The following is a 57,671-nucleotide window of genomic DNA, read 5'->3' on the forward strand; positions in this document are numbered from 1 at the left end:
AGACCGGCATGCCGGCCGGGGAACCCGCGGTCGTGGCGACACCGAGGCCGCCGACGTAGACCATCTCGGCCGAGTGCAGACCGGTTGCGGTGGTCCCGTCGCCGCCCAGTGTTCCGTACGCGTAGAAGGAGAGCGGCACCTCGTAGGCCCGGTCCTGGGCGCGCAGGCTGCCCGCCGCCGCGCTGCGCGGGTTGGCGAAGGCCGGCTCGCCGTGCCCGGTCCGCAACTCGTTGGCGCGCTCGAAGTCGGCGTCGGTCATGAAGACCTCGCCCCGGATCTCGAGCGTGACCGGCTCGGCGAGCTGCTGCGGCAACCCCACGACCAGACGCGCCTGGGTGGTGACGTCCTCGCCGGCACGCCCGTCGCCCCGGGTGGCGAGCTGGACCAGCCGGCCCTGTACGTACCGCGCGGAGATCGCCAGGCCGTCGATCTTCGGCTCGACGGTGAAGCCGGCCGCCGGGCGGCCGAGCAGCTTCTCCAGCCGGGCCGCCCAACCGCGCAACTCGTCCGGGCCGAAGACGTTGTCGAGGCTCAGCATCGGCACCGTGTGTTCGACGTCCCCGCCGATGTCGACCCCCGCCGCGACCGACCCGGTCGGCGAGTCGTCGGCCCGCCACTGCGGCCGGGCCGACTCGGTGGCGCTCACCCGGGCCATCAACGCGTCGTAGCTGGCGTCGTCCATGGTCAGGTCGGTGCCGGTGTAGTAGGAGACCGCGGCGGACCGGATCGCGGTGATCGCCGCCCGGTAGTCCTCGACGGTCTCGAACGCGTCCGCGTGGCCCGCGTCGACCACCGGGTCGACGGTGTCGATCAGCTCGGCCACCTGCTCGGCACCGGAACCAGCCATCTCCCGAACCCCATCCCCGTCCCGGCCGGAGCGCCCCGCGCGCCCGGCTCACACACACCGCCCACCGGCAACGCCCGTGGGCTTCCGGTGGAATCGTCGGCAAGCCTAGGACCGGGGTACGACAGGGTCGCCGCACCAGGTCGACCCGGGTACGACAGGGTCACGGCACCAGGTGGACCCGGACCCGTCGGGCGGCGACGACCGCCTCCTCGAGTACGGCCAGCCGGGGTTCGACCGACTCGACCAGGTGGGGATGGCGTACCCGGGCCAGCGGTGCCAGCCGCCGGTCGGTCAGCACCACGTCGATCATCGACCGGTCCCCGCCGCAGACCAGGGCGGTTACCGCCGCGTCCGGGTCGGCGGCGACACCGGGCGCGTAGGGCAGCAGCACCCGGGCGGTGATCTCGGTCGCCCGGTCGGTGGCCGCCTGCGCCTGGTTCGCTCGGCGACGCGCGAAGCGCTGCTGGGACGAGCCGCCGGCCGCCGTACGGCCCTGCACGTAGAAGCGTTGGACCTTCGAGACGGTCACCGTCGTACCGTCCGCGACACCCACCGCGACGGCACCCTTACGGGCCAGCAGTACGGCGACCCGGGGCGGCCGGACGACGCCGGTCAGCAGCGCGTCGACGTCGCCCACGTCGTCCAGTCCCGGCGGCGGGTACAGGGTGGCGGTGTCCCCGTTGCTGGCCCCGGTCAGGACGAGGCCCTGCTCGGTGGCGCCGTCGTGCCGGCCGTAGAAGCCGTCGAGCCAGGCCGGCAGCCGTTCGGGCGAGACCTCCACCCAGCGACCGCCACCCGCCGCCGGCCGGGCCCTGGCCACGTGTGTGCCGCTCGTCGGCACCGGCCGGTTCGCGCGTGACATGCTCACGCCCTACATTCTTCCGCGATCCAGGGGCAGGTCGCGCGGGTACGGTCCGCCTCCGTGCCCGGTCGGGAGGTCAGGCGGGTCCGCCCGGGGGCTGGCCGGACCGGAAGGCGCGCTCGATCCGGTTGCCGAGCACGTCGCCGTCGGCGATCTGGGTGTTGAACCGGATGGTCCGGCCCTCGCGTCGCTTCACCACGTACCGGCAGTCGATGCCGAGCGTCTGGCGCCAGCCCTCCCGTGCCTCGCCGACCCTGCGGACCGAGGTGATCCCGGACCACTCGACGACGTCCTCCACTCCACGGCGGAGGTGGACGAAGCCGCGCTCGTACTCGTCGAACCGCTCGCCCCGGGTGGCGATCGCGTGTCCCAGCCGCCAGCACGCGAAGGCGGCGAGGATCAGCCCACCGAAGAGCGGAAACGAGGTGAGCGCGTTGGTCATTGGATTGCCCGGATTGCCGCCCTGCGAGCTGATCTGCTCCTGCCGGGCCTGGAAGATCGGAATGCCGATCAGGGCGCTCAGCAAGCCCACCACGAGCATGCCGATCGCGGTGGTCAGCCGCCGACGGTCGTTGGCGCGGTACGACCGCACGAATCCACTCAACCGGTCGTGGCTCCGGTGTTCGCTCGTGTCGCTCACGGCACACATGGTACTGACGACATCAACCCCCATCGACGCTCCAATGTGCACCGGGATACCCGAGCGCCCAACGGTCCCGACCGGAGCACGGCCACGGGTGAACCGCGACGGACGGCGTACGTAGTAGGGGTCCCGGCCGGGCGCTGGTCAGCGCGGTGGTGAGCGGGTCGGTACGGTGAGGAGAGGTCCCACGGTGAGCGCTGGCGCCACGACGATACGGACACGGTACGGGTGGTCACGCGTGGCGAGGGTCGCCGTCGGTGTCACGGCCGCCGGGCTGCTCGTGCCGCTCGCGACCGTGCTGCCGCCGTCGGCCGCTGCCACCGCGACGGCCACTGCCGCTGCCGCCGCGACGGCCACTGCCCCTGCCGCCGTGACGGCCACTGACACGACCGCTACCGCCACGCCGGGTCCGACCGCCGGGACGGACGGTGCCGGTTCCACCACCGGTCGCTACTACGTGGTCGGTCCGGGCGTCGGTGGACAGAAGGAGTTCCTGTACCAGATCGCGGCCCGGACCCTCGGTGACGGCAACCGGTTCCGGGAGATATTCGAGTTGAACCGGGACCGGCCACAGCCGGACGGCGGTCGGATGACCGACCCGACCGACCTGCGTGCCGGGTGGATCCTGGTGCTGCCGCCGGACGCCGAGGGCGCGGGGGTCCGGCACGGCACGCCACCCGACCCCGCCGGCTGGGCCAGCGCTCCGCCCTCGGCGGCCCCGGTCGGCGCAGGGAAGGCCGAGCCGTCCGGGAACGGGTTCGGCGGGTACCTGCTCCGGCTCGGCGCGTTCGGACTCATGGTGCTGCTGCTGGCGGTGGCGCTGACCGTACTGCGGCGCCGGGCTCAGCCCGCGTCGCCCGTCGGGCCGCCCGCGCCCGCCGAGATCACGGCACCGGCGGCACCGACCGACGCACCCGGACCCTCGGCGATCGGCGCCGTGCCGGCGGCGCGGGGGAGTGAGCCGGTGGAGCTGCGGGCGGAGCTGGGACAGGGCGCGGACCGGGTCGAGGTGCGCCTGACCGGTGCCGGGCGGGAGCGGGACGTGCCGGCGTACGGCTGGTTGCCCGAGGGTGAGCGGCTGCCCGGCGCCACGTTGCCGGTCCTCCTCGGTGAGCGGGACGGGCGACGGCTCTGGGTGGACCTGGCCCGTACCCCGGACCTGCTCACCATCACCGGCGACCCGGCCGGCTGCCGCCGTCGGGCAGTGGGTCTCGTGGAACAACTGCGCGCCGCCGACATCGAGGTGACCGTGGTCGGCCAGGTCCTCGGTGACGCCCTTCCGCCCGGCTGCCGGCGGATCGACAGGTTCCCGTCCCCGGACAGCGCGGGCGGTGCGGGGACGGGTCCCGGGATCGTGGTCACCGGCGGGCTGCGCGGTGCGGACCTGCGGGCGGCCCGGCGGATCGCCGCCGACAGCGCCGGTCGGACGGTGCCGGTGCTGGTCGGCAGGGTGCTCCGGGCCCGCTGGTCACTCGCCGTCGGCCCGTCCGCCGGGGAACCGGCCCCGCCACCGCCCGCCGCCGGGCCGGTGGAGTCCGAACGAGTTTGAACCGGAGTGGCCACGCCGTCGTAGTGCGGTCCGGCGCCGGTCGGCGCGGCGATGCGGAGATCCGCGGACGAGGCGAAGGAGAGTGCCGGTGACGGTGCGACGGCGACCCTCGATCTGGCGGTGGTGGTACCTGGTCGTCACGGTGCTGGCGGCGCAGGTGGCACTGCCGGCCGGTGCGCTCGCCGCCCCGCCCGGTGCCGGCGAGAGTTACCTCAAGTACTACGTCGTCACCTCGTCCTACCAGGGCGAACCGGAGAACCTCGCCCGGATCAGCCGCCGGTTCCTCGGCACGGCGGACCGGGCCGACGACATCTTCGACCTCAACGTCGGTCGTCGGCAGGCCGATGGTGGAGCGCTGGCCGACCCGGCCGCGCTCCGCCCCGGTTGGCTGATCGTGCTTCCCTGGGACGCCGTAGGCGAGGGGGTCCGCAACGGTCTGCTCTCCGCCGCCCAACTCGGCGCCGGCCCCGGTTCCGGGCCGCCGGGCGGCTCGACCACCGGTACCGCCGTCGCGCCGCCGGCCCCCGCCGGCAACACCGGGGCCGGTGTCAGGTGCGGGGCCGCCACCGCCGTCACCACCACCGCCGTCACCACCGCCGGCTCCGACTGGGCGATCCGGCGGATGGACCCGCAGCGGGCCTGGCAACGTGGCGAGGGCGACGGTGTCATGGTTGCCGTGGTCGACTCCGGTGTGGACGGCGCCCTGCGCCAACTCGCCGGTCGGGTCGCCGTCGGGGTCGACATCACCGCCGGCAGTGCCCGGGGCGACTCGGACTGCCTCGGCTCCGGCACGGCGATGGCCGGCATCATCGCCGGCCGGTCGGTCCGGCCGGGCGATGCCGGCGGGATGGCCCCGGCCGCCACCGTGCTACCGGTACGGGTGGTCGGCGCCACCGGACCGGCGCGCTCCACCGACGTGGAGACCGGAATCCAGGTCGCGGTCTCGGCCGGAGCCCGGGTGATCGCCCTCGGCGACCACGTCACGCTGGACGACCCGGTGGTGGCGAAGGCGGTCTCCGCCGCGCTGAGCCACGACGTGGTCGTGGTCGCCGGGGCGACGGTCACGGCACCCACCGGCACCGGCGCCACCTCTCCACCGACCGAGCCGGCGCCCGCCGCCGACGCGGCACTGTTGCGGGTCGGTGGCGTCGGCGCGGACGGCCGCCCCGCCGCCGGCTACCGGCCCGGGGCGGTGCACCTGGTCGCCCCCGGGGTCGACGTGGCGAGCCTCGCCGCCGGTACGGGCGCCGTACGGGCCGGCAGCGGCACCCCGTACGCGGTCGCGTTTGTCGCCGGCACGGTGGCGCTGGTCCGGGCGGCCTTCCCGAACCTGGGCGCCGCGCAGGTCGCGTACCGGATCAGGGCGACCGCCGAGCGGACCGGCACCGGCGGTCCCGATCCGTCGACCGGGTGGGGGATGGTCGACCCCGGGGCGGCGGTCACCGCCGTGCTGCCCGAGGAGGGACGGCCCGCCGCCCCGGCCCCGGAGCCCGGTGGTCCGGGCCCGGTCCGGGTGGCCGTTGTTGTCGTGCTGGTGCTGCTGCTCGCCGTGGCCGCCGCGCTGCTCGCCCGCCGGGCCCGCCGTACCCGGGTGATCAGCGCGGTGCCGGTGACCGTTCCGTTGGTCGGCGCCGCCGCGTCGGTGCCGCTGCCGTCACCACCACCGGCGGGAACGTCGGCCCCGCTGCCGTCACCACCACCGGCGGGAACGTCAGCCCCGTCCGACGCCGGTGACGGGTCCGTCGGTACGCGGCCGTAGCCGGACGTCTGGGGAGAGTGCCATGACGACGCACCAGCGGGGACGGGCTTTCGCCCGGACGGTCGGGTCGACGACCTGCACCGTCCTGCTCGTGCTCGGCCTACCGGCCGGGGCCGGGTACGCCGCCGAGGAGCCGCCGACGCTGCCGGTGGTCACCAACACCTGCGTCGGTCCCTCCCCGGTGCCGTTCGCCGGGGTCCCGTGGCCGGTGGCCCGGCTGGCGCCGCAGTCGGTGTGGCCGCTGAGCCGGGGCGCCGGGGTGACGGTGGCGGTGATCGACACCGGGGTCAGCGCCGTCGCCGCCGGACTCGCCGGGGCGGTGCTGCCCGGTCGGGACGTGGTGGCGGGTGGGCGGGCCGACCGGGACTGCCGGGGGCGGGGGACCGCTTTGGCCGGCATCGTGGCGGCCCGCCCGGTCACCGGCACCGGGGTGGTCGGGCTGGCGCCCGGGGTGACGGTGCTGCCCGTCCGGATCGTCGACGGCCAGGGGCGGTTGCGCCCGGAGTACCTGGCCGACGGTATCCGTACCGCCACCTCGGCCGGGGCGAAGGTGATCCTGGTCGGCACCGGGGTCGCCGGCGCCGACGCCAACCTGCGCGCCGCGGTGGAGGAGGCGGTGGCGCACGACATCGTGCTCGTCGCGGCGACCAGTGACCAGCGGGGCGCGAACCAGCCCGGTCAGCCCGTGGTCTGGTACCCGGCCGGCTTCGAGCAGGTTGTCGCGGTCGGCGGAATCGACGCCGACGGCAAGCCGACCGAGCCGACGGTGGAGGAGTCCGGGGTCGACCTGGTCGCCCCGGGGGCCGAGGCGGTCGGTGTCGGGCCGAGCGGACCGGGCCACTACCGGGTCGGCGGTCCGGCCGTCGCCGCCGCGTACGTGGCCGGTGCGGCGGCACTGGTCCGGGCGTACCGGCCGGGGTTGACCGCCGACCAGGTGCGCCAGCGGTTGGAGTTGACCGCCGAACACCCGCCCGGGGCGGCGCGTACCCCGGCCCTGGGCGCCGGGACGGTCGACCCGTACGCCGCCGTCTCCGTGCTCGACCCGGGTCAGGCGGCGCTCCGGGTCGAGCCCCGGCCGGCACCGGCGGTGCTGCCGGTCGCGGCGGCGCCCGACCCGAGGGTCGCCCGCGCCGGCCTGGTGGGTGCCGCCGTCGGGGCCGGCACCCTGCTCGCCCTGGCCGCCGCGGTGACGGTCAGGGCCGGCCGGCGGCGTCGCTGGCGGGCACGCTGACCTGCTGGTCGACCGCCGGTTCCACCCAGGCGGTCTGGATCAGCCGGCTGCCCCGGCGGGTGCAGAGCATGGCCCGTCCCGGCGGCAGGATCCGTGGTTTGGTGTTGCCGAGCAGCGGCCCCTCCGACGGTGGGCAGGAGAGCGCCACGTCCGGGCTGTTCGTCTCCTGCAACCGCCTGATCAGCGGGTCCATCGACATCCGCATCACCCCGGCGGCGCCCCGGCTGAGCACCAGGTGGAACCCGATGTCGGTGCCCTGCGGCAGGAACGGGATCAGCGGTTGCAGCGGGCTGTCGTGGCCGCTGAGCAGGTCGTAGTCGTCGACCAGCACGTACAGGCGCGGCCCGGCCCACCAGTCGCGGCGCCGCAGCCGCTCGGGGGTGATGTCCGGGCCCGGCACCCGGCTGCGCAGCCCCTCGACCGCGTCGGCGACCGCCTCCTTTGTGGAGTCCGGCGAGACCGAGTAGCCCAGGCGGTACTCCGACGGCACCGACTCGAACAACTGGCGCCGGAAGTCGACCACCATGATCCGCGCCTCCTTCGGCGTGAACCGGCGGGTCACCGCCGCCGCCAGGTGCCGCAGCAGCGCGGTCTTGCCGCTCTCGGTGTCGCCGAGCACGGTCAGGTGCGGCACCTCCTCGAAGTTGTGCCAGACCGGGCGCATCCGCTCCTCGTCCAGGCCCAGCGCCACCCGCAGGTCGCCCTCGGGCGCGGGCAGGTCGGCCGCCGGCAGCACCGCAGGCAGCGTACGCACCGCCGGGGCGGCCGGGCCGTCCCAGAAGTCGTTCACCATCGCGGCCAGCCCGCGCGCCCCGTCGGCGACCGTGCTCGGGTCGGACACCCCGTCGATCCGGGGCAGCCCACCCAGGAAGTGCGTCTTCTGCGCGGTCAGACCACGGCCCGGGATACGCGGCACGGTCGCCGCCAGCCGCAGGTCGATCGCCGAGTCGACCGGGTCGCCGAGGCGCAGCTCCAGCCGGGTGCCGATCTGGTCCCGCATCCCGTGGTGCACCTCCGACCAACGCGCCGTGGTCAGCAGCAGGTGTACGCCGAAGTTCAGGCCCCGGGCGACGACCTGCCGGATCGCCGCCTCGCCGGCCTCGAACTCCTGCCGCAGCGTGAACCAGCCGTCGACCACGAGGAAGACGTCGCCGTACGGGTCGTCGTCGATCGTGCCGTCCGCCCGCCGCTGCCGGTACGTCGCCATGCTGTCCACCCCGAGCGCGGAGAACCGCCGCTCCCGGTCGGCGATCAGCGCGGTGATCTCGGCCAGGGTCCGGCTCACCCGGTCGGTGTCGAGTCGGCTCGCCACACTGCCGACGTGCGGCAGGTCGGCGATCGAGGCGAGCGCGCCGCCGCCGAAGTCGAGACAGTAGAACTGCACCTCGCGGGGACTGTGGGTGAGCGCGAGACCACCGATGACCGTACGCAGCAGGGTGCTCTTGCCGCTCTGCGGTCCGCCGGCCACCCCCAGGTGACCGCCGACCCCGGCCAGGTCGACCGTCATCAGCTCGCGGACCTGCTCGAACGGCTTGTCGACAAAGCCGACCGGCACCACCAGCCGACCGTTGCCGGACCAGTCCGGGGGCCGCAGCCCCTGCTCCGGGTCCGGTGCCAGGGCCGGAAGCAGTTGGTCCAGCGTGGGTGCCGCGCCGAGCGGGGGCAGCCACACCTGGTGGGCCGGCGGTCCCTGGTCGGTGAGCTGGTCCACCACCACCGAGAGCACGCTCGCGGCGTTGCTGTCCGGCTCCACCCCGTCCGGTTCCGGCGCCAGCGGCGCGGCGCTCTCCTCCGGGACCCGGTACGGCACGTGTTCGAGCAGGTACGGCACCACCTGCTGCTGGACCACCTCCTGACGTACCCGGGCGGTCTTCGGGCGGTACGGGCCGGAGACGTACGCCGCCTTGAACCGGATCAGCGTCGACACGTGCGTACGCAGGTAGCCGTTGCCGGGCTGGCTCGGCAGCTCGTGCGCGTCCGGCACCCCGATCACCGAGCGGGACTCCATCGCGGAGAACGTACGCAGCCCGATCCGGTAGGACAGGTGTGACTCGAGCTGCGCGATCCGACCGTCGTCGAGGCGCTGGCTGGCCAGGAGCAGGTGCACCGCGAGCGACCGCCCCAGCCGGCCGATCATCACGAACAGCTCGATGAACTCCCGGTGCGCGGCGAGCAGTTCGCTGAACTCGTCGACGACCACGAAGAGGGTGGGCAGCGGGTCCAGCGGGGCACCCTGGGCGCGGGCCCGTTCGTAGTCCAGGGCGGAGCTGAACCCGCCGGCCTGACGCAGCAGCTCCTGACGCCGGACCAGTTCGCCGTGCAGCGCGTCGCGCATCCGGCTGACCAGGGCGGCCTCGTCGGCCAGGTTGGTGATCACGGCGGAGGTGTGCGGCAGCCGGTCCAGCCCGAGGAAGGTCGCGCCGCCCTTGAAGTCGACCAGGATCAGGTTCAGCGTCTCCGAGGAGTGCGTCGCGGCGAGCGCCAGCACCAGCGTACGGAGCAACTCGCTCTTGCCGGACCCGGTGGCGCCGATCAGCATGCCGTGCGGACCCATGCCGCCCAGCGCCGACTCCTTGATGTCCAGCTCGACCGGGACACCGTCGGAGTCGATCCCGATCGGCACCCGGAGCCGGTCGGCGGGGGCCCGTGGCGCCCAGGCGCTGGCCACGTCGAGCCGGCTCAGGTCGCTGATGTCGAGCAGGGCGGCCAGGTCGAAGTCCGAGGTGAGCGCCTCCGCCGCCGGTTCGGTGGAGATGCTGAGCCGGTACGGCGCCAGGATCCGCGCCACCGCCCGGGACTTCGCCACGCTCAACCCGTCCGCCCGGGCCAGCGGGGTACGCGTCTCCCGCCCCACCGCGTCGTGTCGGACCATCTCCACCTGACCGTCGGCCACGTCCAGCCAGAGCAGTTCGCGCGGGGTGGCCGCCGGTGCCGTACCGAGTTCGATCAGGAGGGCGTTGCGGTAACCCCCGGAGGCCATCCGAGCACCGGTCGGGATCCGACCGCCGTCGCAGACCACCAGCACGTACGGCTCGTCCCGGCTCGGGGTGGCACCCTGCTCGTACCGGGGGCGGGCGGAGAAGGACTCGCCGAGCAGCCGCTCGATCTCCTCGATGTTCTCCGCCACCAGCCGGGCCGAACCGGCCGCGTCCTGGTCGACCGGGTGCTGGACGTGCGGCAGCCACTTGGCCCACTCCCAGGCGCCGGCACCGTCGCCGCCGAGACAGAGCGCGACCATCACCTCCTCGGGCGCGTGGAAGGTGGCGAGCTGGGTGACCAGCGCCCGCAGCATGGCCCGGCGCTGCTCGTCGGGGCCGGTGACCCGGATCTGGGCGAACCCGCGCAGGAAGAGGGCGACCGGCTGGTCCTCGATCGTGCTGTACGCCTTGATGAAGCGGCGCAGCGACTTCGCCGACAGCGGCTCCAGGTCCTCGATCGGCTTGGTCTGCATCGGCGCGATCCGGGTCGCCAGGCGCTGCCGACCGGTGCCGACCCGCAACTCGAGGAAGTCGGGATGGGTGCCCCGCCGCTCCCAGCGGCGCGAGGTCATCGCCACCGACCAGAGGGTGCCCGGCTCGGGATGGCGCCAGGCGCTGGCGTCGCGCTGCTGGCCCACGTACCGCCGGACCCGGCGTCGGTTCTGCGCCAGGTAGCGCAGGTAGTCGCGGCGGTCGCCGCCGAGGCGGCGCTTGCGGTCGCCGCCGCTGAGCGCCATCTGGCCGACCATCATGCCGCCCATCGCGACCACCAACAGCCCGACCATCATCCAGGTCATCGGGCCGCCCCGGGACGGGCCGACGAACATCAGCATCATCACGCCGGACATGAGCATCATCGGCAGGAAGGTCATCATGCCGCGCAGCCCGCCGGACTGGATCTCCGGCAGCTCGGGCGGCTCCTGGAGGCTGATCTCGCCGGACGGCATCTCCGGACCGTTACGTCGGGCCGGGCGCCGGAACACGACCGTGGTCACCGTTGCCTACCTGTCCAGGGTTCGGGCCCTGCGTTTCACGGGGCCGGTGCGTCCTACAACGCGCCGATCCCCGGGTCGGATCAATCGGCGCCGGAAAAAACCTGCGGCACCGAGAACTGTGGCGAAAAACCCTCTGTCGATTGTGAACCGACTCGCGGGCGGTCCGTAGTGAGGGCGTGACCATCGTCGCCAACGGAGAGATGTGCCGCCTGGTCGTGTGCGGGCCGGACCGTCAGGTCGAGGTGGCCGTACCGGCCCAGGTGCTGGTGGCCGATCTCCTGCCGGCACTGCTGCACCACCTGGGCGAGAACCTGGCCGACACCGGGCTGCTGCACAGCGGTTGGGTGCTCCAGCGACTCGGCTCGCCGCCGTTCGACGAGGACGGGACGGTGGCCTCGCTCGGGCTGCGCGACGGCGAGGTGGTGCACCTGCGGCCACGTTCCGAACAGATCCCCCCGGTCGACTTCGACGACCTGATCGACGGAATCGCCACCGGGGCCCAGGCCCGGGCGGGTCGCTGGCGCCCGGAGATGATCCGGTGGGCCTCGCTCGGCCTCCTCGTCACCCTGTTCGGTGTCGGTCTGGCGGTGCTGGCGTTGGCCGGACCGCCGGTGCCCCGGGCCATCACCGCCGGTGCGCTCGCCCTGGCCTGCCTGGTCACCGCGTTCGCGCTGACCCGGGCCGGCGGCGACCGGGCGTTCGGCCTGGTCTGCGCGTTCGCCGCGATCGGGTACGCCGGGCTCGCCGGAATCCTCCTGCTCGACCTCGACGCGGCGACGACCGGTACCCCGTTCACCGGACCACACGTCTTCGCCGCGTCGGTGGCGGCCCTGGCCGTCGCCGCGATCGGCCTGGCCCTGGTCGGCTGGGCCGGTCCACTCTTCTCCGGGCTGATCACCGCTGGTCTCCTCGCCGCCGCCGGGGCGGCCCTGGCCGCGTTCGTGCCGCTGGCCGCCGACCGGGCCAGCGCGGTGGTCGCGGTGGCGGCGACGGTGGCCGGTACGGCGGTGCCGATGCTCGCGTTCCGACTCGCCGGCCTGCGGTTGGCGCCACTGCCCACCGAACCCGAACACCTCCAGGAGGAGATCGACCCGGAGCCGAGCGAACCGCTGCTGGCCCGTACCGCCGTCGCCGACCGCTACATGAGCGCGTTGTACGCCGGCCTGGCCGCCGTGACCGGCGCCGCCCTGGTGCTGGTCGGCACGGCCGGGGGATGGGCGTCGATCACGTTGGTGCTGCTCGTGACACTGGTCCGGCTGCTCGCCGCCCGACCGATGAACAGCGGTTGGCACCGGCTCTGGATGGCCGCGCCGGCCCTGGCCGGTGTGGTCGCGGTGACGTTGCACGTGGCGGCGACGGCGCAGCCGCTGGGCCGGCTGCTGGTGCCGGCGGCGCTGGTGCCGGTCGGCGCGGCGGTGCTGACGGTGATCGCCCGGACGATGCCGGGCCGGCGGATGATGCCGTACTGGGGCCGGATCGGTGACCTGGCGCAGACCGTCACCACGGTGGCGATGTTCCCCGTCCTGCTCGCGGTGCTCGGCGTGTACGGCTACGCGCGGGCGCTGGGGGGCTGATCGAGGTGCAGTCGCGTCGGGATCAGGTGCAGGCCCAGTCGTACGTGCTGGGGCGGCTCACCTCGGCTCTGGTGGCGGCGGAGCCGGAGGCGCCGGAGAACCCGCACCGCCGGCTGTTGGTCGGGACCGTCGCCGGGGTGCTGGTCGCGGCCCTGGTGGTCGCAGGTTTCACGGTGTACGGCTTCCTGCGTCCCGGTGGCGCCACCGGTTGGCGCAAGCCGGGCACGGTGGTGGTCGAGAAGGAGACCGGCAGCCGGTACGTCCTGGTCGACGGTCGGCTGCGTCCGGTGCTCAACTACAGCTCGGCGCTGCTCCTCTTCGGCCAGAAGCCGGCGGTCAGTACGGTCTCCGCCGCCTCCCTGCGTACGGTGCCGCGCGGCGCCTCGGTCGGCATCGTCGGCGCACCGGACGCGCTGCCCGGCCCGACGGCCCTGGCCGGTGCGACCTGGACCGTCTGCGCGGTGGCCGGGCGGGACGACGCCGGCACCCTGGCCACCGCGACCACGTTGACGGTCGACCGGGCGCCGGTCGGCCCCCCGGTCGGCGCCGATCAGGGAATCGTCGCCCGCGCGCCGGGCGGCGAGACGTTCCTGGTCTGGCGTGGCCGGCGGTTCGCGTTGACCCAGACCTGGCTCAGCCGGGCCTTCGGCTACGACGCCGCCCCGGTGCAGGTCGAACCGGGCTGGTTGGACCAGTTGCCGGCCGGTTCGGACATCGGACCGTTGGCGGTCTCCGGCCGGGGCGATCCCGGACCGACGATCGACGGCCGCCCGACCCGGATCGGGCAGCTCTTCGTGGCCCGTGTCGCCGGCACCGCCGAACGGCACTACCTGCTGCGGCGGGACGGCCTGAGTCAGCTCACCCCGACCGGCGTCGCCGTGGTGTCGAGCGACCCCGAGACCGCGCGGGCGTACGGCGGCCAGCCGGTCATACCGGTGGAGCTGACCGCGGCGGCGCTGACCGGGCTGCCCGGCTCGAAGGAGCCGGTGCTCCCGGGCGACCTGCCCGAGTCCCCACCGGCGGTGGCGGGCGCCGGACCGGGGCAGGTGTGGTGCCTGCACCAGGGTACGGCCAACGGGATCGAGTTGACCGCCGAGTCACCGCTGCCCGCCCGGGGGGTGGCACCCGGTGACGGTGTCGGGGTGACCCGGACCGCCCGGACCGCGACGGCCGTGGCGATCGCGGCCGGGATCGGTGGCCTGGTCCGGCTCGGCCGTCCGGGGCAGGCACCCGGTACGAGCTACTTCGTGGTCACCGACGCGGGGATCAAGTACCCGCTCGTCAATCCCTCGGTGGCGAAGGCGCTGGGCTACTCCACCTCGGCGGCGGTCACCGTACCGCCGGCCCTGCTGGAGCTGCTGCCGACCGGGCCACTGCTCGATCCGGCACGGGCCCGGGGGTGATCGACGCGACGAACCGGTCCGGTACGACTGAGTCCCGCAACAGGCAACCGAACGGCACGAGAGGACGTGTGTGATGGCCCAACCGAACGAGGTAGACGAGGCGACCATCCGGCAGTTGCTGGCCGCCTTCGAGGTCGCGATGGCCGACTGCAACGCCGCCGACCGCAGCGTCGACGCGGTCTCCGGCTCCACCCCGTGGCACGGCGAGGCGGCCGTCCGGTACATGCAGGAGCTGCAGAACTGGCGTGGCGGCCTGGCCCAGGTGCGCAACGGCCTGGAGCAGTTGCGCGCGGCGATGACCCAGCACCTGCAGGTCTCCGGCAACGCGGAGCAGGAGTCGGCTTCGCACGCGAAGTGGTACCAGCCCTGATGTTCCGCCGGATCCACCCGCCGGCACCCGGCCGGCACCGCATCGACGACGAGCAGTTCGACGGACAGGAGTGACGCATGGCGACCTACGGCCTCAACCCGGACGGCCTGCTGGCCAGCGGTGAGGAGCTGCGCGGGGTGACCCGGTCGATCGAGCAGGCGCTGGCCGACCTCGATCAGGTGGTCAACCGGTTCATCGCCGCGAACACCGGTAACACGGCGGGTTCCTACCAGACCGCCCAGAACACCTGGCACCTCGGGATGGGTCAGATGAACGCCGCGCTGAACTCGGGCGCGAGCGCGATCGACCGGATCCGCGACACGTACCAGATCGCGGACACCCAGGGTGCGGCCCTGTTCGAGGGCTCGATCTGATCTTCCCGGTGGGTCGGGTGGCGCGCCGCGCCACCCGACCCACCGACCACGCACCAGTCGGTTCCCAGAGGAATGGTGAAACGTGCCGATCAATGTGGACGAGGCGTTCATCCGCCGGGTCGCGGCGGAGAACACGGTGCTCGGCGGCGAGGCCCCGGGCGCGGCGAACGGGCCGATCGACAACATGATCATCAAGCCCGGACACCAGAACTTCGTGGTGGGGCAGAACCTCTCCACCCAGCTCAAGGCGCAGGGCGGGGTGGTGAAGCAGCGGCTGAACCAGCTCGGGGTGCTCTTCACCACCCGTCGCCAGCAGTTGCGCGCGTTCGTCGACACGACGGACGACATCGAGTCGCTCAACGAGATGACGGTCGGCGAGTTCCGCGGCCGGATCCCGAACTTCTGACCGTAACGCCACCTCCGACCGTACCGCGGCCGGCACCGGGGCGATCGACCCCGCCGTAACCCGGTCGGGCTGGCCGACCCGGTGCCGGTGGCACCGGACAACCGTGATCCGCCACCCGTCGTACGACCGTCGCCGCCGAGGCCCCACCGGGCCACCGACCGCAGAGGATGACCCATGACCCAGCCAGGTATGAACTGGGTGCCGGCGCTGAAGGACATTCTCGGCGCGGACGACGACGTGGACCACACCCGGATCACCAATCCCGCCTGGGTGCAGCTCGACACCTCGTACTGGATCTCCGCCGACCGGCGGTACAACACGGAAGGCTCCCACCAGAGCCCGTGGAACCACTGGATGCCGGGGGACCCCGCGCACGCCGGATGGAACCGGATCACCCTCTACCGCAAACGCAACACCGACACCATCGAGAACTTCCAGCTCATCCGGGGCTGGATCACGTTCTACGAGGGCGGTGAGACCGGACCGGCCCGGCAGGCCCAGATGCTGGTCGCGATGAGCAACGAGATCACCTCGCAGATCCTGAGCAACCCGTTCCTCGACCCGCAGACCCTCTACGACGCCGCGCACCTGTTCTACGAGGTGGCGAACTGGCTGATGAACACCGGCCAGCCCCGGGTGCAGACCCTGGTGAGTGAGATCGACCAGGACGCGAGCGGCTTCGAGGGCTCGGCGGCGGACGCCTTCGTGTTCGCCATGGAGGACATCAACCGGACGATGCTCTACCTGAAGGAGAACATCACCGAGCCGGACGACTGGATCGAGTTCCTCAACGGCAGCGGCGACGCGGTGGTCACCTTCAAGACCGCGATGGTGAACGCCTGGGACGCCTTCAAGGCATACCGCTTCTACGACCCGAACTGGCTGGTCGGACAGATCGTCCAGTCGATGGAACAGCAGGTCGACGCGTACGACCGGACGGTCAAGTTTCCCGGCTTCTTCACCGGCGGCACCACCACCGGCGGTTACGACGAGGTCTGGAACTTCACCTTCCCGGACCAGGGACTGCCCGGACCGTACGACCTGATGCAGCCCGCGGCGTGGCAGCAGCTCGACACCGACACGAAGACGGCCTGGACCAACGAGCTGAACAAGCTGAACACCGCCTCGTTGGCCGCGACCAAGGCGCTGATGGACAACTTCGTCAACACGACGGACAAGTTGCAGCGGGTGATCCCGGACCTCTACCGGGGCACCTTCTACGTACCGCCGCCGGACCCGACTCAGATCCCGCCGCCCGGTGGTGGGGACAACTTCGGCATCAACGGCGGCGGCAACAACGGCCCCGGCGGTGGCGGTGAGGGGGGCTTCGACACGTCGGGGCTCGGCAACGGTGGCGGCGGTGGCGGTGGTGGTGGCAGCGAGGGCGGGTTCGACACCTCGGGCCTCGGGGGCGGTGACAGCGGCGACGGCAGCGGCGGCGGGTCCAACTTCCGGGGCGGCGGCAACAGCGGCGGGAACTTCGACCCCTCCCAGTTCGCCGCCGGTGGCAACAACGGTGGGGGCTCCGGGGGCGGTACGTCGATCGGCGGGATCTCCGGTGGCGCGAACTCCGGTCCCGGCTTCACCGGCGGTCCGGGCGGCGGCACGTCGATCGGTGGGATCTCCGGCGGCGGTGCCTCCGGGGGCTCGGGCGGCGGCGCCGGTGGCGGGATCACGATTCCCGGTCTGGGCAGCGGCGGCTCCTTCACCGGTGGCGGCGGCGCCGGCAGTGGATCGGGCGCCGGCAGTGGCCAGAAGCCGCCCGGAACGGGCCTCGGCTCCGGGCTCGGTTCCGGCGCCGGCTCCGGATCGGGGTCCGGCTCCAACTCCGGGTCGAACTCCGGGTCGGGCTCCGACGACGGTCTCGGCACGGGCATCGGCGGCCTCGGCGAGGGCGTCGGCAGCGGCGGCTGGTCCGGCATCCCGGGCCTGGACGACCCGACCCTGGGCGGATCGTTCCCGCCCAGCAGCCAGTTCCCGACCGAAATCGACCCCGGCAGCTTCGGCTCCGGTGGCGCGAACCCCACGGCCGGCTCGGTGGTCGGCCCGCTCGGCACCCCACCCCCCGGCTACGCCGGTGCCGGCGCGCTCACCGGCATCCAGATGGGCGGCGCCGGCAACGGCTTCAACAGCGGCGGCTTCGGCCTGGAGAACCTGCCCGGGGCGGTGGTGCAGGCCGGACTCGGTGGCGCGAACGGGGTGGTCGGCACCGGTGCGAACGGCATGGGCGGCGTGCCGTTCATCCCGCCGATGGGCGGCATGGGCGGGATGGGCAGCCCGGGTAACGGAGACAACGGCAAGGAGCGCGAACGGACCACCTGGTTGGCCGAGGAGGAAGAGGTCTGGGGCACCGACCCGGACTGCGCGCCGGCTGTGGTGGGCCGGGACGACAGCCCGGAGTACGACCAGTCCGAGACGCGGCGACCCGCGCCCGCCCGGGGTCCACAGTCGCCGTACGGCCCGTCGCGGGGCACCACCCGGGGCCGTGGCTGACCACCCCAGCACCTTCCCGAGCGAGAGGAGCACCGGAGCACCATGTCCAGCCCGTTGCACAACCAGATAGAGCAGGCGTACGCCGAGCTCGAACGCAGCCAGGCCGCGCTCGCCGGGGTGCAGGAGGAACTCGACGGCGCGGAGACGACGGTGACGTCGAAGAACCGGGCCATCACCGTCACCGTCAACAGCCGGGGTGACCTGGTCGACATCAAGTTCCTGACCAGGTCGTACCGGACCATGCCCGCCGCCGAACTGGCCACCCTGCTGATCGACACGATCGCCGAGGCCCGGGCGAAGGCGCAGGCGGCGGTCGCGGCCACGTTCCAGTCGGTGCTGCCGGCCGGGATGTCCGCGCTCGACATGATCAACGGCACGGTGGACTTCGACTCGATGATGCGCGAGGCGATCCGGATGGCGAACGAGCCGTTCCCGGGCGAGGAAGCGACCGACCGGCGGGAGAGCGGGGACGGCCGATGACCGAACCGGTCATCTCGGCCGACACCGAGCGGCTGCGCGCCGAGGCATTCGCCACCTACCTCGAACACATGCGGGGGGTGGTCGACGAGTTCGACGCCGAGCGCGCCGCGAACGCGCCGGTGGTGCCGAGCGTACGGGGCGAGGTGGACGAGGCGATCGTCAAGGACGTGGACCGGGACCTGCCCGAGACCCTGTTCGTCCTCACCGGGCTGCGGGACCTGTCCCTCGGCGACGGCGACCGGGTGACGGAGCTGCGCAACCTGCTGGAGACGTACGAGGCGGAGAACGTCGACACCGCCGGCACCTGGAACGGCGGGTCGAACCTGCCGCACTGAGGCGGTGTGCTGGGCGCGGACCGAACACGGACGGAGGTGAGCCGGCCCCATGGCGATCGAGGCGTCGGACGAACTCGCCGGCTTCCTCAAGTGGGTCTCCGGGGAGGACTTCCCGGGGGCGAACGAGGATCGCCTGTTCGGCCTCTCCCGTGCCTACTACGGCGCGGCGGACGGGGTCGAGGCCGCGATTCCGTTACTGGTCAGCGCGGTGGAGAGGATCCGGGAGGGCGTCTCCGGCCAGGCCGACGCGGCGTTTGTCGAGTCGATGCGGGCGTACGTCGACGAGGAGCCGGGCTTCCTCGCCGCCGCCGGCATCCACATGCGCAAACTCGGTGCCAAGAGCCAGACCAGCGGTACCCAGGTGCAGTACGTCAAGATGACGCTGATCGGCGCGATCATCCTGCTGCTGATCGAGTTCGCGGTGGCACTCGCCTTCTCGTTCTTCAACCCCGGGGCGGCACTCAACTGGCTGGCCGCCCGGGTCGCGATCTTCCGCTTCCTGGTGCGTACGTTGCTCGGCCGGCTGCTGATGCACGTGGTGATGAACCAGATCATCGGCATCGGCCTCCAGGTGCTGCTGGACCTCATCGTGCAGCGGTTGCAGATGGCGATGGGCACCCGCGACCACATCGACACCTCGCTGACCCGGCAGGCGGCGATCGCCGGTGCGGTCGGCGGTGCGGTGGCCACGGTCCTCGGCCCGGCCGCGAACCGGATCTTCCGCCGCTTCGCCGGGGAGGCCGGCGACGCGGTGGCGAACGCGATCCCGGATCCGAAGCCGCCGAAATCCTTCCTCGACGCGCTGATCACCCCGGCACCGAAGCCGACCGCGCGGCAGGCGGTCGCCGAGGGCGCCGAGGAGTTGGTCGTCGAGGCCGGGACCGAGGTGATCGCCGAGGGCACGGTCAACGCGATCAACGGCGAGGGCTTCAAGGTGACCGGCGCGGCGGCCACCTCCGGCATCCTCTCCGCCGGGGCGAGCATCGCCGGTACGAACGTCGGCAACGCGATCCGCCCCGGCCCCGACACCAACGGCGGCGACGGGGACGCCCAGCCGGGCAAGGTCACGCCGACGAACGTACCGAGCACCGGTTCGGGGGACCCCTCCGACCCGCCGCCGCCCTACAGCTCCGGCGACGGCCCGACCGACGGTTCCGGCGGCGGGTCGAGCAGCGACGGTCCGGACGGCGGGGCCGGCAACGGTACGGTCACGCCGGTGCCGACGCCGACACAGGTCGGTGGCGGACCGGGCAACGGTTCGTCGTCCGGGGCGAGCGCCACCCAGAACGGCGCGTCGACCGCGACCACCGGCTCCGGCAATCCTCCCGGGTCGCAGAAGCCGGGCGGCGGCAACGGAGTTCCCGAGGATCTGACCTCCGGGTCGGTGCCGCCGAATCCGCCGACACCCGTCCCGGTGACCCCGGACGCCCTGACCTTCGGCGGCCCGTTCGACGGTGGCCCGTTCGACAGCGGCTCGTTCGACAGCGGCTCGTTCGACGGTGGCTCGTTCGACGGTGGCCCGTTCGACGGCGCCCCGGTGTCCGGCGGTCCGGCGTCGGACGGCTCCGTGTCGAACGGCTCCGTGTCGAATGGTCTTCCCGGTGGTCCGGCCACCCCGTCGCCCACGGTCCCGGCCTCCGCCACCTCCGGCGCTACGGTCTCGGGCACCGGTAGCGCCGCGACCTCCTCGGCCACGACCGGCGTCGGGACCGGTGCACAGGGTCCGGCCCCGGTGGCGGCCAGCGCGGTCTCCGCCTCGTCCAGCGCGTCCGCGATGAACAGCGCTCCGGCCCCGAACCCGAGCGGCTCGACGCCGTCCACCCCGACCAGCACCCCGTCCACCTCGACCGGTGCGTCGGCGAGCACCGGCGCCGCGCAGCCCGGATCCGCCGCGCAGCCCGGATCCGCCGCGCAGCCCGGATCCGCCGCGCAGCCCGGATCCGCCGCGCAGCCCGGATCCGCCGCGACCCGTCCCGCCCCGGTCAGCCCGACCAGCCTCGCGAGCACCGCGAACGGCCCGGTGCCGGCCGGTGCCGTCCCGCCGGCGACACCACCGGTCTCCCCGCCGCAGACCCCGCAGACCCCGGCGGCGCCCAGCCTCGACAACACCACGAGGACCGGGGCGAGCTCCACGACCGAGACGACCCCGACGACCGAGGTGACCTCCACGACCGGCGATGCCGAGCCCGGTGGCACGAGCGCGCCGACGGCACCGGCGGACCCGGTTGTCATCACCGGTCCGGCCAGCCCTTCGGTACCGGCGCCACCGGCTGCCCGCCGTGACGGTGTACCGCGCACCGGCACCGCCCGGCGTACCGGGGATTCGCGGCAGCGCGGGGCGGCGGACCGGCTTCGGCGTCGCCGCCGACCGGGTCGGCCCGGCCCGCTCGGCAAGGTACGCCCGACACCGCTCGGCCGGGGAGGACCCCTTCCCGTCACCATGGCCGCCGAACCGTCGCCGGCCGGGCCGCGACCGGTGGGCGACCTCACCCAGGGCGCGGACGGCACCTGGTACGCCGACGGCGTACCGCTGGTCGTACGTCCGGTGCCAGGTGAACGGGCCGGGGTGGCCCTGCTCTCGGACGCGGACTGGGAACTCGTCCGTGACCGGCCACTGCCACCGGGTGCGGGTGCGGCGGTCATGGTGCACGGGGTGGCCGACGCCGTACGGGCGGTCGTTCGGCTAGCCGACGGCACGACCGGTCCGGTGCTGCTCGGTCCCGATCAGGTGGCCCGGATCGTGGCGGCGAGCGCGCCACCGCACGTGTCGCTGGCACTGATCGCCTGCCAACCCGGTGGTCTGGCGGGTGGGTTCGCCCAGCGCCTGGCCTCGGCGCGGGGAACCGAGGTGCTCGCCGCCTCCGGTGACGTGATCGCCGCTACCGGCGAGAACTCCGACGACCTGGTCTCGGTCGGCGGGGACCCGTGGCTGCTCTTCGTCCCCGACGGTCTCGGCGGCGAGGGCTGGGACGTGCTCAACGACGACACCGGTGGCGGCCCCCGGCCGTTCGACGGGATCACCGCCATCACCGGCGACGGGCGCGGAACGGGACTGCGACTCGGCGGCGACCCGGAGACCGCCACGTCGTCGAAGACCACGCCGGCCATCTCGAACCAGCCCACTCCGAGCCGAAAGGCCGGCGCGGACCAGGGCAAGGCTCCCGCCGACAAGGGCAAGGCCCCGGCGGACAAGGGCAAGGCCCCGGCGGACAAGGGCGAGGGTTCCGCGGACAAGGGCAAGGCCCCTGCGGACGGGAAGAGGGCTGTCACGGAGAAGGGCAGGGGCCCGGCCGAGCCGCTGCCCTGGACCAGGCCGAAACGTCCCGTCCCGCCCCGGCCCCGGCCGACCACGCTCGACCCCGTGCCCGAGGGGCAGCCGGCTCCGTCGGCGCCGCTGCCGGACATCTCCGCCGTGCTGGGTGTCTACCATCGTCGACCGGAGTTGTTGACCGAGGTCGACGGTGCGGCGGACATTGATTCGCTGGTGACGGAGCTGAGGCAGGCGGTCGAGGGTCGGGTACGGGCCCGGGTGTCGAACCTGCTGGCCCGGCTCACCCGAGGAGGCCGGCAGGCCGTCTCGGTCGACTTCAGCGAGATCGAGTACGCCCTCCGGACGGACCTCCAGTCGTTCTTCACCACCGGCGGGCGGACGTTCGACGTACGCGATGGTTGGCGACGGTGGCACCGGGTGACCGTGACCCCGACCCGGCTGACCGACACCCAGCGGTGGCTGGACCAGAAGGCGGACAAGGCCAAGTACGACACCAGGAACGACACGAACATCGCGCTCAAGGACACGGCGACGGCCGGTGACAGTCTCGCCCTCGGTCTCGGCGCCGCGATCGGTGGTCGGATCGGGCCGGGTGGCTCGATCTCCGGTGACCTGGCGTTCGCCCGCGCCGCCGAGACCGCCGAGTCGAGCGGCACGCTCTCCGACTCGCGCAACGTACGCAGCGGCGCCGGTTCGCACCTGGTGCTGGCGTCGGTCCAGTTCGCCGTCGCGGTGGACCGGCCGGGGCGGCGGGTCACCACCCCGCCCCCGCTGTACGAGACCGGGGCCCAACGGGCGCAGCGGATGAGGCGGAGGTTCCCGCCGCCGCCCGGCGGACCGACCACCACGATCGCGTTCCGTGCCCTGGAGGACATCTCCGGTGCCACCACGGCAGCGCCGAACCGGCGCCGCGACCAACCTCCGTTCGACGTGTCGACCCTGGTCGAGAGCATGTATCCGACCCGGATCGAGGACGCCCAGATCACCCAGACCAACCGGCTCGGCACGCCGACCACCGGCCGCTCCCGGACCTGGAACGAGACCACCGAGGACATTCTGCGGCTGCTCGAGCCGACCGGCACGGTCGACCCGGGCAGCCTCGGCCGGGAGCAGGTCCGGACCCTGTTCAGCGAGGCGAGCGTGCTGGGACAGGTGCCGCTGGCCCTGGAGACCCCGGTGCACTCGCCGCTGGTGGTCAGCTCCTCCCGCCGCCAGGCCGTCGCGATGGAGCTGAGCGGCGAGGTCACCGCCATGGAGGTGATCGAGGACGTCAAGAAGTCGTCGTTCCGCTGGCAACCCGGGGTCAGCGCGGTCGGGCGGCAGCAACACGTCAGCTCGGTCGGCGGTGGCGGCAGCGGCGCCTTCCGCTGGGGGTTCGGGCCGGCGTACATCCAGGCCAGGTTGAGCGTCGGCTTCCGCCGCAACACCACCACGAGCGCCAAGCAGAGCAGTACGACCCGAACCGGTACGGAGTTCAAGGACGTACCGAACGTGCTCGCCCGGATGACCGTCCGGCTCACCGTCGACGTCTCCACCCGGGTCAACGCCTTCCAACAGCCGTTCCGGGAGGCACCGCGCCCGATCGTGGTCGAGATGACCATCCTCGCCCGGCTGCCCCGGGACAAGGCGGACCGCCTCCTCGCCGGACCCACCCCGGCCACCCCCGCCGCGCCGACCACCCCGACCACTCCCACCACCCCCACCTCCACGGACGAGGGCGGGTCGAACGACGTCGGCGCGTCGAACGGCGGCGCGTCGAGCAGCAAGGTGAAGGGCGAGGTCAAGGAGAAGGCGCCCGACCCGCTCCCGCCGCCGTGGGCGAAGCGCGGCGGTAACTCGGTCCCGTACGGCATGGGCCGGTTCCGCGACGTTCATCGTGAGGCGTCGACCCTGATCCGGGGGCTCGGTGGCGGCTTCCTGCCCCGCTTCCGTACCTCGGGTGTGGTCAAGCGGATGGGTTTTGTCAGCTCGGCCAGCGAGCGGCAGAAGAACCAGTCCGAACTGGACCGGGTGCTGTCGGTGCCGGCGCTGCGGCAGAACTACACCGCACTGCTCAACGGTGGGGTCGCGGCGGTGCTGACCCGGACGAAGTTCTGGCACTCCCGTCACGTGGTGGTGCACGTCGAGGCCCGGCACCGGCAGGACCTGCGCTACTCGGGGGTGGAGAAGGGCGTCGCCGTACGGAACTTCCAGTCCAGCAGCGAGCAGGACGGCCTGGCCGCGGGCGCCCAGTGGCGGGCGGCGCTGGCGGTGGAGGGCGCCTTCATCCAACGCTTCCCGGGGCCGGTGGCGAGCACGGCGGTGATGCCCGGCGGGGCGATCGAGGCGCAGCGCCGGTGGGCCCAGCAGGGCGGGGTGGAGGTGACCGGGCAGGAGACGGCGCTGCACGGCGGGACCCCCGACTCGTACCGGTTCGACGGCGACCTGGAACTCGTGGTGACGGTGTACTCGTACAAGGTCCGGGTGGGGCAGAACCCCCGGGCCCGCCTCGGGCTGGGCCGCCGGGCGGGACGGCTCACCCCGGGCACCGACCCGTCGAACACCTGGGCCCGCAGCCAGGTGCGGGTCGGCGAGCAGGACATCGACCGGTACCGCCTCACCACCAACAACCCGATCAGCGTGCTGTTCGCCAAGAGCGCCATCCCGCGTACGGTCGACGCCGACGGGTACGACGTGGTCCGTACGAACGCGATCGCCGAGGACCGGGCACCACTGCGCCGCCTCACCAAGGCGGACCTCTCCACCATGCGTACGTTCGTGGACCGCCACCCGGACCTGGACCCGAGGTTCGGTCCGGCCCCGGACCCGGCCACCAACCCGAACCCGGCACCGGTGCCCGTGCCGACGACACCGTCGCCGACCATCTCCGAGTGGCGCTACGTCGAGGCGCTGCCGGGCAGTGTGGAACTGCTCCGGCTGGCCCAGGAGACCGCCCTGGAGACCCAGCGGTACGAGCAGGGGTCGTCGCGCCGGCAGCTGGGCGGCCTGCGCGGCGACGTGACCATGGTCGAGGGCATGCCGGTCTGGGCCGAGGTGACGGACCGGTTCTCCACCACCCAGCAGGTCGCCAACCTGGGGGTGATGACCGAGCGGCAGTGGGACCTGGAGCCGATCACCACCGAGACGGACGGCGGTCGGCTGAACCTCTCGGTCACCGGCCGGCTGACCAACCCCCGGCTGGTGCCGAACCAGGCCGAGGTCACCACCGAGAACGCACCCGGCGGCGGGGTGCAGGTGTGGGGGACCCGGACGCACGAGAACCAGCTCCAGGCGCGGGCCCAGTTCGGATTCTCCGCCCGCGAGGCGAGCAAGCCCAGCGACAGGTACGGCGGCGGTGGCACGGCCTCCGGCGGCTACCAACGCATCCTGTACTCCCGGATGAACCGGCAACGGCGCAAGGTCAGCGGCTTCATCGAGCGGAACGTGAACAACCGCAAGGCCCGGACCCGCTCCTACCTGGTGGTGGCGGACCTGCGGGCCAGCGTGGTGGCGGAGGTGACAAACCCGGCCGACGGGCCCAAGTCACTGGTGCCCGAACCGCTGCAACCGGCGAGCTGGGAACACCACAAGACGGTCACCCGCAGCGCGGTGATCAGCAATGCGGCCTACGTCTGGGTGAGCGAGGAACAGGCGGTCGCGCTCGGCCTGATCACCTCACCACCGGCCCCACCGGTCGCCACCGCGATCGCCGACGAGGTGAAGGAGAGCGAGTTCGCCCTGCCGGCCAACCGCTCGCCGGGCCTCGGGTTGCAGACGTTCCACCAGCTACCGTCGCTGGTGAACGCGACCATCGCCGCACTGCGGACGGCGGTCGCGGGCGCCAACCCACACCCGGTGTTCGGCCGGATCCTGGCGACGCTACAGGGCATGGGGCTCGCCGACCCGATGCTCAACCGTCGTCGGCTGCTCAACGTGCTGTCCCGGGTCGGCTTCCCCCGCCACTGGGCCGCGCTCTTCGACGGCGGCGTCTCGCTCATCTATCCCGAGACGAAGCTGGTCACCCAGCGGCTGTTCGACGTACGACTGGTCGCGGTGCTCGACGATCCGCCGGAGCTGGTCCGTTTCGTGGCCGACCACAACGACATCGACGTGCGTACGGTCGGCGTCGAGGGCGGGGGCAGGACGGTCCGGAGTGGCCGTGGCGACGCGCTCTTCGCCAACGTCGCCGGCTCGGCGATCCTGAACCCGGACGGCAAGCCGGTGGCGCTCGGCGCCGGACACCAGTACGGCTACGGCTCGCTGGTGCTCAGCTCCAACAGCGTCGAGTCGGAGAGCCGTACCACCGACATCAGTTCCGGTCGCGGGGTCAAGGCCCGGTTGCGGCTCAACCCACGGTTCGAGATCCGGATCTACCGCAAGGGCCGGCCGGTACGCGGCGCCGCGATCAGGTTCAGCGCGCCGGTGACGATCGACCGCTGGGCCGGCAGCCTCCGGATCCGCCAGCCCGGTACGCCCGCCCCGGTGCCCGCCGCACCCGACGGCCCGAACGCCTACGCGCTTCCGGCCAAGCCGCTGCCCGACCCCGGCCAGCGGACCGGTCGGCTCCTCGCACCCGGCTGGCGGGAACTCAACGGCGTGCTGGTGCCACCCCGCTTCACGCCCGAGGACATGGTCGGCGCGGAGATCCTCCAGCGGACCGTACAGACGATGCTGGAGGGTGCGTCGCACCGCCTGGCCGAGCAGGGCTACCCCGGCGCGCACCAGGCGCACCAGGGACTCACCCCGGAACTGCTCCTGCCCAACGCGGACGTCGCACTCTCCGACCTCGGTCTCGAACTGCCCGGCATACCCAGCGCGAGCGCGTCGATGAAACGGGCCGGGGTACGGGTCCGGCTGATGCCGGTGGCGGTCCGGCTCGCCGAGGTCGACGCGGGCGTGTACCGGGAACACGTACGGCAGTCGACCTCGGCCGGGGGCAGTGGGACCAACGCCCTGACCCAGTCCACGCAGGCACCCCGGGTGCTGCTCGGGCGCGGCTACCTCGGCGACCCGTACCAGGCGTTGGAGACCGGTGGCGCCGGCCCCGCCACGGGTGAGACCGCCGCCGTCGCCTCGGGTGAGGAGGGCGGCGCGACCGGGTTCGGCAACGTCAAGCCGGAGGGCCCCTCGGCCGCCCTCGCGTACGTCTGTCAGCCGGTGCTGGAGGTGACGCTGCCCGAGCGGGTGATGATCCTGCTGCCGGCGAAGCAACGGACCGACCAGGCCGACCTGGTGACGGTTGTGCTGCGGATGGGCCTGGACGACGCGCGGCAGGTGCTCGACATCGACAACGAGGCGCACGGGCCGCTCGGCCTGCGCGACGAGTTCGATCGGATCGTGGCCCAGGACCAGGACCTCGCCGACAAGGGGGCGGAGTTTGTCACGGCCGGTGACAAGGAGGAGGCGGCCCGGTACCGGTTGGCCAACATCCGTGAGCCCGGGCTGCGCGACCGGACGCTCTCCGCCGAGGAACTGCGGGAGGCGGAGGAGGAGGCGCTTCACGACTGGCAGCGGGCGGTCAGGCAACGCGAGCAGGTCGAGACCGAGTGGTGGGACCTGCTGCGGCGCCACTCGGAGCTGCTCGACAACTTCGAGGCGAACTTCGTCGCCGTACCGCACGACTCGTCGGAGGCGAGCAGCCAGGGATCGAACGAGGGCTCGGACGACCACCACCACGGACCCCCACCCGACCTGGCCCCACCCGACCTGGCCCCACCCGACCTGGCCCCGCTCGACGTGGCCCCGCGTGACCTGGCCCCGCTCGACCCGGCTCCGCGTGACCTGGCCCCGCTCGACCTGGCCCCGCTCGACCCGGCTCCGCTCGACTTGGCTCCGCCCGAGCTGATTCCGCTCGACCAGGAGATGGTCCAGCACCAACCGTCGCCGTCGTCGAGCGAGACCGCTACCCGGACGCGGAAGCGGAACCGGCGGTTCGGCGACGCCATCCTGCAGGGCCTCGCCGGAGTCCTGCCGGTGCAGACCAGCCGACTGTCCAGGCTGCGCGACGACGCCGACGCCGCGCTGAACGAAGGCGCCGACCCGGGCGAGGCGGCCAGACGCGCGAAGGCGTCGGCGGCACGGGAACCCAGCCCGGTGGACGCCGAGTCGACCGGGCCGACCGAGACCCGGACCCGTGCGGCGGAGGAGACGCGCCGACCGGTCGATTCGACGGTGCGGGACCCCGACGCGGAGACCTCATCGGCCGAGCCGCCCCGGGTCGAGCGACTCACCCAGGACCGCCGTGGCGCCTGGCTCGCGGACGGGAAGCCGTTGATCGTACGGGCGGCGCCGGGGCGGCGGCCCGGAATCGCCCTGCTCTCCGACGCCGACTGGGAACTGGTACGCGACCGGCCGCTGCCGTACGGCTCCGGCGGTGCCCTGATGGTGCACGGGGCCGGGGAGTACGTCCGGGTGCCGGTACGGACCGGCGACGGTGTCGGCGAGGTGCTGCTCACCCCGGCGCAGGTGAACCAGGTCGTCGCGCCGCTCGTGCCGCCGCAGACACTGCTGGTGCTGGTCGCCTGCCGGGAGGAGGAACTGGCCGACGGGTTCGCCAGCGCGCTCGCGTCGGCGCGTGGTGGTGACGTGCTCGCCGCCTCCGGCGACGTTGTTGTCGGCTCCGAGTTCCACCCCGGGCGACTGCTCTCGGTCGGCGGTAAGCCGTGGCTGCTCTTCACCCCGGAGGGTGCCGAGAGCGGCGAGTGGGACACCCTCAACGACCTCGACGACCAGCCGGTCCCGTTCGACGGGATCCAGGCGGAGGACGGCGACTCGCATGGCACCGGACTGCGGCTCGGCCGGCGCAAGCAGTCGGTGCCGTCGAGTTCCGCCACCCCGAGCGCGCCGGCCGGTCCCTCCGGTCCCGCCGCGACCCCGGCCCAACTCGGTCTGTACCACAGCGACCCGGACCTGCTCTACGAGGTGGACGAGCCGACCGACGTCGAACGACTCGTGACCGACCTGCGCGCCGCCGTGGAACACCAGGTACGCGCCCGGATCCGCCCCCTGTACGCCCGGCTCACTCCCGGCGACCGGCAGGCGATCTCGGTCGACACCTCGGCCATCGAGGCGGCGATCCGCGACGACCTCCAGTCGTTCTTCACCACCGGCGGCCGGACCTTCGACGTACGCGACGGGTGGCACACCTGGCACCGGGTCACCATCGCGCCGACCCGGCTGACCGACAGCCAGCAGTGGGTGGACCAGACGTCGGAGAAGGCCAAGTTCGACACCAAGAACGACTTCACCGCCGCGCACCGGGACAACTCGACCTCCGCCGACAGCCTCTCCGTCGGCGCCGGCTTCATCATCGCGGGCAGGTTCGGTCCGGGCGGTGGGGCGAGCGCCGACGCGGCGTTGGCGCAGGCGGCGGAGTCGAGCGAGAACAGTGCCACCCTCTTCGACTCGCACAACGTACGCAGCGGCGCCGGTTCACACCTGGTGGTGGCCCAGGTGCGGTTCGACGTCAGCGCCGGTCGCCCCGGGACCGTGCCGCAGACCTCACCCCCGTTCCACCAGGCCGGAAACCCGGCCGCGGCGGCCCCGGTCTACCCGCCCGGCGCGCCGACGGTGACCGCACGGATCGGTTTCCGCGCGGTCGAGGACGTCTCCACCGCGACCCCCCGCACGGGCAGCCGCGCCACCGGCGTCTTCGACACCGCCACCCTGGTGGAGAACATCAGCCCGGTACGCGTCCTCGACGCCCGCATCCGTGGGTACGACAACCGGTGGAGCCCCCGACGCACCTGGAACCAGATCTCGGAGCAGATCCTGGTCCGGATGAGGCGTACCGGCACGATCGACCCGGGCAGCATCGGCCGGGAGCAACTGCGGTCGCTGCTCAGCGAGTCGAGCGTGCTCGGGCAGTTGCCGCTCGCGCTGGACGGTCCGGTGCACGCCCCGCTGCTGCTCAGCCCGTCCCGGCGGCAGGCGGTGTCGATGCAGATGGAATCCCGGGTGACCGCCGTGGAGGTGGTCGCCGACGTCAAGAAGTCCTCGTTCCGGTGGCAGCCGGGGATCACCAACAACGGCCGGCAGCAGCACACGAGCCAGGTCGGCGCGGGTGGCAGCGTGGTACCGATCCGCTGGGGCTTCGGCCTGGCGTACATCCAGCTCCGGCTCTCGGCCGCGTTCCGCCGCAACACCACCACCACCGCCAAGCAGAGCACCACCACCCGGACCGGCACCGAGTTCAAGGACATCGAGAACGTGCTGACGAAGGTGACTTTCCAGGTCACCGTCGACCCGAGCACCCGGGTCAACACCTTCCAGCACTGGTACCGCTCCGGCTCCGGGGTACGGCCGATCCAGCTCGAGCTGACCGTCCTGGCCCGCCTGCCGAAGGACAAGGCGGCGTTCCTGCTCGACACGGTCACCGCCGCACCGGCGGCACCGGCCACCCCCGCCACCCCCGTTCCGGTGTCCGCCGTGCCAGCGGCCCCGCTCGCCGTACCGTCCGCGTCGCTCGCCGTGCCCGCCAGCCCGCTCGCCGTCCCCGTGGCGAGTGGCACCGGCACCGGCACCGACACCGCGCCGGCCCCGGCGACGCCGCTGAGCGCTTCGCGCAAGGGCAAGGCCAAGGCTCGGCGGCAGGGCCCCGATCCGGATCCGGACGGGACGAAGCACCTGCCGCCGTACGCGATGTCCGGCGGGCACGCGATGCCGCTCGGGATGAGCCGGTTCGCCGGCGTACGGCGACAGACGACCGCCCTGATCGGGCAGATCGGCGGCGGCATGCTGCCGAAGCACCGGGGCGACGGTGCGGTACGCCGGATGGGCTTCTCCAGCTCGGCGAGCGAACGGCAGAACAACCAGACCGAGCTGGACAGCGTGCTGTCGATCGCGGCGATGCGGCAGAACTACACCGCCATGCTCAACGGTGGGGTGACCGCGACCCTCACCCGAACCAAACAGACCTACTCGCGCCACATCGTGGTGCACGTCGAGGCGCGGCATCCCGACCCGCCGACGTACGCGGGGGAGGAGCGCAACGTCGCGGTCCGTAACTTTCAGTCGAGCAGCGAGCAGGACGGCTCCTCGGCCGGCGCCCAGTGGCGGGCCGGCGCGGCGGTCGAGGGCGCCTTCATCGGCCGCCTGCCCGGCAAGGTGGTGAACACCGGACTCGCGCCCGGCGGCGCGATCGAGGTCCAGCAACGCTGGGGCGAGCAGAGCGGCGTGGAGGTGACCGGGCAGGAGACCGCGCTGCACGGCGGCACACCGAGCTCGGAGCGGTTCGAGGGCGAACTCGAGATCGTGGTGACGGTCTACTCGTACGCGGTCGGGCTCGGTCGCGACCGCCGGTCCCGGCTCGGCATCGGCCGCCGGGCGCGGATGCTGCGGCACAACCTCGTGCCGGGATTCCGGCGACTGGACGAGACGGTGACCGTCGGTCACGAGCAGATCCCCAAGTACCAGCTCACCGACACCCAGCAGGTGGAGGTTCTCTATTCGAAGACCGCGCTGCCCACCCGGCCGGTCAGCTACCCCGTGTCGGTGGAGGAACGGGAGAACAGGGCGCTGCGCCGGCAGACCCGGACCAACCTCGCCACACTGCGGGCGTTCGTCGACCGTCGGCGGCCCCGGGCCGGCGGTGGTCCGTCCACTGCCGGCCAACGTCCGCCGGCGACCCCGGACTGGCGTTTTGTCGAGGCGATGCCGGGCAGCGCGGAGGTGCTCAAGCTGGCCCAGCAGGCGGTCCTGGACACCCAGCGGTACGGGCCGAACGCAAGCTCACGGCGCCAGCTCGGCGGCCTGCGCGGCGACGCGATCATGGCCGAGGGCATGCCGGTCTGGGCGGACCTGGTGAGCCGACTGTCGTACAACCGGCAGACGGCGAACCTGGGCGCGATGACCGAACGGCAGTGGGACCTGGAGCCGTTGACCACCGACGTCGACGGCGGCCGGCTGGACGTCTCGGTTGTCGCCCGGTTGACCTCGCCGCGACTCGTCCCGGTGCGCGGCGACATCACCACCGAGAACGCGCCCGGCGGCGGGGTGCAGATCTGGGGCAACAAGACCCGGGAACGGCAGTGGCTCGCCCGCATCCAGTTCGCCCTCTCGCTGCGTAAACCCGGCAAGCCGGAGGACAAGTTCGGCGGCGGGGGAACCGGCACCGGGGGCTACCAGCACGTCATGCGCTACCGGTTGAGACGGTGGCGGAAGAAGGTGAGCGGCTTCATCGAGCGCAACATCAACAACCGCAAGGGCAAGACCCGTACCTTCCTGGTCGTGGCCGACCTGCGGGTCTCCGTCGCCGCCGAGGTCACCCACTCGGCCGACTTCCCGGCGGCCCTGGTGCCCAGCGCCGTCCAACCGGAAAGCTGGCAGAACCACAAGACCGCCCAACGCAGCGCGGTCATCAAGAACGGGGTCTACCTGCGGGTCACCGAGGAGCAGGCAGCCGAGATGGGGTTGCTCGATCCGCCCGGTGACGCGGTCGGCCCCTCGCGGTCCGGGCCAGCCACCACACCGGTCAGCACGCCGATCGGTACGCCGGCCCTCGCCCTGCCCGCGAACCGGTCCCCCGGGCTGGGATTGCAGACCTTCCACAAGGTTCCCTCACTGGTCGAACCCGCGATCGCCGCACTCGAGGCGGCGGTGGCGGGACCGAACCCGCAACCGTTGGCGCAGCCGATCCTGGACGCGTTGAACGGCACCTCACTGTCGGACCCGATGCTCAACCGGCGGCGGATGCTCAACCTGCTCTCGCCCAAGGGCGTCCGCCGCAACTGGGGCGCCCTGTTCGACGGCGGGGTCTCGCTGATCCACGCCGACACCAAAGCCTTCACCCAACAGCTCTACGACGTACGGCTGCACGCCACCCACCCCGACCCGATCGAGTTCGAGCGGTTCCTGGCCAACCACGACGACATCGACGTACGCATGGTCGGCGCGCGCGGTGCCGGCAAGCTGCTCCGCCGGGCCCGGGGCTGGGCGCTCTACTTCAACGGCATCGCCTCCGCGGTCCTGCATCCGACGGCCAAGCCCCGGGACCCCGCCGCCCCACCACCGGACCCCAACGCGCCGATGAACGACAACCCGGTCGGCGCGGGTGCGCTCGGCGGCGGCTACCAGTACAACACCGGCAACCTCACCGCGAGCACGAACTTCACCGAGTCCGAGCAACGTACCTCCGACATCAGCTCCGGTCGCGGGGTCAAGGCGAGGATCAGGCTGAACCCACGCTTCGAGATCCGGATCTACCACCGGGGCGAGGCGGTGCCCGCCGGCACCATCCGGTTCCGCAGCGAGGTGACGGTCGACCGGTGGGCCGGGGACCTGCGCCGGGCCGACCGAAACCAGGCACCGGCCCCGATCAACGGCCAGGGCGCCTATCCGCCCAGGTCCCGCCCGGGTCCGGAACCGGGCTGGCGGGAACACGGCGGCCTGCTGATCCCGCCCCGCTTCGCGCCCGAGGACCTGGCCGGCGCCGCCGCCGTGCAGCGGGAGGCCGCGACGGTGCTCGCCGACGCCTCGAAGCGGCTGCGCACACCGGGCTATCCCGGCACCCAGCAGGTGCAGCAGTCGCTGACCCCGGAGATCCTGCTGCCGAACGCGGGCGCGCTGCTCTCCGCCGAAGGTCTGGAACTGCCGGAGCTGACCAGCGCCGAAGCCTCGATGCAGAAGGCGAAGATCACCGTACGGTTCGTCCCTGTCGCGGCACGGCTGGCGAGTGTCGACTCGGGCGTCTACCGCGAGCACGTCGAGCAGGACGGCGGCGGCATGGGCAGCGGGTCCAACGTGCAGAGCCAGTCGATGCACGCGCCCAGGATCGTCGGCGGTCGGGGCTACATCGACGATCCGTACCAGCCGATCGAGACCGGCGGCGCCGGACCCTCCAGCGGTGAGACGGCGGCGAACGCGGCCGGCGAGGAGAACTCGGGGACCGGGTTCGGCAACGTCAAACCGGAGGGACCCTCGGCCGCCATCGCGTACGTCTGCCGTCCCGTGGTCGAGGTGACGCTCCCCGGTCAGCTACCCCGGCCGTTCACCCCCCGGCAGCGGTCCAACCGGACCACCGCGCTGCCCGAGGTCACGGTGGTGGTACGGATGAGCCGTGACGACGCCCGCCGGGTGCTCGGCATCGACCACGGGGCACCGCCCGACGTGCTGGCCGACTTCGACGCCATCGTCCGGGGGGAGCAGAAGCTCAAACCGCTCGCCGACGCGTTTGTCGAGGCGGGCGAGGCCGAGGCGGCTGCCCGGTTCGCCGCCCTGGAGAGTCGACTGCACGACCAGGTACGCGACGACGACCTGGAGCAGGCGTGGACCGACGCGACGGCGGAGCGGGAGCGGGCCGAGGCGGTGTGGTGGCGGGAGGCGCAGGAGCACTACCGTCTGCTGGACCGGTTCCAGGCGCGCTTCGTGGCCGTACCGACCGCGCCGGCACCGGTCGTGCCGCTCACTCCGGCCGTCGTCCCGGCCACCCCTACCATTCCGTTCACCTCGCCGGCCGTTCCGTTCACCCCGGCCGGGCCGTTCACTCCCAGCGTGCCGAGTTTGTCGCCCCCGGCACCGGTGGCACCGACCCTGGTGTTCCCGCGAATCAAGGTGGTGCCGCCGAACGATCCGCTGCTTCCGCCGGTCTTCGAGGAGCCGGCCGAGGACGAGGTGGGCGCGATCCAGCCTCCGACGACAAAGGGGGAGGGGGAACCGCCGGTCGTACCGACCGACGAGGAGGCGGCCGTGGCCCCGCCGGTGCCGTCGGCTCCGGTCGACGATCCGGTCCTGCCGCTCGGCGATCCCGTTCCGCCGCTCGGGGATCCGGTCCCGCTGGTCGGGTCTCCGGTCCCGGTGGTGGATCTTGACGTTGAGTACGGGCGGTTGGTCGACCCGAAGCGGGTGAAGTCGGGGGAGATGGCCGAGGGCTCGGTCCGGTTGAACCCGATGTGGTATCGGCTGGAGGATTTCCGGCCGACCCTGTTGGAGCGGTTGGACGCGCGGTGGCATTACGTCGTTGACGCGGACGGTGCCATCCGGGTCGGTTCCGAGGAGATGTTGACAGTTGTCGAGGATGACGAGTGGGAGCGGTTGGCGGAGGGCATGCGGTCGGTCGATCCGGCGGTGACGGTCGAGGGTCTGAAGAAGTCGCTGAATGGTCAGGGCCATCCGACGATTGCGGCCGAGTTCGGCCCGGGGGGCGGTACGGCGGTCGCGCAGGCTCGGGTCAGTGGTGAGTTCGGGTGGAACGCGTCGGCGGGTCGCTGGGAGGTGAACGACAAGTCGGGGCGTTACATGAGCGAGAAGGTCCGGCCGGATCTGGACTCGGTGAACATCGCCCGTTGGGTGGAGAACGTGGCTCGACGGATGACCGAACGGTTCGGAGTCGAGGTTCACCCGGTGCTGCTCAAGCACACCGCCGCCGTACCGGTGGCCGATCCCCTACCGGCGACCCTGTCCGATCCCCTGCCGGTGCCGGTGCCGGTGCCGGTGTCGGTGTCGGTGTCGGCGGTCGGGCCGACGCCACCGGCACCGGGGCACACCGGAGTAGCCCGCACGACCGATGCGATCATCCGACCGTACGTCGGCCCGCTGCCGGGTCGACCCGCGCTCATGGCCGAACTGCGCGAGCGGGTCACGACCGCGTTGAACGCCGGCCTCGGCGAGACGTACGCGAGCGAACTGGCCGCCCGGATCGCGGCAAACCATGGTGTCACGCCCTCGAACACACAACATCCAGGAGAATCGTGATGAGCGACAACGGGCGGACGGCCGCCTTCCACCAGTTGTTGTTGCGCACCGACAGCCGCCTTCCCGACGAACTCGTCGCCGAGGCCCGCCGATGGCTGGCGGACGGCATGCTGCTCGACATCGCGCAGGCCGTTGTCTTCACCGCCATGACCAGCAGGATCGCGCTCAGCGAGGTCGACGTCGCGCTGCTCGCGGAGACCCTGGCCGAGGCGGGCGCCGACATCGACCTGCTGGCCGACATCGAGGTCGTCACGGCGGAGGAGATGCCCCTGTACGGGCTCGCCCCGGTCGGACCCGAGGTGCTGGCCGAGCACGGCGAGCTGATTCCGTACAACGTCGACCTGACCCGGACGGACGCGGGCCCGGCGGGTCCCGACGGGGTGGACGCCGCGATCACCGACGCCGTTTCCGCGATGACCGGTCCGGCGGCGCTGTGGCGCTGCTGGCGCTACCCGGCGATGGACACCCAGTGGCCGCCCGCGAAGCGGATGTACCTGGTCCACGCGGACCACGCCGTGGCCGAGGCGGATCTTCCCGACCTCGCGGCCCGGCTGCAGAACGTGCTGCTCGCCGCGGGCGAGGCGGACCCGCTGGTCACGGTCTTCGGCGACGCCGACACGCTGCCGATGTTCCAGCGTACGGCGCTCGGGTTCGCCGCGCTGCTCTGGACCGCGCGAGCCCAACCCGAGATCCGGATAGCCCGGTCGTACGACCCTGCCCAGGCGCCGCACGGCGACGACACCAGGCTGCCCGACGACGGAGAACGGGAGCGGATGCTGGGCTACCTCGACCAGGGGGTGCCGCTGGTGATCACCACCACGATGCTCGACGACCTGGTGGACCCCGCACGCGGCGCCGCCGTGCCGACGAACTTCCGCACCGACGGCACCTGGGTCTGGAGCGACGCCGTCCGGTACTACCTCGACCAGCACCGGCTGGCCCCGGACCACGACTTCCTGGCGCACGTCCGCGCCCGGGGATACGCCGTTCCCGAGATCGACGTGGTGAGCCTGCACCGGGCACTGGCCGCCGTCCAGCGGGTACCGGTCACCGAGTTCGACGGCGATCCGCTGCCGGCGGCATCCGGATGAGCCGCCGATCCTCGTGAACCGAAGTGGCGTCCGGTGCGTAGTGCAGGCGACCCGACAGTGAACAGTGCCGGTGGCGCGCTGCGTCCGGGCCGATCGGGAAGGGCGGGGGAGGTGGCGGTTCGGTGATCTCGGAGCGCGCCACGGCACCGGTCGGCGGACCGGTGGTCGCCGAGTCGGTCGGTGACGCGCTTCTGCTGCGTACCGCCGTCGACGACCCGGCACCGCTGACCCGGCTGATCGCCGCCCTGCCGGAGGAACCCGAGCGGATCGCCGTGCTGAGCGCTCCCTCGGTGACCTCGCTGCCGGGTTTCTTCGACCTCCTGCCCGACATCCTCGGCGAGCACCTGGGCGGCAGCGCCGAGGGGATTCGCCTGGTCTGCCTCGGTGCGTACGCCGAGCCGGCCGCCGTACCCCGCGCACTGCGGGACCTGACCGACCGGATCGGCCAGGAACTCGCGTTGCCGCTGGACCCGTTCACCATGGATCCGGCCGCCCGGCCACCGGCACTGGACAGCGGAGGGCGATGGCGGGTCTGCGCGCCGGGGGGCACGCCCCGTCCCGACCCGGCATGGCCTGTCGCGGCGGTCGCCGCCGTGGTGGAATCGCAGGCGTCGCAGGCGGTGGAGTCACAGGCATCGCCGGTGGCGGAGTCGCAGCCGGTGCTGGAGTCGCAGCCGGTGGCGGAGTCGCAGGCGTCTGCGGTGGTGCGGTCACAGGCGTCCCCGGTGGTGGGCCCCGTCGGGGCGGGCGTCCCGGCTCAGCCCGGCTACCGACGGGCCGGCGCCGCGACGGGCACCTCGCACTGGCTCCCCGGCAGCGCCCAGCCAATCGACTCGGCGACGCCCCGCTACGCCCCGTACGGCGGCGTCCGGCAACGAACCGGCCGTACCCCGCCGAAGCCCGAGTCCACCGGACGTCCGTCCACCTCGTCCACGACGGTTGCCTCGTCCACGACGGTTGCCTCGTCCACGACGGTTGCCTCGGACGCGCTTCGACGTCCGTCCGGATCGGCCACCCCGGCCGGCTGGTCGTTTCTCGTGGACCGTCCGCCGGCCGTCAACCTGCCGGTGGCGGCGGGCTTCGTGGTGGAGGTCGAGATCGGTCTCACCGGCTTCCGGGTGGCGGGCCGTCCCGTGCCGCCAACCGCGCTGGCCAAGCTGATCATCCTTGCCATGCGCCGGGCCGGGCGGTCCGTCGTGCTGCTCAGCCCGACGACCCGACCCACCGGGTCGGCGGCCGATCTGCTGTTCGGGGGGCTGGCCGACGCACTCGGCGGCCCGGTCTACGCCGCCGACGCCGCCGTCTCGGTGACCGCGTACGGGCTGCTGGTGACCGAGGGCAGCTTCCGTCGCTGGGCCCCCCGTACCGTGGGGCGGAACGCGGGCGTGACGGGGGCACGGCACCGGGTGGTCGGTCGTGTGCTTCCGGTACCGGCGGGGATTCGTCGCCCCTCGCCCGTACTCACCGCCGTGCCGCCCGCTCCGGTACCGGTACCGGTTCCGGCACCGGTTCCAGGTCTGGAGACGATGCCGGGCCCCACCGGCCCGATCGACCCGAGCGCCACGACCGAACCGCTCGTGACAGAACCGTCGGTGGCGGAACCGTCCCTGGCTGAACCGGTCGTGGCCGAAGCGGGTCCGGTGGAGCCCGTCGCGGTGGTGTCGGCGGCGCTGCTGGAGATGACCCGGTGGGCCAGCGTGCCGCCCGCGCTCGACCCGCGCTGGGCGGCTCCTGCCGCAGCCGCCGACCCCGTATCGGTCGTGGCGCCGCCATCGCCTCCTTCCGTGGTGGTTCCGCCGCCAACCCCTTCGGACACCGCTTCGGCTGCCGTTCCCTCCTCGCCCGCCGCTTCCGCCTCGCCCGGTGCCCGCCTCTCCGCGGCCACCGAACTGGTCCGGCGCGTCGACCCGTCCGCGTCCGTCGCCGCTTCCGCGTCCGTCGCCGCTTCCGCGTCCGTCGCCGTTCCGCTGCCCGTCGACGCCCCCGTGCCCACGGTCACTTCCGCGCCCGTCGCCGCTTCCGTGCCCGCTGCCGCTGCGGGGCGCGCGCAGGCTGCGGCCCCGCAGATCCAGCACGTGCCCGAGGTGGCCGGGGCGTCGGTCCCGGTTCCGACCGGTTCCGCCTTCGGCGACCCCGGAAGCCCGGCGCTGCTCTCCGACCCGGCCGAGGACCAGGAGCCGGCGCTGTACCCCGGCGACCGGGGGCAACCGGTGCGGCTGGAACCGGCGGGCGAGGCGACCGGGCTGGTGCCTCCGGAGGGGCAGGCGGTGCCGGCCGAGCCGGAGGCCGTACCCGACGTCGAGCGCGAGGGTTTCCCCGGGCGGGCCGTGGAACTCCCGCCGACGACCCCGGCGGTTGCCGCCTCGGCGGTGGCACCGGCCGAGGAGCCGGTGTCCGCGCCGCTCTGGCTGCCCGAGCAGGGGTGGGACGCGGCGGACCGGAGTCGCCTGCGGGAGTCCCTCAACGGGCGCTACGACGCCCACGTACGGGTCATCACCCGAACACTGGCCGAGGAGCCGGGCATGCGGGCCGCCGGGACAGCGGCGGAGTTGGTCGCGGGACTGGTCGCGGTACGGGCGTACCACGACGGTGAGCGGGAGGCCGTCAACCGGGTGCTGCGTACCGGTGGCCCGGTGCCGGGGGGCCGGCGCGCGGACGGCACGGGGGAACGGGAGAGGTTGCTGGCCCGGGGAGCCGCGCACGGCCTGCGGCGGTTGCCGACCGTACTCGGTCCGGTGTACGCGTCGGCGCTGGTGCCGGTGTCGGTGCTCGCCGGATACCGTCCCGGTGACGACCTGATCGAACCGGCGTTCCTCGACGTCGACCTGGCCGGCGGGCCGGCTGCCGAGGCCACCGTCCACTTCGTGATCTGGTCGGCCAGTGCCCGTCGGCTCGGCCGGATCAGCTCCGGCGACCCGGCCACCGCCCTGTTCCCACCCGGTAGCCGCTTCGCGGTGCTCGCGGTCGACCGGCCGGTCGACGATGGGGGCCCGACCCGGGTGCTGCTGCGTGACCTCGCCGGTAACGGGGGACGGGTCGAGCGGGCCGACGGTCGGCTGCTCGACCGGATGCGTACGGGGTCGACGGTCGGCACCCCCGGCGGCACGCCCCGCTGCCTCGACTTCGCGCCCGGACTCGACCGAACGGGGCGGAGTTTTGCCGGACCCGTCCGGGAAACCGGACCCACCGCTGCGGACGAGCAGCCACCAGCCCTCGAAAGTGGAGGTACCCGGGCGTGAACCAGGGCATGCTGTCGGTCTCCCAGAGCGACCCCACCTGTCCGTCGAGGATCTCGGACGCGCTGGCGGCGGCCGCCCCCGGCGCGACCATCGTCGTCCAGCCGGGCGTCTACCGCGAGCAGCTCCGCCTCGGCGGCGACGTGACGGTGGTGGCCGAGGACGGCCGTGGCACCGTCACGCTCCAGGGCGTGGACGGGGTGGCGGTGTTCGTGTCCGGCGGTACGGTCACCCTGCGCGGTCTCACCATCGGCGGCGGCAGCGACCGTTTCCCGGCCGTGCAACTGGGCGGTGGTGCCCTGCGGATGAGCGGTTGCGACATCCGGGCCGAGGCGATCGTGGCGGTGCACGCCGTCGCCGGCCGGCTGGAGCTGGACGACTGCGTGGTGACCAACCCGTCCGGGGCCGGGTTCCTGGTGGAGCAGCAGGGCGGCGGAACGGTCGGCCGGACCGGTATCCGTGACATCGGCGGCGCGGCGATCGTCATCGCGGGCGGTGCCGACCCGGAGTTCCTGGACTGCACGGTGAGCGAGGTCCGGGGCGCCGGAGTGCTCTCCACCCGGGCCGGACGAGGAACCGTACGCCGGGCCGAGTTGCACGCGGTGGACGGCCCGGCGGTGGCGGTCGAGGACGGCGGCACGGTCACGGTCCTGAACAGCGTGGTACGGGACACCCCTGGCTCCGGTCTGGTCGCCACCGGCGGCGGTCCCACCCTGGAGGACGTCGAGTTCCGCGACCTCGGCGGCCACGGCCTGGTCTGTTCCGGGGACGCGGCACCGGTGCTGCGGGGCTGCCGCGTGACCGGCGTCGGTGGACACGGCGTCTACCTGCTCGACCAGGCCGCCGGCCTGCTCGTCGACTGCGAGCTCTCCGGGACCGGGGCGGCGGCGTTGGCGGTCAGCGGGTCGGCGACGCCGCGTGTCGAAGGGGGCCGGATCGCCGGTGGCGACGGCACGGCGCTGCTCTTCGACGGACCGGTGGGTGGTGAGGTGACCGGCACCGAGGTCGAGGGGGGCCGGACCGGGATCATGCTCCGCTCCGGCGCGGATCCGGTCCTGGAGAACGTCTCCGTCCGGAACAGCACCGAGTACGGCCTCCAGTCCGTCGACGGCGGGCGGGGCACCGTACGCCGGCTCAGGGTGACCGAGTGTGCCGGCGTCGCCGTCCGGGTCGGTGCCGAAGGGGCGTTGACCGTGCAGGACGCCGACCTGCGCGGCGGCCGGGTCGGGCTGCTCGTCGCGGCCGGCGGCACCGCCACGGTCGCCTCCTCCGACGTGGACGGGGCGCGCGAGACCGGAATCAGCGTCGAGGCGACCGGCGAGCTGAACCTCCGGGAGTCGCGGGTACACCACAGCGGCGGGCCGGGGATCCGGTTCGCGGCCCGCTCACGGGGAAGACTGGAGCGCTGCGACGTCTTCGACAACGGCGGCGACGGGGTGTGGTTGGAGACCGGCGAGCCGGTGCCGATGACCGGCACCTCGGTCCGGGGCAACCGGGGCCAGCAGGTACGCCAGGGCGGACCCGCCGCGACACCGCAGCCCAACCGGGTCGCCACCGAGCCCGTGTCCCGACCGGAGCCGGGACCGGTGCCGGGCGACCCGGGCACGGCCCCGGCACCGCCCGACGGCACGCCGCCGGGGGAGACGCCGGCCGACGATCCGGTGACCCCGCTGCTGGCCCAGCTTCAGGCCCTGGTCGGCCTGGCCGGGGTCAAGCAGGAGGTGGCCACCCTGGTCGGCCTGCACCGGATCGCCGCCCGCCGCAGCGCCGCCGGGCTGCCGATGCCACCGATGTCCCGGCACCTGGTGTTCGCCGGCGCGCCCGGCACCGGCAAGACCACGGTGGCCCGGCTCTACGGCCAGATCCTGGCCGCGCTCGGTGTGCTGCCGGGGGGACAGCTCGTCGAGGTGGCACGGGCCGATCTGGTGGCCGAACACATCGGCGGCACGGCGGTGAAGACCACCCAGAAGTTCACCGAGGCGATCGGCGGTGTGCTCTTCCTGGACGAGGCGTACGCGCTGGCCGCGGTGGAGGGCGGCTCCGGGCACGACTTCGGCCGGGAGGCGGTCGACACGCTGGTGAAGCTGATGGAGGACCACCGCGACGAGGTCGTCGTCATCGTCGCCGGTTACTCGCCGCAGATGCGTACGTTCCTGGCCTCGAACCCGGGGCTCGCGTCCCGGTTCTCCCGCACCGTCGAGTTCGACAGCTACACCACCGACGAGCTGGTCACGATCGTGGAGCGGCTCTGTAGCACCCACCACTACTCGCTGGAGTACGACACCAGGCTGGCGCTGGCCGGGTTGTTCGACACGATGCCGAGGACGGAGTCGTTCGGCAACGCCCGGGTGGCTCGGAAGGTGTTCGAGGAGATGATCGGGCGGCAGGCGTACCGGCTCTCCGAGGCCGGCGACTCCTCCGGCGTCGAACTGGCCCAACTGCTGCCCCAGGACCTGGGGGCGGTGGCGTCGGCGGTGACCGCCGGTGCACCCCGTACGGCCGAGGTCGACGCGCTGTTGGCCCAGCTCAACAACATGATCGGGCTGGCCGGGGTCAAGCGTGAGGTGTCCGATCTGATCGACCTGCTGGCGAACGTACGGGCCCGGGTCCGGGCCGGGCTGCCGGTGCCGCCGGTCTCCCGGCACCTGGTCTTCTCGGGGCCGCCCGGCACCGGCAAGACGACGGTGGCCCGGCTCTACGGGCGGCTGCTGACCGCGCTCGGCGTGCTCACCGGCGGACAACTGGTCGAGGTGGCCCGCGCCGACCTGGTCGGCGAGTACGTCGGTCACACCGCGCACCGGACCCGGGAGGCGTTCGAGCGGGCCCGGGGTGGGGTGCTGTTCATCGACGAGGCGTACACGCTCGCCCCGCCGGAGAGTCGTAACGACTTCGGGCGGGAGGCGATCGACACGCTGGTGAAGCTGATGGAGGACCACCGCGACGAGGTGGTGGTGATCGCGGCAGGGTACGACGAGGAGATGGCCTCGTTCCTGGCCGCGAACGCCGGTCTCCAGTCGCGCTTCACCCGGCACATCCACTTCGCCCACTACCAGGCCGACGAGCTGGTGGCGATCTTCGAGGGGTTGGCCCGGTCGAGCGGGTACGAGTGCCCCGGGGACACGCTGGTGGCGCTGCGGGCCCACTTCGAGTCGGTCCCGACCGGGCGCGCGTTCGGCAACGGCCGGTACGCCCGGCAGTTGCTCGACGAGGCCGTCACCCGCCAGGCCGGTCGGCTCCGGTCGGTCGCGACGCCCAGTGTGGACGATCTGCGAATCCTGCGGGTCTCGGACGTGACGGCGGTGCTCACCGCCAACGTCTGAAGCGCCGTCCAATTCAGATGGTGACCCGGAAAACCGTTGCCGGACACCAACATTCATCTCCAAGACATTTATAGGTCTCCTTCTCTCTACCCTCGGTCAGACCGGGCGACGGACCGTGGCGGCTGGCATCGGGCGGCCCGCCCGACGGCTCAGGCGGGTGGGAGGCGGCTCGGTGGCTGCGGTGTCCAATGAGGCTTGCACGACGGCGTCGGACGTGAGCGTCCATGACGCGGCCGAGGCACCACCACCGGACCGGCGGATGACCGACGCCCGGATGGTGGTCCTGTACGAGACGCACGCCGACCCGCTCTTCCGTTTCCTGCTGCGGTTGACGCTCGGCGCCCGGCACCTCGCCGAGGACCTGCTACAGGAGACGATGGTGCGGGCCTGGCGCAGCATCGACGTGCTCGCCGCGGACCGGGAGTCGCAGCGCCGGTGGTTGTTCACCGTGGCCCGACGGATCGCGATCGACGCCGCCCGGGCCCGACAGGCCCGGCCGACCGAGGTGGGCGTCATCGACATGTCCCGCCTGCCGGCCGCCACCGACGCGATGGAGGAGGTGGTGGCCGCGCACACCGTACGCGAGGCGTTGCCCAAGCTGAAGGTGGAGCACCGTACGGTCCTGATCGACCTCTACTTCCACGGTCTCTCCACCGGCGAGGTAGCCGCCCGACTGGGCATACCCGAGGGCACGGTCAAGTCCCGCGCACACTACGGGCTCCGCGCGCTGCGGGCTGTCGTCGGCTCGACAGATTCCGACTGACCTGGCCGTTCCGGGAGATCACGCCGCGACCTAGCCTTGACGGTGACACCTCCGGGTGTGACGACACCGAGCAGAGCCGGCGGACCCATGACTGACCTCGACGACGACCACCCCGCGCCACCGCACCAGGTCGCGCTCTACCTGCTCGGCGCCCTCGACGCCGACGGCGAGGCCGCCTTCGAGCGACACCTCGCGGGGTGTGCCCCCTGCCAGGACGAGTCCGACCGGCTCGGGCCGCTGCTCACCGGGATGAGCCGGCTGGGCGTCGACGAGGTCGATCCGGGTGCGGCCCCGACGCGTTCCTGACCGTCAGGCACGCCACCACTTCTGGTTGGCGTCGCCGCTGCACTGCCAGAGCTGCAACCGGGCACCGTTGCCCGTGTTGAAGTCCCGGACGTCGACACACTTGTCCGCCGGTTGGTTCACCAGGTCGTGGGCGGCGTTGAGGGTGAACCGCTGGGCGGCCCCGCCGTTGCAGTTCGCGAGTTGCACGGTGGTTCCGTTGGCGGTCGACGCCCAGGCGGCGTCCATGCACTTGCCGAAGGCCCGGATGGTTCCGTCGGAGGCGAACGTCCACTTCTGGTTCGCCGAGTTGTTGCAGGTGTACAGCCGTAGCGGGGTGCCGTCGGCCGAACTCGGCGCGTCGACGCACTTGTCGGCGTACCCACGGATCCGGACGCCGGACCCGCCGCCGGTGGCGGGCTTGGTCGTGGTGGGCGGCGGGTTGGCCGCCGGAGGCTTCGCCGGTGGCGGTGCGGCCGGCGGTGGCGCGGCCGGCGGTGGTGCGGCCGGTGGTGGTGCGGCGGGCGGTGGCGCCGCCGGTGGCGTCCGGCCCGGGGCGGCCCCGGCGGCTGCCGGCGGCCTGCCGCCCGGAGCGGCCGGGGTCCCGGCCGGGGCCCCGGCGGGCGGACCGCCGAGGCGGGGGTCGTGCGCGTAGTGCTCGGCGTACGCCAGCACCATGCCGGTGTGCTCCCGCAGCCCGGGGGCGTCCGGCAGGCCGCCGGCCTGCTGGACCACGTCGGTGCCCCAGTGGTACGCGGCGAGCGCCACCGGGTAGGGGTCCGGACCCAGCCCGGACAGTTCCCGGGTGAGGGCACACATCGCCTGGCCGAGCGCCGGAACGGCGGTACGCGGATCCCACGGGGAGCCACCCGGGGGTGCGTACCGGGACCAGATCTGGGGCGAGAACTGGGCGACGCCCTGCCCGCCGCCGGCACTGAGCAGGTTCGGGTTGAACCCGGAGGAGGCCATGAGCTGGCCCGCCACCCGGGCCGGGGTGACCGTCGCGCAGACCTTGCCGGCGGCCAGCACCAGCGGCACGTAGTCGTCCGGTACCGGAACCGGCGCGGTGCCGGGAGTGGGCACCACACCGACCGCGCGGGCGACCGGTGCCGGGCTGCCGGCGGAGAGGTCGGGCTGGTGCTCGTACCAGGTGGCGTACGCGGTGACCGTCTCGACGTACCGGTCCGCCTGCGGTGGTACGCCGCCCGAGGCGCGTACCGCCGGCAGCCCGGACCGGTACGCGGCCAGGGCCAGGCGCCACGGGTCGCCGGCCACGCCGGCCTGACGTACCTGCCCGACCAGGTCGCACATGTGATGGGCCAGGGCCACGATGTTGGCGTCGACGTCCAGCCGGGGAGCCCTCGGCCACGGTGCCCACGCCTGCCAGGTGGTCTCCGGCAACCCGGCGATACCGGCCGCTCCGGCGCTGCCGTCGACCCTCAGGTTGATCTCGAACCCGGAGGCGGCCATGAGCTGGGCGGCGACCCGGGCCGGGCTCAACGCCGGGCAGGAGAGCGCCGCCGACGCGATGGTCGACACGCGCGCGGCCGGCACCGGTCGGGCGCGAAGGCCGGTCTCCTCCGCGGTCGCGGCACCGAAACCGGAGCCCGCCGCGACCGCGCACACCCCGACCATCGCCAGTACGGCGGTGAGGGCGACCGTCCGGCGCAGTCGCGGACCGAGCGGGGATCGCCCAACCGGTGCCCGCCGCGCCGCCGCGACCAGCCGGCCGAGGCGTCGTACGGTGTTCCCGCCAGCACCTGCCCGCACAGCTCACCCTCCTCGACGACCGACATCCGCACCCCACAACGGTCCGCGACCCTCCCCGGTTCACGGCGACCGCCCGTGGACTGCCGGCGATCCCGTGGGGTGACGGTTCGGTGAGTCGGTTCGAGCGGGCGACCCGACCGGTCAGCGGCTCAGCCGCCGGTAGCGGCGGATCGCCAGCGGTGCGAAGACCGCGACCAGCAGCAGCGGCCACGCGGTGGCGCTGGAAGGGGTCCCCGCGCTGCCGGCCCCGGTCCCGACCGGCGGCACCGGGACGAGGGGCGTGGCGGGTCGCCCCACCCCTCGCCGCCGGAACCTGTCCGCGTCAGGGCAGGAGGTAGTCGGAGTTCAGGACGTACGGTGCGGGTTGTTGGTCGTCGCGGCCGTCGTGTCCCTGGGCGTCGCACTGCCGGGCGGCGACGATGCAGCCGTTGATCATGGCGGCGAGGGTCCGTTCGTCCCACGCGTTGAAGAAGTCGTAGTGGAAGGTCGGGCCGGCGCCGCTGGCGAAGCGGACCTTGGACATGTCGCCGTTGACCGGCCAGGCCATCTTGAACTCGAGCTTCGGTACGGCGACGGGGTGGGTGTCGGGGCAGACCCAGCCGGACGCCTTGTGGGTGTCGACCGGGTACGCCATGTGGCTCTGGTGGTCGGGGGAGTCGAGGTGCAGTCCGTCCCAGCAGCTCGGCGCCTGGTAGCGGATGTTGAGCTTGACGCTGCGCTCGGACGAGCAGGTCAGCGGGATGTTCTTGTTCTTGTAGCTGTCACCGCACTCGAAGCCCTCTTCGGTGGCGGCGAGGAACTTGTCGGCGTCGAGGTTCTTGGCGTTGCCGACGACGTAGCGCAGGCCGGTCGGGAACGGGCGCACGGTGCGGTAGTCGGTGACCCCGGCCTTGTAGTAGATGGTCTGCAGGCCCTCGGGGTTGACCTCGGTGTTCCCGTTGAGCAGGGTCGGCATCCAGTACGCGGACAGGTCACCCTTGGCCTTGCAGGTGGTCTTGCCCTTGCGGAGTGACTCGACGGTCGAGGCCGCGTTCGTGGTGGTGTTGCCCATGAAGGTGTGCGAGTGCGAGGCACCGGCGAGGTTCGGGAAGACGATCGGGTCGTCGCCGAGGTTGGTGCGGCTGACCGAGCAGTTGGCCTGGAATTCGTGGAAGCCGCCCTTGTTCGGCGGTACCTCGTGCGAGGGCTTCACGTTCTTCACCGGGTTGGGGGCCGGGATCCAGCCACCCTGACCGCTCGGTGCGGACGAGGAGGCGGACGGCGCGCCCGACGGTGTGCTACCCGCCGTGTTGCCGGGGGAGGCCGAGGTGCCGGGAGTCTGGCCCGGTGCCGTCTCCTGGCCGGTGTCCGCGGTGCTGGACTGCGCCGAGGGTGTGGGCATTCCGGTGATCGGCCCCTTCGGTCCGCAGCCGGTCGCCAGCATGGTGAGGGCCGTGACACTGACGGACAAGGCCACCAGGCGCCATCGACGGACTCTCACGTGGAACATTGAGGTGCCTCCTGAAAAGGGGTCTTGCGGCGGGTGCCGGTCCGACTCTCCCGATCTCCGCTTCCCTGATCAACAGGCTTGGGCCAGCCCTAAGACTGCCCTAAAGATCATTACCTGGTTGGTCCGTCCGCTCGCACTACTCGGTCAGAATTCCGGAATTTCTGTTATTCGCCGAATATTTGATTCATTTGCATAGGTGTGGCGAGAGTTCGCCCCGGTCGAATGGCGACTCAGGCGGTCGGCGCGGGCTGGTCGAGGATCGCGCTGAACCGCTCCTCGGCCAGGTCGAGTTGCTGGAAGATGTGCTGCTTCACCCGATCTGACAGCGGCGTGTCCGCCCGGCCGATCAGCTCCCGGAACACCGGCACCAGCGGCCGGTACTTGCGCGCCGACGAGACCACCTTCGGGCCGGTCGTGTGGATGACCCCGACCCCGTTGTCGGTGAAGTCCGACACCTTGATCACCCTTGCCCACGGCTCCCGGTCGAGGCTGCTCGCCACGTGCTCGCGGTACTGGGTGTTCCGGTCCCGGTCCGGTGCGTACGCCGGATTGGTCACCGCGCCGACCAGGCGGGCGACCCGGGGGCCGAATCGTCGCGCCAGCGTGTCGAGCGCGGCCTCGGTGGGGTCGGCGTCGCCGGCAGTGGTCCCGGCCAGTTCCGCCGGGTGGTCCTCGACCGCGTCGTGCAGCAGACCGGCGACCACCACGTCGACATCGTGTACGTCGTAGTGGTGCAGCATCCGGATGCTCACCCGCAGCAGGTGGTTGAGGTACGGCTCCCGGACCCGGCGGTCGGACCGGTGCAGTTCGCCGGCGAGGTCGAGGGCGGCGGTGAGCCGGTCCCGGTCGGCCGGTTCGAAGCGCTGGATCTCCAGCCGGAACCGCTCCCGGAGCCCGGCCTCCCCGTGGATCTCGGTGATCGCGTGCATCGGCATGGTGGCGAGGTACGCGGGAAACTCCATCCGCTACTTATAGCCGACCGCGACCGGTTCGGTTCTGCCCGACCCGCGCCCGTACGGCGTCGAGGAACGCCTGGATCAGCGACGCGTCCTTCACCCCGCGCCGCTGCTCCACCCCGCTGGAGACGTCGACCCCCCACGGACGCAGGGCGTCGATCGCGGCGGCCACGTTGCCGGGGTGCAGACCGCCGGCGAGCAACCACCGCCCGTCGAGCGTGGCCCGGTCCAGCGTGGTCCAGTCCCAGGCCGCGCCGGAGCCCGGCTGCGGTGAGTCGACCAGCAGCAGGTCCTCGCCGAGGGCGCCGAGCCGGAGATCGGTCCCGTCACCGGGGGAGGTGGCCCGGATCAGCGGAACCCCCAGGTCCCGTAGCGCGCTGTAGTGGCTGGCGGGCTCGTCGCCGTGGAGCTGGACCGCCCGTACGCCGGACGTGGTGACCGCGGCCCGGACCACCTCGACCGGCTCGCCCCGGAAGACCCCGACGGTCAGCACCCCCGCAGGCACGGTTTCGCCCAGTTCCCGCGCCTGCTCGGGGGTCACCCGGCGGGGGCTCGCGGTGAGCACGAAGCCGACCGCGTCGGCGCCGGCCCCGACGGCGGCCCGGACGTCCTCGCTGGTCCGCAGCCCGCACACCTTGACGAACATGGTGGTCCCGTCCCTCCGGTTCGGCACGACTCGATCCATTCTCGCGGTCACCCCCGGACCGCTCCTCGCCAGGGGCCGAGGCGTCCCACGGCGCGTCAGCAGCTCCCACGCCGGTCGGCGTACGTCGACCGAGTGATTCGAAACTGGCTCATCTTCCGCTTTATCCGAAAGATGCTCAACTGTACGCACAGTCACTTCCCAACTGTGACAAGCGCGATATCCGGGGCGCGCGGTGAAACTTCCCACTGATCCGACTTCGTCTTCACCGCGTACTGAATGTAGGGTCGGTGACGCGCGACTGGGGAGATCGATGAACGCTGCAGGAAGTCGGTCCTGCGCCGGGGCTTCCAGCCTCCGCATAAGTCCGACCAGCGAGGCCCTGTCGTCACGGAACGTAACTGGCGCAGCTCGTTCAGGGGAGGTTGCTCACCGTGCCTAGAGGTACCCGGCGACGTGGGCTGTCGCGGCGGCAGGTAATCAGCTCGACGTTGGTGGCGGTGGCCGGAGTCGGCGCGCTCGGCACCGGCGTGGTGTTGCAGTTCCCGGAGGCCGCCGGCGTGACCTCGTCGAGCGTCCAGGACGCTCCGAGCCCGACTCCGAGCCCCACCCCGGACTACTTCGCCGAGGCGCAGACCCGGATCGAGGCGTACGTCACACAGACCAACGCCCGGGTCGCGATCTCCGTACGCGACCTGTCGACCACGACCGACCTCACCATCGGCTCGCGGGCCTTCCAGACCGCCAGCATCGTCAAGGTCGACATCCTCGCGGCGCTGATGCTGCGCCTACAGGACCAGGGCAGGCAGATCACCGCCGCCGACCGGGAACGCGCCCGGAAGATGATCGTGATCAGCGACAACGACTCGGCCACCGCGCTGTTCAACAAGATCGGTGGCGTCTCCGGGCTCAACGCCGCGAACAAGAAGCTCGGTCTGACCCAGACCAAGGCCGACGTGCACTGGGGCATGACCAGCACCACGAGCGGCGACCAGATCAAGCTGCTCTCCGACATCTCCGGCACCGACGGCCCGCTCACCCCGACCAGCCGCGAGCTGATCCTCGATCTGATGGGTCAGGTCGACTCGACCCAGCGCTGGGGGGTCCCGGCCGCGGCGAGCACGGCGACCACCGACGTCTTCGTCAAGAACGGCTGGGTGCCGGACGACGCGAACAAGGGCCGCTGGCAGGTCAACAGCATCGGCCGCCTGGTCGAGCCGGGCCACGACTGGCTCATCGCCGTCCTCTCCGACGACCACGTCAAGCAGGCGGACGGAATCAAGCTGATCGAGCAGGTGGTCAAGTACACGATGGGCGAGCTGCGTACGTTGCCCGTCGTCACCGCTCCCTGACCCCTCCGTACGCTCACTCGCTCCGTGCCGGCGGCACCCGTGCCGGCTCGGCCGGGTCCGTCCGGCCACCACCCGGGCGCGCGGCGTCGACCGCCGACCTCGGGTGGTCCTTGCCCGGCACCACCGCCGACGCCGGTCGTCTCCGGTCGAGCAACAGGAAGAGACAGCCGGCGAGCAGACCCCAGAACGCGGCCCCGAGACCGAGCACGGTGAGCCCCGACGCGGTCACCACGAGGGTGACCACGGCCGCCGACCGGCCGGCGGGATCGGCGACCGCCCCGGCGATCGCCGCGCCGAGTGCCCCCAGCAGGGCGAGCCCGGCCACCGCCTCCACCAGCACCGGCGGCGCCAGCAGGACCAGGGCCGTGGCCAGCCCGGACCCGAGGCCGAGCAGGAGGTAGGCGACCCCGGTGGTGACCGAGGCGATCCAGCGCCGGCCACGATCGGGGTCCGCGTCCGGTCCCGCGACCAGGGCGGCGGTGATCGCGGCGAGGTTGACCGCGTGGCCGCCCAGCGGTGCGGCGGCGGTGCTGGCCAGCCCGGTGCCGACCAGGACCGACCGCAGCGACGGCCGGTAACCGAAGCTGGCCAGCACCGCCATGCCGGGAACGTTCTGGGACGCCATCGTGACGAGGAAGAGCGGTAGGGCCAGGCTGACCGTCGCCGACAGGCTCCAGGCGGGCGTGGTCAGCTCGACGGTGGGGCGGAGGTCGGCCTCGGCCAGACCACCGACCGGTGCGGTCAGCACGATCACCACCGCCGCCACCGCGAGTGCCGCCGGCACCGCCCACTGCCGGGCGAACCGGGTCAGCACGGCCCAGGTGAGCACGACCGGCGCCGCCATCAGGGGCACCTCCACCAGCGCGTGCACCGGGGCGAGGCAGAGGTCGAAGAGCACCCCGGCCAGCATCGCGCTGGCCACCGGCGCGGGGATGGCCGCGATCGCCCGCCCGAGCGGCGGGACCAGACCGGACACCGTGATCAGCAGTCCGCAGAGGAGGAACGCGCCGACGGCGGCGGCGAACCCGCCCTCGACGGTGCCGGTGGCGACCAACAGCGCCGCGCCCGGCGTCGACCAGGCGAGGGCGATCGGCATGCGCTGCCGTACGCCGAGCCAGATCGACACCAGGCCCATGGCCAGACAGAGGGCGAGCAGACCCGAGGCGGCCTGCCGCTGGTCCGCGCCGACCGCGCGCAGACCGGCCAGGACCACCGCGAAGGTGCTGGCGAACCCCACCAGCGCGGAGAAGAGACCGGCCAGGACCGGTTGGAGCAGGCGGGTCATGAGGATTCCTCCCACTGTCGACGCCGACCCGACCGGGACCCGTGGCAACGTCCGCCCAGGGGTCGGCCCGGTCCGGTGTTCCGTAAACGGAACACCGGAGTTCTGGAGAATAGCGCCATGGACGAAACCGTGGGAGGCCCGCCCGGGGCCGACGTGGGGCGCCGGCTGCGCCGACTGCGCGAGGCGCGGGGGCTTTCCCTGTCCGCGCTCGCCCGCCGGGCGGGCATCGGCAAGGCCACGCTCTCCGGTCTGGAGGTCGGCACCCGCAACCCGACCCTGGAGACGCTCAACGCGGTCACCGCGCAGCTCGGCGTACCGCTGACGGCGGTGCTCGCCACGCCCGCCGACCAGACGGAAACAACCTCGCCGCCGGTGGTACGGGGCCGGGCGGTGATCGGCACGCTGCTCGAGATGTTCGAGGAGGAGGCGGCCACGTACGAGCTGTTCCACCTGCGGGTACTGCCCGGACCGGTGCAGGTCGCGCCCGCGCACCACCTCGGGGTGACCGAGCACATCACCGTCTTCGCCGGGGTGCTCCGGGCCGGGCCGACGGACGCGCCGCTGCTCGCCGGAGCGGGCCAGCACATCTCCTGGCGGTCCGACGTGCCGCACGGCTACGCCGTCGTCGGAGCGGAGGAGGTCCGGGCGAGCCTGCTGATCCGTTACCCCCGCCGACCCGGACCGTCCTGAGGACGACCCGGTCTCGCGTACAGTTCCGGGGTCACCGACGATGAACACACAAGGTACGGAGCGGCAGCGCGGCATGACGGCAAGTGAGCGGAGTGGGGCTGGCGAAGCGCCCGTGGGGATCGATCCGGCGGAGCTGGAGACCTGCCTGCGGGTGCTCGCGGCGGTGGACGGACTGCCGGTGGACCACCCGGACGCGGTGCGGGTGCGGGTGGCGACCGCCCGGATCTTCAAGAGCGTGAAGGAACGTCGGCGCAAGGAGCGCCAGGCCGAGGTGGCCGCCGCCGACCGGGCGGTGACGGCGGCGACCGCCACCGGCGCCCCCGGCCGGATCGACGACGAGACCAGGGGGCTGCCGCTCGCCTCGTCGACCGAGGCGCCGCTGGCCGGCACGCTGCGTCGGGCCCGCGCCTGCTACATCTGCAAGGAGCGGTACGTCGAGGTCGACGCCTTCTACCACCAGCTCTGCCCGCCCTGCGCGGCCACCAATCGGAGCCGCCGCGACGCCCGTACCGATCTGACCGGGCGACGGGCGCTGCTCACCGGCGGTCGCGCCAAGATCGGCATGTACATCGCGTTGCGACTGCTGCGCGACGGCGCGCACACCACCGTCACCACCCGGTTCCCCAACGACGCGGTGCGCCGCTTCGCCGCCATGCCGGACAGCGCCCAGTGGCTGCACCGGCTCCGGATCGTCGGGATCGACCTGCGCGACCCGGCCCAGGTGGTGGCGCTGGCCGACTCGGTCAGCGCGCAGGGGACGCTGGACATCCTGATCAACAACGCGGCCCAGACCGTACGTCGCTCCGCCGGGGCGTACGCGCAGCTCACCGCCGCCGAGTCGGCGCCGCTGCCGGACGGGCCGCTGCCGGAACTGGTCACCTTCGGCCACCACAGCGCCGGACCGGCGGCGCTCGCCGCCGCCGTCGCGCTGCCCCAGCAGCGTCAGACGCTCGCCCCGCACGAGCTGACCGCACTCGCCCTGACCAGCGGGTCCGCCTCGCTGGACCGGGTGGCCGCCGCGACCGCGATCGACGCCGGCGGGCTCATACCCGACCTCGCCCCGGAAAATAGCTGGTCGCAGCGGGTGCACGAGGTCGACCCGGTCGAACTGCTCGAGGTGCAGCTCTGCAACGTCACCGCGCCGTTCGTGCTGGTCAGCAGGCTGCGCGCGGCGCTGGCGGCAGCGCCGGCCCGGCGCAAGTACGTGGTGAACGTGTCGGCGATGGAGGGGCAGTTCGGCCGGGGCTACAAGGGGGCCGGGCACCCGCACACCAACATGGCCAAGGCCGCGCTGAACATGTTGACCCGCACCAGCGCCGCCGACATGCTCGCCGACGGCATTTTGATGACCAGCGTGGACACCGGCTGGATCACCGACGAGCGGCCACACCCGGTGAAGGCGCGGCTGCACGACGAGGGCTTCCACGCGCCGCTGGACCTGGTCGACGGCGCGGCCCGGGTGTACGACCCGATCGTCCGGGGAGAGCTGGGCGAGGATCTCCACGGGTGTTTCCTGAAGGACTACGTACCGTCGGCCTGGTGACCGGTCGGGTCCGGCCGGGACTCTCGACCGGGTCACCCGGGCGGTGGGGCGCCCCGCCGCCCGGGTGACGCTCGGTTCAGGGCAGGGGCCGCTTGAGGTGGTAGCGGTGCACCTCGAACGTGCTCTCCTGGTTGTTGATGTCCTCGGCCGCCGAGACCAGCTCCCAGCCTTCCGCGCCGACCCGGTTGAGGTGCGCGATCGCCGTGTCCCCGAACGCCGAGACGTCCCGTCTGGAGCCGTCGGGGCCGTACCAGATGTAGGTCAGATCCAACCTCCTGCCCTCGCCCACCCGACGTCGGACCAGCAACGCGTACTCCCATTTGACCATCCGTCCATTATGGCCGGTATCCAACGGGTGATCGCCATCCCCACCCGCCCCGTGTCGGGCTTCCGCCAGGCAGCACTGATCGTGAAGCCGGGACGGGTCAGGAGAAGTGGGTGGTGGGGCGGGGGAGGTGCTCGCCGTCCAGGAAGGTGTCGACCTTCTCGTTGTAGAAGGCGACCAGGCCGGCGACCGGGGTGAGCTGCCGGGTCGGGAAGTCGTACGACCAGGCCAGGTCCGGGTACGTCGTCCCGCCCGCCCGCACCGACCAGTAACCGCTGGTCCGGCCCTTGTACGGGCACTGGGTGACGGTGTCGCTCGGGACCAGGTGGGTGAAGTCCACCTCGGTGCGGTCGAGATAGTAGCGGGTCGGCAACCCGGTCTCGAAGACCGTCACCGGCGCCGACGACTCGGCCAGCACCAGCCCGTCGAGTTCGATCCGCACCCGTCGGCTCGACCGGATGGCGTCGACCCGGGCGTACGGGTTGCGGGGATGGACGAAGACCTCCTCGTCCTCCTCGTACCAGGCGTCGAGCGCCTGCCACTCGAACCGTACCGTCTCCGCCAGGCCGGCCAGGACGTCCCCGGTGTACACCCACGCGGACTCGCCCCGGACGGCGTCGCCGACCCGCAGACCGTGCCGGTGGGCGGTGCCCCGACGCAGTCGCTCCGAATGCCGCTCGTCGACGAGCATGTCGGCGCGTACGTCGGCCAGCGGGATGTAGTACTGCGGATAGTTCGGCCACTCCCACACGTACCTGGCCCGGGTGGTGTCGAACAGCGTCCGGCCGCCCAGCATCCCCCGGACCCGCCGGGGCGCGGGTTCGACGTGGTCGACCGGGACGATCATCTGCGGGTAGTCAGGCACGGTCAACCGTCCGGTGGGTGGGCTGATTTGTCCCGATCAGGATACCCCCGCGCGGCAGGCGGGACCGTCGACTTCCGCCGAGCGGGCGGCCCGCGACCCGGCGTTGTCCAGCCGGGTGCCCGGTGGGGCTCGGCGGCCGGTGCGGAAACGCCCGGTCGACCCCGGCATCGGGGGTCGACCGGGCGTACCGGTCGGTGGTGACGGGTCAGGGGGCGGTGATCCGGTAGGTCGCCCCCGCCTGGGTCGGGAAGGTGATCACGTTCCCGCTGACCGTGTGCGCCACCGTGCCCCCGCCGACCTGACCGACCACGATGGTCTGTCCCGGCCACGGGTGCTGGAGACGTACGGTCCGTCCGGCCTCGCTGGTGATGTCGACGTACGTCACCCGCCCGGCCTGGAACGCGCTCGACACCACCAGGGCGTCCTTCTCCCGCAGCTTCACGAAGCTCGCGTTCCGGTTGCTCGGCCAGACCGGGAAGAGCCGGAGCACGCCGCCGTCACTCTGTAGCAGCAGGTTGTTGACCGCCTCGGTCGCGCCGGCCTTCTCCAGACCGTGGAAGGGGTCGCCGATCCGCAGGTTGGCCGTCATCTTGGTGTTGATCTGGTTCTTGAGCTGGTCGATCAGGCTCTGTGCCGGGTAGCCGACCCGGGCCGCCTGGGTGAAGACCTTCGGGAAGCTGTTGTCCTGCCCCCACGAGTTCATCGCGTTCAGGGTGTTGATCGCGATCTGCCGGTCGGCGGCCGGCGAGTTGATGCCCAGCACCTCGCCGGGGTGGATGAACTCCAGGTTCACCGTGTTGTCGCCCGGCCGGATGTTGCGGGTGTCCGGGCCGGTGATCGTACCGGGGTCGGCGAGGGCGAAGACGGTCTGGCCGTTGTGGGTGGTGGTCGGGGTGGCCGGCAGCCGGTCCCGGATCTGGGTCCAGGTGGCCCGGTCACCCGCGTCGACGCCGAGCGTCACGCTCGCGTCGATCAGTGCGGAGAGCAGGTACTTCAGCAGCCCGATGTCCGGGCTGGAGTTGCGTGACCAGGTGCCCTCGTGCGGACCGGCGTAGAGCCGGTAGCGCTGCGACGCCGCGTCGAACTCCAGGTAGTGGGTGAAGAACGCGGCCACCTCCTTCAGGAACGGGTACGCCTTACCGGTCAGGAAGGCCCGGTCCTGGGTGTAGTCGTAGTAGGCGATGAACTGGGTGGCGGCGAAGAGCGAGTTCGCGACCTGCTGGTGGTAGTTGTCGTCGGCGGTGGCGCCGAACGGTGCGATGCCGACCGGGAAGAGCAGGCCGCTCGGCACCCCGCCGCTGGGGAAGCGGCTGTTGACGTAGCTGGGGTTGACCCGGCGCAGGTCCTGCTGGGCCCGCCGCCGGGCCTCCGGCACGTACGCCAGCAGCAGGTCGTGGTACGGCAGCGCCAGGTCGGCGCGGTTGCTGGAGTAGGTGCCGTAGAAGTTGGCCATGAAGTTGTAGTTCAGGTGCATGTCGCCGCTGAACATCGGATAGTCGGTGGTGGCCCAGATGCCGTACAGGCCCGGCGCGGTCTTGCCGGCCCGGCTGGACGAGCCGAGCAGGTACTGCGAGCCGTAGTAGAAGCGTTCGAGCGTGTCGTCGTCGAGGTCGACGTACGACCTCAGCCAGAACTGCTTCCACCACTCCAGGTGCTGGTTGTAGAGGGTGCCGAGGCTGCCGGCGCTCTGCCCGTCGGCGAGGCCCCGCGCGGCCGGGGTCGGGTCGGCCGGGTTCTGCCCGCCACCGGCCACGCCGGTCACCAACTGGATGGTCTGCCCCGGTTGCAGGTTGAACACCTGGGTCGCGGTGGCACCGCTGGCGGTCGGCGTACCGACCGGGGTCGCGCCGACCAGCCGGGTGGCGAGCGCGGCCCGGGAGACCCAACGGGAGCCGGTGGGGGTGGTCCGGCTGGCCCAGGTGGTGCTGCCGGTGACCCCGGCGGTGTTGGTGAAGCCCGGCTTGGCGTCCTGCGAGCCGGACCAGGTCTGGGCCCGTAGCTGGGTGGACGTCGAGCCGAGCGACTGGATCTGGGTCACCACCAGGTTGTCGTTGGCGGCGGTCCAGGTCTTCATCGCCACCGGCACCCCGCCGATCGTCATCGAGGTGGTGATCTCACCGGTGAGGGTGTTCTGCTCCTCCAGGAACGGACCGGACGGCGGTGGCTGTGTGGAGCCGGGCGCGTACAGCTCGATCTGGCCGAACCGGGCGCGCGGGTTGTTGATCGAGTCGGGCGTCGTACCCTGGGTCGGTTCGCTGGTGGTGACGCGGACGTAGCGTCCGCCGGTCGCCGTGATCGACCGGTCGGTGACGCTCGCGACGTTGTTGGTGACGGTGTCGACCGTGGTCCAGGCCGAGCCGTCGCCGATCTGGACCACGAAGTTCTTCGTGGTGTTCGCGGTCTCGTTCGGCCGGGCCGCGGCGTCGTGCCGGATCACGTAGCGGCCGATGCTGCGGACCGCGCCGAGGTCCAGCGTGATCGTCTGTGGCTTGCCGACCTCGGAGACCCAGCCCTCGTAGCCGGAGCCCCACTGCCCGTTCACCGCCCGGCTGGCCGGGAAGCTCGGGTGGGCGCTGGAGGCGGTGGCGACCGAGCCGAGCGCCAGGTTGCCCGACGGGGTGCTGGTCACCGGGGCGATCGTCACCCCGCCGAGCGCGCCCAGGGAGGGGTTCGGGTTGCCGGCCCAGAAGTTCCCCTTGGAGAGGTAGAACGTCTTGAAGCCGTCGCCGCCGCCGGAGGTGACGCCGACGTCGCCGTTGCCGAGCAGCGCGGTGTTCGGCATGGTGCGCGACACCGAATCGCTGTACGCCTGGTTGGTCCAGC

Annotated in this window: 33 protein-coding genes (2 of these 33 cut by a window edge); 20 read left to right on the forward strand and 13 right to left on the reverse strand. The window is 72.7% G+C overall.

The window, feature by feature from the left end:
- From ligA to ACI2K4_RS02640, 3 genes are all read right to left on the reverse strand, one after another.
- Positions 1–847: the start of an NAD-dependent DNA ligase LigA gene (gene ligA / locus ACI2K4_RS02630; RefSeq protein ID WP_404508166.1), read on the reverse strand. 1,331 nt of this gene lie to the left of the window's left edge; the window shows 847 of its 2,178 coding nt (coding positions 1–847); its start codon is at positions 845–847; its stop codon lies beyond the left edge, outside the window.
- 160 nt (positions 848–1,007) lie between these two features.
- On the reverse strand, positions 1,008–1,667 hold the full coding sequence (locus ACI2K4_RS02635) for an acVLRF1 family peptidyl-tRNA hydrolase (RefSeq protein ID WP_404509160.1): 660 nt from the start codon (positions 1,665–1,667) through the stop codon (positions 1,008–1,010).
- Positions 1,668–1,785: 118 nt separating this feature from the next.
- Positions 1,786–2,349, reverse strand: coding sequence for a hypothetical protein (locus ACI2K4_RS02640; RefSeq protein ID WP_404508167.1), 564 nt, complete (start codon positions 2,347–2,349; stop codon positions 1,786–1,788).
- A gap of 241 nt (positions 2,350–2,590) precedes the next feature.
- Between ACI2K4_RS02640 and ACI2K4_RS02645 the strand changes: the two genes are divergently transcribed.
- From ACI2K4_RS02645 to ACI2K4_RS02655, 3 genes are all read left to right on the forward strand, one after another.
- On the forward strand, positions 2,591–3,901 hold the full coding sequence (locus ACI2K4_RS02645) for a LysM peptidoglycan-binding domain-containing protein (protein ID WP_404508168.1): 1,311 nt from the start codon (positions 2,591–2,593) through the stop codon (positions 3,899–3,901).
- Positions 3,902–3,989: 88 nt separating this feature from the next.
- Complete coding sequence (locus ACI2K4_RS02650) at positions 3,990–5,660, forward strand: S8 family serine peptidase (protein ID WP_404508170.1); 1,671 nt, start codon at positions 3,990–3,992, stop codon at positions 5,658–5,660.
- 22 nt (positions 5,661–5,682) lie between these two features.
- Positions 5,683–6,891 carry a S8 family serine peptidase gene (locus tag ACI2K4_RS02655; RefSeq protein WP_404508172.1) on the forward strand — a complete coding sequence of 403 codons (1,209 nt, stop codon included), beginning with the start codon at positions 5,683–5,685 and terminating at the stop codon, positions 6,889–6,891.
- Here the strand turns inward: ACI2K4_RS02655 and eccCa are convergent.
- Complete coding sequence (gene eccCa, locus ACI2K4_RS02660; RefSeq protein ID WP_404509162.1) at positions 6,854–10,816, reverse strand: type VII secretion protein EccCa; 3,963 nt, start codon at positions 10,814–10,816, stop codon at positions 6,854–6,856. The genes ACI2K4_RS02655 and eccCa overlap by 38 nt on opposite strands.
- A 224-nt stretch (positions 10,817–11,040) precedes the next feature.
- On the opposite strand from eccCa, the gene eccD reads away from it, so the two are divergent.
- The 14 genes from eccD to ACI2K4_RS02730 all read left to right on the forward strand — a co-directional run bounded on the left by eccD (position 11,041) and on the right by ACI2K4_RS02730 (position 43,954).
- Positions 11,041–12,438 (forward strand): type VII secretion integral membrane protein EccD, encoded by a 1,398-nt coding sequence (gene eccD, locus ACI2K4_RS02665; RefSeq protein ID WP_404508173.1) that lies wholly within the window; start codon positions 11,041–11,043, stop codon positions 12,436–12,438.
- Between the two features lie 5 nt (positions 12,439–12,443).
- On the forward strand, positions 12,444–13,841 hold the full coding sequence (gene eccB / locus ACI2K4_RS02670; protein WP_404508175.1) for a type VII secretion protein EccB: 1,398 nt from the start codon (positions 12,444–12,446) through the stop codon (positions 13,839–13,841).
- Between the two features lie 73 nt (positions 13,842–13,914).
- On the forward strand, positions 13,915–14,211 hold the full coding sequence (locus tag ACI2K4_RS02675) for a hypothetical protein (protein ID WP_404508177.1): 297 nt from the start codon (positions 13,915–13,917) through the stop codon (positions 14,209–14,211).
- Between the two features lie 77 nt (positions 14,212–14,288).
- A complete protein-coding gene (locus ACI2K4_RS02680; RefSeq protein WP_404508179.1) occupies positions 14,289–14,585 on the forward strand; it encodes a WXG100 family type VII secretion target in 297 nt (98 codons plus the stop codon).
- 82 nt (positions 14,586–14,667) lie between these two features.
- A complete protein-coding gene (locus ACI2K4_RS02685) occupies positions 14,668–14,991 on the forward strand; it encodes a hypothetical protein (protein WP_404508181.1) in 324 nt (107 codons plus the stop codon).
- A gap of 174 nt (positions 14,992–15,165) precedes the next feature.
- The gene (locus ACI2K4_RS02690) at positions 15,166–17,484 is read left to right on the forward strand and encodes a WXG100 family type VII secretion target (protein WP_404508182.1); all 2,319 of its coding nucleotides are present in this window, start codon (positions 15,166–15,168) and stop codon (positions 17,482–17,484) included.
- A gap of 42 nt (positions 17,485–17,526) precedes the next feature.
- A complete protein-coding gene (locus ACI2K4_RS02695; protein WP_404508183.1) occupies positions 17,527–17,964 on the forward strand; it encodes a YbaB/EbfC family nucleoid-associated protein in 438 nt (145 codons plus the stop codon).
- Entirely contained in the window at positions 17,961–18,299 is a 339-nt protein-coding gene (locus ACI2K4_RS02700) for a hypothetical protein (protein ID WP_404508184.1), read from the forward strand. Before ACI2K4_RS02695 ends, ACI2K4_RS02700 begins: the two co-directional genes overlap by 4 nt.
- A 49-nt stretch (positions 18,300–18,348) precedes the next feature.
- Positions 18,349–35,238 carry a hypothetical protein gene (locus ACI2K4_RS02705; protein WP_404508185.1) on the forward strand — a complete coding sequence of 5,630 codons (16,890 nt, stop codon included), beginning with the start codon at positions 18,349–18,351 and terminating at the stop codon, positions 35,236–35,238.
- Positions 35,238–36,329, forward strand: a complete 1,092-nt coding sequence (locus ACI2K4_RS02710) for a hypothetical protein (protein ID WP_404508186.1) — start codon at positions 35,238–35,240, stop codon at positions 36,327–36,329. Before ACI2K4_RS02705 ends, ACI2K4_RS02710 begins: the two co-directional genes overlap by 1 nt.
- A 122-nt stretch (positions 36,330–36,451) precedes the next feature.
- Positions 36,452–39,568, forward strand: coding sequence for a hypothetical protein (locus ACI2K4_RS02715; protein ID WP_404508187.1), 3,117 nt, complete (start codon positions 36,452–36,454; stop codon positions 39,566–39,568).
- Positions 39,565–42,885 (forward strand): AAA family ATPase, encoded by a 3,321-nt coding sequence (locus ACI2K4_RS02720; RefSeq protein WP_404508188.1) that lies wholly within the window; start codon positions 39,565–39,567, stop codon positions 42,883–42,885. Before ACI2K4_RS02715 ends, ACI2K4_RS02720 begins: the two co-directional genes overlap by 4 nt.
- A 214-nt stretch (positions 42,886–43,099) precedes the next feature.
- A complete protein-coding gene (locus ACI2K4_RS02725; RefSeq protein WP_404508189.1) occupies positions 43,100–43,648 on the forward strand; it encodes a sigma-70 family RNA polymerase sigma factor in 549 nt (182 codons plus the stop codon).
- 87 nt (positions 43,649–43,735) lie between these two features.
- Positions 43,736–43,954: a zf-HC2 domain-containing protein gene (locus tag ACI2K4_RS02730; protein ID WP_404508190.1), complete on the forward strand. Its 219-nt coding sequence runs from the start codon at positions 43,736–43,738 to the stop codon at positions 43,952–43,954.
- Between the two features lie 3 nt (positions 43,955–43,957).
- On the opposite strand, the gene ACI2K4_RS02735 is transcribed toward ACI2K4_RS02730, so the two are convergent.
- From ACI2K4_RS02735 to ACI2K4_RS02755, 5 genes are all read right to left on the reverse strand, one after another.
- Complete coding sequence (locus tag ACI2K4_RS02735; protein WP_404508191.1) at positions 43,958–45,700, reverse strand: ricin-type beta-trefoil lectin domain protein; 1,743 nt, start codon at positions 45,698–45,700, stop codon at positions 43,958–43,960.
- A 141-nt stretch (positions 45,701–45,841) separates the two neighbouring features.
- Positions 45,842–45,967, reverse strand: coding sequence for a hypothetical protein (locus ACI2K4_RS02740; protein ID WP_404508192.1), 126 nt, complete (start codon positions 45,965–45,967; stop codon positions 45,842–45,844).
- A 55-nt stretch (positions 45,968–46,022) separates the two neighbouring features.
- Positions 46,023–47,180, reverse strand: a complete 1,158-nt coding sequence (locus tag ACI2K4_RS02745; RefSeq protein WP_404508193.1) for a DUF1996 domain-containing protein — start codon at positions 47,178–47,180, stop codon at positions 46,023–46,025.
- Positions 47,181–47,419: 239 nt separating this feature from the next.
- On the reverse strand, positions 47,420–48,151 hold the full coding sequence (locus ACI2K4_RS02750; protein ID WP_404508194.1) for an HD domain-containing protein: 732 nt from the start codon (positions 48,149–48,151) through the stop codon (positions 47,420–47,422).
- A gap of 7 nt (positions 48,152–48,158) precedes the next feature.
- A complete protein-coding gene (locus ACI2K4_RS02755; RefSeq protein ID WP_404508196.1) occupies positions 48,159–48,818 on the reverse strand; it encodes a phosphoribosylanthranilate isomerase in 660 nt (219 codons plus the stop codon).
- Between the two features lie 404 nt (positions 48,819–49,222).
- On the opposite strand from ACI2K4_RS02755, the gene ACI2K4_RS02760 reads away from it, so the two are divergent.
- Positions 49,223–50,140, forward strand: a complete 918-nt coding sequence (locus tag ACI2K4_RS02760) for a serine hydrolase (protein ID WP_404508197.1) — start codon at positions 49,223–49,225, stop codon at positions 50,138–50,140.
- A gap of 13 nt (positions 50,141–50,153) precedes the next feature.
- Here ACI2K4_RS02760 and ACI2K4_RS02765 read toward each other — a convergent pair whose 3' ends face one another.
- Complete coding sequence (locus ACI2K4_RS02765; RefSeq protein WP_404508198.1) at positions 50,154–51,425, reverse strand: benzoate/H(+) symporter BenE family transporter; 1,272 nt, start codon at positions 51,423–51,425, stop codon at positions 50,154–50,156.
- Positions 51,426–51,542: 117 nt separating this feature from the next.
- On the opposite strand from ACI2K4_RS02765, the gene ACI2K4_RS02770 reads away from it, so the two are divergent.
- Together ACI2K4_RS02770 and ACI2K4_RS02775 are read left to right on the forward strand one after the other, a co-directional pair.
- A complete protein-coding gene (locus tag ACI2K4_RS02770; RefSeq protein ID WP_404508199.1) occupies positions 51,543–52,115 on the forward strand; it encodes a helix-turn-helix domain-containing protein in 573 nt (190 codons plus the stop codon).
- A 73-nt stretch (positions 52,116–52,188) separates the two neighbouring features.
- Positions 52,189–53,658: an SDR family NAD(P)-dependent oxidoreductase gene (locus ACI2K4_RS02775; protein ID WP_404509164.1), complete on the forward strand. Its 1,470-nt coding sequence runs from the start codon at positions 52,189–52,191 to the stop codon at positions 53,656–53,658.
- A 76-nt stretch (positions 53,659–53,734) separates the two neighbouring features.
- Here the strand turns inward: ACI2K4_RS02775 and ACI2K4_RS02780 are convergent, their stop codons facing one another.
- From ACI2K4_RS02780 to ACI2K4_RS02790, 3 genes are all read right to left on the reverse strand, one after another.
- Entirely contained in the window at positions 53,735–53,986 is a 252-nt protein-coding gene (locus tag ACI2K4_RS02780) for a hypothetical protein (protein ID WP_404508201.1), read from the reverse strand.
- Positions 53,987–54,083: 97 nt separating this feature from the next.
- A complete protein-coding gene (locus ACI2K4_RS02785; protein ID WP_404509166.1) occupies positions 54,084–54,848 on the reverse strand; it encodes a DUF427 domain-containing protein in 765 nt (254 codons plus the stop codon).
- 205 nt (positions 54,849–55,053) lie between these two features.
- Positions 55,054–57,671 carry the 3' portion of a glycosyl hydrolase family 95 catalytic domain-containing protein gene (locus ACI2K4_RS02790; protein ID WP_404508202.1) on the reverse strand. It continues 169 nt past the right edge of the window, so 2,618 of the gene's 2,787 nt are visible here — the last part of the coding sequence; its start codon lies off the right edge, out of view; the stop codon is at positions 55,054–55,056.

Origin of the sequence: Micromonospora sp. NPDC050397 (genome assembly GCF_044901685.1) — a bacterium.
Classification (GTDB): Bacteria; Actinomycetota; Actinomycetes; order Mycobacteriales; family Micromonosporaceae; genus Micromonospora_G.

Excerpts from the sequence above, each read along its gene's own strand:
- ACI2K4_RS02700 (WP_404508184.1), top strand. The coding sequence starts at position 17,961 with ATGACCGAACCGGTCATCTCGGCCGACACCGAGCGGCTGCGCGCCGAG.
- ACI2K4_RS02780 (WP_404508201.1), bottom strand. The coding sequence starts at position 53,986 with ATGGTCAAATGGGAGTACGCGTTGCTGGTCCGACGTCGGGTGGGCGAG.
- ACI2K4_RS02675 (WP_404508177.1), top strand. The coding sequence starts at position 13,915 with ATGGCCCAACCGAACGAGGTAGACGAGGCGACCATCCGGCAGTTGCTG.
- ACI2K4_RS02655 (WP_404508172.1), top strand. The coding sequence starts at position 5,683 with ATGACGACGCACCAGCGGGGACGGGCTTTCGCCCGGACGGTCGGGTCG.
- ACI2K4_RS02765 (WP_404508198.1), bottom strand. The coding sequence starts at position 51,425 with ATGACCCGCCTGCTCCAACCGGTCCTGGCCGGTCTCTTCTCCGCGCTG.
- ACI2K4_RS02730 (WP_404508190.1), top strand. The coding sequence starts at position 43,736 with ATGACTGACCTCGACGACGACCACCCCGCGCCACCGCACCAGGTCGCG.
- eccCa (WP_404509162.1), bottom strand. The coding sequence starts at position 10,816 with ATGCCGTCCGGCGAGATCAGCCTCCAGGAGCCGCCCGAGCTGCCGGAG.
- ACI2K4_RS02775 (WP_404509164.1), top strand. The coding sequence starts at position 52,189 with ATGACGGCAAGTGAGCGGAGTGGGGCTGGCGAAGCGCCCGTGGGGATC.
- ACI2K4_RS02690 (WP_404508182.1), top strand. The coding sequence starts at position 15,166 with ATGACCCAGCCAGGTATGAACTGGGTGCCGGCGCTGAAGGACATTCTC.
- ACI2K4_RS02695 (WP_404508183.1), top strand. The coding sequence starts at position 17,527 with ATGTCCAGCCCGTTGCACAACCAGATAGAGCAGGCGTACGCCGAGCTC.
- ACI2K4_RS02750 (WP_404508194.1), bottom strand. The coding sequence starts at position 48,151 with ATGGAGTTTCCCGCGTACCTCGCCACCATGCCGATGCACGCGATCACC.
- ACI2K4_RS02770 (WP_404508199.1), top strand. The coding sequence starts at position 51,543 with ATGGACGAAACCGTGGGAGGCCCGCCCGGGGCCGACGTGGGGCGCCGG.
- ACI2K4_RS02710 (WP_404508186.1), top strand. The coding sequence starts at position 35,238 with ATGAGCGACAACGGGCGGACGGCCGCCTTCCACCAGTTGTTGTTGCGC.
- ACI2K4_RS02680 (WP_404508179.1), top strand. The coding sequence starts at position 14,289 with ATGGCGACCTACGGCCTCAACCCGGACGGCCTGCTGGCCAGCGGTGAG.
- ACI2K4_RS02705 (WP_404508185.1), top strand. The coding sequence starts at position 18,349 with ATGGCGATCGAGGCGTCGGACGAACTCGCCGGCTTCCTCAAGTGGGTC.